The sequence below is a fragment of the Winogradskyella undariae genome (assembly GCF_013285155.1).
In the GTDB taxonomy this organism is placed as follows: Bacteria; Bacteroidota; Bacteroidia; order Flavobacteriales; family Flavobacteriaceae; genus Winogradskyella; species Winogradskyella undariae.
This window is the reverse complement of record NZ_JABTEL010000005.1, coordinates 114,136-171,806: the sequence shown is the minus strand read 5'-3', so window position 1 is coordinate 171,806 and position 57,671 is coordinate 114,136. Positions and strand designations below refer to the sequence as shown.

The following is a 57,671-nucleotide window of genomic DNA, read 5'->3' as shown; positions in this document are numbered from 1 at the left end:
TCTAATTAAAAAGATACTTCCTGATTCTAAATTTTTAAAAGTAAATAATTCTGGTTTTTTTAATTCTGAAAAACTAAAAAGCACATTAGATAAAACCAAGCTTAATTATATTGTTTTAGACAGCGACAAAACGATCATTCTATTAAATACAACTACGGCCTTGATGAGAGAATTATCAGAATATGATATTCAATTGGTTATGATAGAATCTGAACTGATCTCAAAACAAAATCAAGTTTCAGAGATGAGATTTAAAATATTGAAACTCATTTTTCCTTCAAACACAAATTCTTTAAATAAGTCTGACATTACAGATTTTGAAAACAAATACAAAAGTATTTTCGATACAGCACCTACAGAAAATTCTATTCTAGGTTTTAATGTCACTTTAGATGCTTTATTAAGAATCTCTCAAGACTCATCATTTGAAGAAACAATCAATAATATCATCTCTACACAACCTCATTTAAAGTTTGAGTATAAAAAAATAAAAGATGGTTATTATTTTAATAGAGGTATTTATTTAATGCAATATAATTCTGAAGAAGGCATATTAGAAGTCGATTAATTGCTCAAAATAGTTATATAAATAAGCATCGTAATTATCTTAAACTACATAAAAAAAAACTTAAAATCTTATTCAATATACTCACTAAAAGAGCTCTTTTCCCCAAAAAGCTATCCGCAAAATACACAAAACAACGACAAACAACACGTTTTGTTTTACTTAAAAAATTTATAAAAATCTAAAAAACAGGTATTTAACCCCAAAAAACACAAGAATCCAAAAAACAAAAACTGCAAGGCTTTAATTTTGTTATATTTAAGCTAATTACATATATTTGTTTCCCTTCCCCACAATTTGGCAAGAAGATAGTTTTATTTTGAATTTGCTGCTCTATGCCAATTTCAACAAAAAATAATTATTACAAATTTATGAGAGCCAAAAAGTACAGTTTTAAAAGTTATACTACGTTTTTAGTGTTTCTTACGTTGTCAATTAACGGCATACTTACACCTGCTTATGCTCAATGCCCTACAGTAACAGAACCTATACAATCATTATGTAATGTACAATCTGTTTTAGTTAGTGACTTACAAGCAACTGACACAGGTGGAGGTATTGTTTGGTACGATTCGGCAACCTCGACAACTCCTTTATCAAATTCACAAGGTCTAATTAGCGGTGAAGACTACTATGCCGATAATAACGCAGGTACTTGTACCACAAGAGCTCGAGTAGATGTCATAATCTACAGTGCTCCCGTTGGAGATAATTATCAAGGTATTTGTATAGATGATCCTTCACTTGCAACTGTTAGTAGCTTAAACGCTGTAGGAAATGATGTACAATGGTATTTAACATCATCAGGTGGGCTTCCTTTAAATGAAACTGATGTTCTAATAGATGATACTTTATACTATGCAGATCAAGCAAGTCCTGATGGAAACTGTAGAACATCAAGACTATCTGTTTTAGTTAATGTTGGATCCACACTTTTACCTGAAGGAGATCCAATTCAACAATTTTGTATTTCTTCTAGTTTTCAGCCTACACTTAACGATTTAGTTGCTACCGGCAATAATAATTGGTATAACTCCTTATTTTCCGCTGTAACTCTTCCTCTTTCAACACCTTTAGTTAATGGACAAACTTATTATGCCACAGCTGTAGATCCTCCCTGTGAAAGTACTGCTAGATTAGCTATAACAGTAATTTTAAATAATTTCCCTGATGCAGGTGAAAATGCAACAGTAGATATCTGTGAAAATAATAATTCAACAATTAATTTATTTACAGCATTAGAAGGAACACCTAATACTGGAGGATTTTGGTCACCATCACTTAACAGTGGCACGAATATATTTGATCCCGCTATAGACCCTAGCGGTATTTACACATACACTGTTGGTGCACCTGCTACTTGTGGTTATGCTACCGCAACAGTTAATGTATCTTTTTCTGATAATGAAGACGCAGGTGAAGATGGAACTATAGAGGTTTGCGAAAACAATGGCACTTTTAATCTTTTTAATAGTTTAAATGGCACACCAAACACTGGTGGTACTTGGTCTCCTGCTTTAAATAGCGGAACTGGACTTTTTGACCCTAATTTTGATACAGCAGGAACTTATACCTATACAATATTAAGCACTACCTCTTGTCCTGATTCTTCAGCAAACGTAGAAGTTTCTATTTTACAAGAACCTGATGCTGGCTCTAACGCTATACTAGATATTTGTAGTAATAATGAAAATACAATTAATCTATTTGAAACTCTTAATGGAACACCTGAAAATGGAGGTTTTTGGTCACCGTCTCTTAATAGTGGAACAAATATATTTGATCCTGCTATAGACCCTAGTGGTATTTACACATACACTGTTGGTTCTCCTTCTTCTTGTGGTTATGCTACGGCAACAGTAGATATATCTATTTCAGTTTATGAAAATGCAGGTGAAAATGGAGTTATAGAAGTTTGTGAAAACGACAGTCCTTTTGATCTTTTTAATAGCTTAAATGGCACACCAAGTACTGGTGGTACTTGGTCCCCTACTCTTAATAGTGGAACTGGACTTTTTGATCCCTCTTTTGATACAGCAGGAACTTATACCTATACAATATTAAGCACTACCTCTTGTCCTGATTCTTCAGCAAACGTTGAAGTTTCTATTTTACAAGTACCTGACGCAGGTTCAAATGCAGTACTAGATATTTGTAGTAATAATGAAAATACAATTAATTTATTTGAAACTCTTAATGGAACACCTGAAAATGGAGGTTTTTGGTCACCGTCTCTTAATAGTGGAACAAATATATTTGATCCTAATATAGACCCTAGTGGCATATATACTTATACTATTGGTGACCCTTCTTCTTGTGGTTATGCTACGGCAACAGTAGATATATCTATTTCAGTTTATGAAAACGCAGGTGAAAATGGAACTGTAGAAGTTTGCGAAAACGACAGTCCTTTTAATCTTTTTAATAATTTAAATGGCACACCAAGCACTGGTGGTAATTGGTCTCCTGCTCTTAATAGTGGAACTGGACTTTTTGATCCCTCTTTTGATACGGCAGGAACTTATACTTACACAATATTAGGCACAGCCTCTTGTCCTGATTCTTCAGCAAACGTTGAAGTTTCTATTTTACAAGTACCTGACGCAGGTTCAAATGCAGTACTAGATATTTGTAGTAATAATGAAAATACAATTAATTTATTTGAAACTCTTAATGGAACACCTGAAACCGGAGGTTTTTGGTCACCATCTCTTAACAGTGGTACAAATATATTTGATCCTACTATAGACCCTAGTGGCATATATACTTATACTATTGGTGACCCTTCTTCTTCTTGTGGTTATGCTACGGCAACAGTAGATATATCTATTTCAGCTTATGAAAACGCAGGTGAAAATGGAACTGTAGAAGTTTGCGAAAACGACAGTCCTTTTAATCTTTTTAATAATTTAAATGGCACACCAAGCACTGGTGGTACTTGGTCACCGACCCTTAATAGTGGAACTGGACTTTTTGATCCCTCTTTTGATACGGCAGGAACTTATACCTACACAATATTAGGCACAGCCTCTTGTCCTGATTCTTCAGCAAACGTAGAAGTTTCTATTTTACAAGAACCTAATTCTGGTACAAACACTACAATAGATATTTGCAGTACTGATATAGTTAACCTATATGAAAGCCTTAATGGAACACCTGATATTGGAGGAACATGGACTCCTTTATTAAATAGTGGAACAGATATATTTGATCCTAGTATTGATGTAGCTGGCACTTATACATATGAAGTAACTAATTCATGTAGTACAAGTTCTTCTAGTATGATTATAACTATTTCAAATCCAAATGATGCAGGTGCTAACGGTTCTGTTGAATTCTGCTCAGACGAATTAAACACGATTGATTTATACGATGTTTTAGAAGGTACACCTCAACTAGGAGGAGAATGGAGTCCTGCATTAACTAGTGGTTCAAGTCTTTTTGATCCTAATGTTGATGCGCCTGGCATTTACACTTATACTGTTTCAAATACCTCATCTACCTGCCCTGAGGCAACAGCTTCTGTTACTGTTACACTTATTGCACCACCAAATGCGGGTAATGATAACATTATTAATATATGTTCTAATGATACTATTACTGATTTATTTGATAATCTAGGTGGTACTCCAGATGCAGGAGGAATATGGACACCATCATTAGCTAGTGGAACAGGAGAATTTGACCCAAATATAGATCAAGCTGGTGATTATACATACACATTAACTTCTACTGAGTGTAATATTACAGATACTGCAACAGTAACCGTAACAATACTAGAAATACCGAATGCTACGGGACTAACATTACAAATGGATGATAATTTTGTTTGTCAAAACAATGAAGACATTGTCATTAATATAACAAATGCGACTCAATTAACCGATGCTGATTATTCTATAGAATACTCAATAACCGGATCAAACAATTCTATTAATACAACAATAATAACAATAATTGATGGTAATGCTGCTCTAGTAATTCCTGCTTCATTATTAAGTAATCCAGGAAATAGTATAATAACAATAATTCATCTTTTTGCATTAAATCAGAACTGTAGTGCAATAACAGACACTTTAGAGCCATTTGAAATTGAAATCCAAGAATCATTAATACCTGAAATTATAAATAATGACATTGAATATTGTTTAGGGGATATTTTAACTGTTGCCGATTTAACAAACAATATCGTCTCTGTTGAAGATAATGATATAATTTGGTATGACGAATCAACAAATGGAACCCCATATGATTCTACAGAAACCCTAATAAATGGCTTAACGTATTATGCTGCTTATCAATCCGAATATGGTTGTCAAAGTAACACTAGGTTAGAGTTTACTCTTAATTTAGTTTCATGTGTTGAAGAACTCTTAATACCAGATGGATTCTCACCTAATGGAGATGGAATTAATGATGTTTTTGATATTTTATACTTAAATGATTTATACCCAAATTTTAAATTAAGCATCTATAATAGATATGGTAATATATTTTATGAAGGGAATATTAATTCACCTAAATGGAATGGAACAGGTAAAAAAGACAACTCTGTATTACCTTCTGGTGTCTATTTTTACATATTAGAGTTTAATGATGGAGAACGAGAACCAAAACAAGGGAGGGTCTATTTAAATAGATAATTAAATGACAAATAAAATAACATATAGTATTGCGATAATAATCTCATTATTAAGCTTCTCATCGCATGCACAACAAGATCCGCAATTTACACAATATATGTATAATATGAGTGTAGTGAATCCTGCGTACGCTCTTGATGATGATACTAATATAAATTTAGGCATACTTTACAGATCACAATGGGTTGGCTCTGTTGGTGGCCCTACAACTGGAACATTTTTTGGTCATACAAAACTTACTGATCAATTAGAAGGAGGTATTTCTATTGTACATGATGAAATTGGTGATGTTGTAAAACAAACTAGTGCGTATGCTGATGTTGCTTATGTGCTTCCTATTGGTCTAAATTCAAAATTGTCCTTTGGAATAAAAGCAGGAGCAACATTTTTTAGTACAAATTTTGATGGTTTTACTTATTCTGATCAAGTTAATGAAGATCCCGCTTTTTCTGAAAATATAAATAGAACCTTCCCTAATATTGGTGCTGGTCTATATTATTTTTCTGAAAAATATTATGTAGGATTATCTGCACCAAATTTACTACAATCAAAACACCTTAAAGATGAAAGTGGTATTGTCTCTGAAGCTTCAGAAAATGTACACTTATTTTTCACAGGAGGTTACGTTTTCAATTTAAATGAAAATTTAAAATTTAAACCTGCTTTTATGACAAAGTATGTTAATAGCGCACCTATATCAGTAGATCTTACAGCAAACATATTGATGTATGATAAACTAGAATTTGGTGCAGGTTATCGCTACGACGATTCAGTTACTGGAATGATTAATTTCTCAATATCATCCGCAATTAGAATTGGTTATGCATACGATTATACACTCACTAACTTAGGAGAATTTAATTCTGGCTCTCACGAAGTCTTTTTATTATTTAACATAGAAAAGTTCGGTAAAGGCTATGATAAATCTCCAAGATTTTTCTAATCAAAAACAGATGAAAACACATAAATTTTATATCATATTAGTCCTTTTAATGATCAGTACGCTCTGTTTTTCTCAATCACAAAGAAGAGCTGATATTTTATACAAAAATAAAGCTTACTTAGAAGCAGCTGAAATCTTCACAACGCTTCCTAAAACGTTAGAAAATTTAGAAAAATTAGGTGATTGCTATTATTATAATACGGATTATGAAAAAGCCTATAAAACGTATAAAAAGATTTATAATACAAAAACAAACAAAAATCTAACAGAGTCTTTCTATTTTAAATATTATGAAGTTTTAAAAGGAACAAAAAATTACAAACAAGCTGATGAGATATCTACATTATACTTAGACGACAAAATAAATACCCCAAATTTTAAAGCTTTATTAGAAAAAATAGTTCCTTATAATTACGAATTAAAAAATCTTACAGAAGATGTTGGAGGGTCTAATTTTGGCATAGCACTAAATGCAGATAAGATTGTTTTTGCCTCAACAAAAAACATTAAATACCCAAACTATCATTGGAACGGCAAACCTTACTTAGATTTATACGAAACTAAACTCTCTGAAGAAGGTGAAATAGACTTAGATAGTATTCAACCCTTAAGTAAAGAGATTAATAAAGAAAAACAACACGAAAGTAATGCTGTATTTACAAAAGACGGCAAAACAATGTATTTCTCTAGAAATTTAAAAAAACGAATTAGTTTAGACTCTACAAAAATTTCTGTCGTAAGTATATTTAGCGCCCAATTAATTGAAGGTCAATGGACAAATATAAAACCTGTCTCTTTCTCTAGTGATACTTATTCAACCATGCACCCTACCCTTAATAAGAAGGAAGATAAATTATATTTTTCAAGTGATATGCCTGGAACACTTGGGGAATTTGATATTTTTTATGTCGACTTATTCTCAGACGGATCATTTGGTCAAGCCATTAATTTAGGAAGCTCAATTAATTCTGTAAGAAGAGAACAATTTCCTTATATCGCAAAAGACACTACCCTATATTACTCTTCTAATGGTAAGCACGGATTTGGTGGTTTAGATATTTTTGCAAGTAGTTTTAAAAACAATAAATTTTTAGAAGCTTTAAATTTAGGAGAAACTATAAATAGTGAAAAAGATGACTTTTCCTTTGTACTTATTGATTCATTAAATACAGGTTTCATTTCGTCAAACAGAGCTGGTCTAGACAATATTTATACTTTTAAGCGCTTAGAGAAAGAAAGACACTATTATTTAGAGGGCTTAGTTACAGATATCGTAACAGGTCAAATACTACCAAATACCATCGTTGTTTTATATGACAAAAAAGGACATAAAATTGGAGAAGAAATCGTTGATAAATATGGTAAATATAAATTCTTAATAAGACCTAATCAAAGCTATTCTATAGAAGGATACCAACCTAAATACATTCCTCATATTGAATATTTTGATACTAATGACAAAGGTAATATTCAATTTAATATTCAATTAAAAATTAGAGCTTATAAAGATGCTGAAGAAATTGTAATTGATGATGGTAATGGTAATACTTATATTGAATTAGAAAATATTTATTTCGATTTTGGTCAATGGGATATTAAACCTCAAGCAGCAAAAACTCTTGATGTATTAGTGGAATTATTAGTAAAGTACCCAAGAATGGAAATTCAACTTGGTGCACACACAGATTCTAGATCAAGTGAGCTATTTAATTTAGAACTCTCTGAAAAAAGAGCACTTGCTACATTAGAATATTTAGTAGAAAATGGAATAAAAAGATCACGTTTAAGATCTAAAGGATACGGAAAAACCCGCCCCTTAGTTCCTTGTGGCGATAACTGTACAGAAACAGAACACTCTATTAACAGACGTTGTGAATTTCTAATTTTACGTTAAAAGAATTTTTATTTCAAAAAAAATATGACAATCTCTAATGAAATCGTTCTAAGACCACGTTTTAAACTGGAAATTCCGGCAAATAACAATTCTATATTAGAAAGTTTTGAAGAGAATAAAAAAAATCAAACAGAATTTATAGTTTCTAGAGTAGATAACCATGTATTTATAAGGTTTCTTAAAAAAAACCAACATTTTTGGTCACCGCAGTTACATCTAGAAATTAATGAAGCTAGTGAAGATAGAGCTATTGTAAGTGGCTTATTTGGTCCAAACCCTACTGTTTGGACCATGTTTATGTTTTTTCATTTTATTGTAGCTGCCTTATTTTTTGGATTTGGCATTTGGGCTTACACAAATGCGAACCTAGGAAACTCTTTTGCATTACAATTATCCCTGTCACTATTTATGATCCTTATTTGGTGCTTACTATATTTTGCAGGAAGAATAGGTCGCGCAAAAGGAAAGCCAGAAATGCAGCTATTAAATAGCTTTATGCATAAAATACTTAAACCTTATCGTTGATTATAACCAAAACGTTTTAATTGCGACTGATTACTTCTCCAGTTCTTATTGACCTTAACATACAATTCTAAGTGTACTTGTTTCCCAAAGAATTTCTCTAAATCTTTACGTGCTTCAATACCAACACGTTTTAAAGCAGATCCTTTATGACCAATAATAATCCCCTTTTGGGTCTCACGTTCAACCATAATAACAGAACGCATTCTAATGATCTCATCCTCTTCAAAAAACTCTTCTGTATCGACTTCAACTGCGTACGGAATTTCTTTTTTGTAATGCAATAATATTTTTTCTCTTATCGCCTCATTTACAAAAAAACGCTCTGGCTTATCTGTTAATTGATCTTTTGGATAAAATGCAGGAGACATAGGTAATAACTCTATAATTCTATCAAATACATTCTGAACATTAAAGCCTTCTAAAGCTGATATTGGAAAAAACTCTGCATTAGGTACTTTTTGTTGCCATAATTGCGCTTGTTCTTCTAATTGCTCTTGATTAGAATTATCAATCTTGTTTAATAATAATAAAACAGGAATTTTAGAATTGGTAATTTTATTAAAAAAGGCTTCATCTTTCAACTCTTTCTCGCCTATTTCAACCATATAAATTAAAACATCAGCATCATCAAAGGCAGACTTTACAAAGTCCATCATAGAAGCCTGTAATTCATAAGCGGGCTTAATAATACCAGGCGTATCACTTAAAATGACCTGAAAATCTTCGCCATTAACAATTCCTAAAATTCTATGTCTAGTTGTTTGCGCCTTAGATGTAATTATTGATAATTTTTCACCAATAAAAGCATTCATCAATGTAGACTTCCCAACATTAGGATTTCCTATAATATTTACAAAACCTGCTTTATGCATTTTAATCTATTTTAAGGTATAAAGGTAGTACTTATAAGTATGACTAACTTTTTTAAATTTTTATGATGTAGTAAGATAGTAATTATATAAACTCAAACATATCTTAAAAACAAAAAAGTCTTTCCAAAAGGAAAGACTCTTTAATATCGTTGAAAGAAACAATAATTATATTGCTGCAACATGTTTAGTTAACTGAGATTTTAAATTCCCAGCTTTGTTAGAATGAATAACTTTATTCTTAGCTAATTTATCTAACATACTAATCACAGAAGGTAACATTGTTTGAGCTTCCTTAGCATCTGTAATTTCACGTAATTTTTTTATAGCATTACGAGTTGTTTTATGTTGATACTTGTTAAGAACACGTCTTTTTTCGTTTCTTCTTATTCTTTTTAAAGCTGACTTATGATTTGCCATTGTTATCTCTTTCTTATTAAAATTGTAGCCCGTAGGGGAGTCGAACCCCTCTTACATGGATGAAAACCATGCGTCCTAGCCGATAGACGAACGGGCCATTTTGTTGTTTTAATATTTTAATGAACCAGCAACGTTTCCATTGCGGGTGCAAATATACAACTCTTTTTTACTTCTGCAACAATTATTTCATTTTTTTTTAAAATAATTTAATAAGCCTTTGCAAAAAGCACCCTTTCTTGTGATGGTTTACCACTAAACACACATACCCCATCTTCCTTAACATTGTCCATAGGAATGCATCTAATCGTTGCTTTTGTTAGTTCTTTGATCTTTTTCTCGGTCTCTGCAGTACCATCCCAATGCGCTGAAATAAATCCTGTTTTATTTTCTAAAACTTTTTTGAAAGTTTCAAAATCATCAACTTTAGTGATATGTTCATCTCTATAATTTAAAGCCTTCGCATATAACGCATCTTGAATTACCGTTAAAAGATCTTTTATAGTTGAAGCAATACCATCTATTTGAACGACCTCTTTCGTTAAAGTATCACGTCGAGCTAATTCAACAGTATTATTTTCTAAATCTTTTGGGCCAATTGCAATACGTAACGGTACACCTTGCAATTCATGTTGAGCAAATTTAGCCCCTGGTCTGTGTGTCGTTCTTTTATCAAACTTACAGCTTACGCCTAAAGCTTTTAATTCTTTAATAATAGTTTGAGCTTTCTCTGAAATTAATTCGAATTGTTCATCCGTCTTAAATATAGGAACAATAACAACTTGAGATGGCGCTAAGTTTGGAGGTAATACTAAACCTTTATCATCACTATGCGTCATTATTAAGGCTCCCATTAATCGTGTAGAAACCCCCCATGATGTTGCCCATACATAATCTTGCTTTCCTTCGTTATTTGTATACTTAACATCAAAGGCTTTTGCAAAATTTTGACCTAAGAAATGTGAAGTCCCTGCCTGAAGTGCTTTTCCATCTTGCATTAAAGCTTCAATACAATAGGTATCAATTGCTCCTGCAAAACGTTCACTTTCTGTTTTCACGCCTTGTATAACAGGAATTGCCATAAAGTTTTGAGCAAACTCTGCATAAACATCATTCATCTGCTCTGCTTCTACTAGCGCTTCTGCTTTTGTTGCATGAGCTGTATGACCTTCTTGCCATAAAAATTCTGCTGTACGTAAAAACAAACGTGTTCGCATTTCCCAACGTACTACATTTGCCCATTGATTAATTAAAATTGGCAAATCTCTATAACTTTGTATCCAACCTTTATAAGTGTTCCAAATAATAGCTTCACTTGTAGGTCTAACCACTAACTCTTCTTCTAGCTTAGCTTCAGGATCTACTCTTAATTTCCCTGGGTTATCTGGATCGTTCTGTAATCTATAATGTGTTACAACAGCACATTCTTTAGCAAAACCTTCTGCATTCTTTTCTTCTGCTTCAAATAAACTCTTTGGTACAAATAATGGAAAATAAGCATTTTCATGTCCTGTCTCTTTAAACATTCTATCTAATTCTGCTTGCATCTTTTCCCATATAGCATAACCATAAGGTTTTATAACCATACAACCTCTAACAGCTGAATTCTCTGCTAAATCAGCTTTTACAACTAATTCGTTATACCATTTTGAATAATCTTCAGCTCTACTCGTAAGATTTTTACTCATTTTCCGTGTTTTGGCACAAATATTGCGCTTATGTTAAATGTATTAAATAATACAGCAAAACTAACTATTTTTGCTATGTTCAACAATAAAATAAAAGAGATATGCAATTTAAAACTATAATTACCCAAAAATTGCCATTTTTTGTTGCTCTCGGTTTCATTACCGCGTTAACTTCTTGTGGTTCGTTTCAATATGTAGGCTATGATAATGATGGGATTTACAGCACAGAAGAACAAGAAGTAGTTGTTGAAGAACCCGTAGTTACAACCTCTACAAACAACTCAAATTATTATAAAAACTATTTCGCTGAAAACTCAGCAGAAGTAGATGCCATACAAGAAGAATCTGAAATTTTTACAGATATTGATTCTTACGAAGGTGAGTATACTGAACAAGCAGCAGATTATACTGAAGATCAAGTTGCTTATGGTGGTTGGGGACAAAACACTAATGAAATAACAATTAATTATGTAGATAATGGTTGGTACGGCTATAACGATCCTTGGATGTGGAATACGGGGTTTAGTTATGGTTACTATGGTTGGAATAGACCATGGGGATACAACAATTATAGATACAGTTGGAACAGACCTTGGGCATACGGTGCATATTACGGTTACGGTTACAATTCTCCTTGGCACAATGGTTATGGTTACAGTAATTATGGATGGAATAATAATTATTATAGAAATAGTAGATATGCTTACAACAACTCTAGAAGAGGATCTGTACTTTATAACGAACGTTTAAGTCGTAGTTACAGTAACAACAACACCTTAAGTCGTAGAAGTAACTCTGCAATATCAACTAGAAACAACTATTCTACAAGAAGACTATCAAATTCGTCAAGTACAACTAGAAATAATTCAAATACAAGAGCTAGATCTGGTAACTATCCTACAACAAGAAGAACAACTACAAGATCTAGTAGAGTAACGAGACCTACAACGACAACAAGATCTACAACTACAAGATCAACAACCCCTACAAGAAGCACAAGATCATCAGGAACAACTAGAAGATCAAGCTCAAGCAGCTCTAGATCATCAGGAACAACGACTAGATCGAGTTCTAGTAGTTCTAGATCTAGTAGTGGTAGTAGCTCATCTAGCAGTAGCAGACGTAGTAGAGGATAAAATTATTAAGTTCTAAATTATAAAAAACTAATTATGAAAAAGTTACTTATGCTAGGTATAGGCTTAATAAGCACGTCCTATATTATAGCTCAAGATATCACAGATGCTGTTAGATATTCAATGGACGAAATTCAAGGTACAGCACGTTTTAGAGCCATGGGTGGTGCTTTTGGTGCGCTTGGAGGAGACATGTCTAGTATAAATATTAACCCAGCGAGTTCTGCTGTATTTAATAACAGTCAAGCTTCTGTATCATTAGGTTTATTTAACTCTAAGGAAAATATTGGCTATTTTGATGGAAGCAATTCATCATCTAATTCTAATGTTGATTTAAATCAATTAGGTGCCGCTTTTATCTTTAAAAACACAAATCCTAATTCTGGTTGGAAAAAATTCTCTTTAAGTTTTGCTTATGATAGATCTGCAGACTATGATAATGACTGGGTGGCTAGTGGAACAAACCCTAACCAAACTATAGGTGATTATTTTTTAAATAATGCACAAGGATTGAGGCTAGATGAAATTTCTGCTTTTCCAGGTGAATCATACTCCCAAGCATATTCTGAAATAGGATCTTTCTACGGTCAGAGAAATCAACAAGCATTTTTAGGGTATGAAGGTTATATTATTAACCCTATAGATGATGCAGACGAAAATACAAGCTATGTCTCTAATATAAATGGAGGTGATTACAACCAACGCTACGCATATGCTAGTAGAGGTTATAATGGGAAATTAGCTTTTAATATCGCAACTAGCTATAACGATAAAATCTATTTAGGATTGAACCTTAATAGCCATTTTATAAATTATGACCGTACTACATTTTTAAATGAATCTAATTCAGGTTCTTCTATTAGTCAAGTAAATTTCGAAAACAATTTATCAACCACAGGGAGCGGTTTTTCATTTCAACTTGGTGGAATTGCTAAAATAACAGAACAATTAAGAGTAGGCTTATCTTATAACTCTCCAACTTGGTATCGTATTTCAGACGAAACTTCTCAATATTTAGCAACAACGAGATCAGAAGGTGGTTCTGACATAAATCAAGTTGTAAACCCTAACATTATTAATATTTATGAAGAATACAAATTACAAACCCCAAGTAAGATTACAGGTAGTTTAGCTTACGTTTTTGGCAAAACAGGTTTATTAAGTTTTGATTACAGTTTAAAAGATTATAGTAATACTAAATTTAAACCAACATCAGATGCTGTTTTCTCTAGTATAAACAATACTATAAGTAACACATTAGACACTGCTGCATCTTATAGACTAGGTGGAGAATACCGTTATAAACAAGTTAGTTTCAGAGGAGGATACCGTATTGAAGAAAGCCCATATAAAGACGATGGTTTTTATGGTGACCTAAAAGGATACTCTTTAGGTTTAGGATATGATTTTGGTAATCTTAATTTAGACCTTGCTTTTAGCCAATCTGAACGTGATTACAATTATCAACTCTATTCTACAGGCTTAACAGATGCTGCTCAAATTGAATCTAAGTATTCCGATTTTATTTTAACATTAGGGTTTAGGTTATAAAAACCAAATCTAAAAATCATAAAAAAGCCCTGAATATTACAATATTCAGGGCTTTTTACTTCGCTACATTTTCTTAAGAAGAATAAAACCTTGTTATGCATCCACCACTACTAAAGGTAATTTTCAATCACATGTAACATCAATAAGTTTGACTATATAATTAGCTGACTTTCCATACTCTTTAAATCTTCATGCTTCACCAACTACAAACTCCCCTATTCTATCTTCTAAATCTTTTACACATATATGTATTAACCTGAAAACTTATCTATAAAAGAACCGTGTAATTTTAAACTTTACCAGACTAGAGAACAAAATAAAGCCTGAACATAATTAAATGTTCAGGCTTTATATATTTATTCTATTCTACTTATCGTTTCAAAGAAAAATGAGCTTTAAATTCTTTGCGCTCTCCTGTGCTTGGCTCATCGTACTCTACTGTAAACCAGTATCCATCTGTTGGCATCAGTTTACCGTTATACGTGCCGTCCCAGCCATCACCATCTGGACTTACCTGTTGTAACAACTTACCATATCTATCATAGATATAGATCTCAGCACTATCACCAATACCTTCAATGTTCCAAGTTTCATTATTTCCATCTCCATTTGGCGTGAAGAACAATGGATAATCAAGTACAAATTTTGATGTTGATCTTAGTCCACATCCATTTCTATCTCTTGCAGTGATCTCATGATCTCCTGATGATACGTTGCTAAAGATTCCTGAGTCTTGCCATGGACCGCCATCTAAACTGAACTCATAGACTCCGATTCCTATTGCTGTTGCTTCTAAAACGTGATTATCTGCAAAAGCTTGTGTTAAAAGTTCTATTGTTATACTTGGTGGCTCACTTTCTATAACCTCTGTACTATCACTAATAACACAACTAGTCACTGATGATGTAGTGACATCTGTTACATCAACGCTATATGTTCCTTCTTCTAATGGAACAATACTTGGTCCTGTTTCCCCTACCATTTCCACAGCATTAAAATACCATACAAAAGTATAATCTACTGCAGATAAATAAGTATCTATAACTAAAGGCTCTAATACTTCTGTGTCATTAGTATTGATACAAAGGATATAACTATCATCTAAATCTAAATCTGGTAATGGATTAACCTCTAGGGTTAATTCGGCTACAGCATAACATATAGAGGTGTCGTTACCCGTTATCGCATCTGGGGTGTCATTATCTACTCTTGCATAAATTACTTGCGGATTTACCGTGTTTTCATACAACGTTGGTAATGGATTCTCTTTTAAATCAGCATCTTCTTGAGTTCCATAATAAGTTACGATATAATTTAAAGGATCTTGAAGATCTAAGATATCTGCATCCATTGTCGTTAAATCGAATTGAGCACTACCATTGGTATAATCTCCATCAATTTCATCGTCACATATTTCATATAATATTGGATTAGTATCCGGATTGGCTTGTGCCGCCTCATGAACTTCAATATAAAAACTCTGTGTACTTATTGAACAACCTGTTACGTTATTTGTGATTGTAACAAAGATTTCTTGTGGGTTACTTGTATTACTATATGAACTCACTAAGCCATTCATTCCTGCTTCAGCATCAGCTAAACTTTCGTGATAACTTACTATGAATTGTGTTGCGTCTTGACCGTCTAGTACTTCTTCATCTTTTGTTGTTAAATCAAAACTATCTATTCCATCAGTAAACAATTCACATTGTATAAAATCTGTAACAGGAACTACTGTTGGTAAAGGATGTACTACAATAGTAAAATCGACTAACGAATAACATCCTGTACTGTTTCTAGTTATTCTTACATAGATTTCTTGTTCTGGGGTATCTATATTAGTGTACTGTGTTGGATCTGGTATTTCATTAGAGTCTGTATTCGCATCTTCTTGAGTTTCATAATAACTTGCCGTTACGCCTGCTTCTCCGTTTAGGATTAAAACTTCATTTTCTGTTAAATCAAAAATCTCTACTCCATCTCCTGTATTTACATCATCACATAACGTGATGTTTGGAATATCTTCACTTGGTGTTGGCGTTGGATTTGGTAATACACGTATGGTCAGTGTTACATAATCTACACAACCCGTATTTGTATCCGTAACTACCACATAAAGCGTTTGCGGATTCGCATTTAATCCATCTACAGATGTATTAGTATACTGTGTTGGATCTTCAATAACATTGATTTGAGACTGTGCATCAGCATTAGTTTCATAATACGCTACTGATAAATTTCCGTTACCTCCTGTGATTTCATCATCTTTTACGGTTAAATCAAAAACTGTAAACTCATCACCTGGTGTTTCTCCTAAATCATCACATAAACTTAACTGTGTGGGCTGGATTGCTACAGGAGGTAAATTAACTTCTAATTGAAATTCACCAGTATCTTCACAACCTAATGATGCATTAAATAAACGCACATAAATAGTTTGAGGATTTACAGTATTTGTAAAACTATTAATATTAATGATTGGATTTGCTCCTGTTTCTGCTTCGGCTTCATTGATGTGATACGTAAGTGAAATAGCTGAAACATCTTGTGCTCCTATAATTTCTGCATCTTTCGTCGTTAAATCAAATTGTGTAAACCCATTAGCATCTGTATCACATAATACATATGGAGCTATTGCTGTTGGTACTTCTGGAGAAGCCACAACAATAAGTTCCAACGTGTTTTCGGTAAGACTATAACAACCTGTTAATGTATTTTCTGAACGTACATAGATCATTTGATTGTTAGCTACCGTATTAGTATATAATCCCGTAATAGCATTATCTCCTGTTTCAGCATCTGCCTCTGATTCGTGATAAGTAATTTCAACATCAGATTCACTATTAGTGATCTCTGTAGTACGTTGAGTTAAATCAAATTCGGCAAAGCCATCATTATTATCGTCACAAACTTCTATTGCTGTTGGATTTGGTTCTGGTGAAGGCACCGGATCTATATGCAGGGTTACCGTCACAGTATTATAACAGCCGGTTGTATCATTTTCGGCTCTTACAAAAATAATTTGATCATTCCCCGTATTTACATAAGGACTCGCTATAGCATTAGTTGCACTTTCTGCATCTAATAGCGTTTCGTAATACGTTAGAGTGAGACCTGTTTGACCATTTAAGATCTCATTATTAGCATCTTCTAAAGTAAAAGCTTCTTGCTCATCCCCTGGATTGTTTACATCACAAAGTTCTAATGGTGCCGGCGTATTTAATACAGGCAATGGGTTAACGATAAGTTCTAAACTTATTGTTTTATAACAACCTCCTGCAGTTGTATTATCCTCTGCTCGAATCCAAATGATTTGATTAAAAGCATCAGTATTTGTATAGGCTGAATAGTTAGTTATTGGATTACTTGCTGATTCTGCATCCGCTTCACTTACATAATAACTAAGAATGTATTGCGTCTCATTTTGACCGTTTAATACCTCTTGTGACTTCGTTGATAAATCAAAAATAGCATAACCATCTGCTGAAACATCATCACAAACTTCTAATGCACTTGGTGCTATTAATTGTGGCGTTTCTTCGACTATTAATTCTACTACAACAATCGTAGCACAAGCTGTAGTTATTGTTGAGCTTTCTATACGTGCATATAATGTTTGAGCATCTTGAACAATATTTTCGTAATCTACAGATGTGTCTATAGCATTTACTCCATCATCTGCATTGATCTGCGTTTCATGATAAGTAACATCTAATCCTGAAGCACCTCCGGTAATTTCAGTATCTAAATCACTAAGTATAAATATTCCTAATCCATCGTTGTCTGGATCACAATAAATAAGAGGTTGTGGTGTATACGCAATAGGAGCTTGTTGTACAACTAACTCTAACCTTGTAGTAACATAGCACCCTGTATTGGCATCTTCTACGCGTGCAAAAATAAATTGTCCGTTACTTGTATTTGTATACAGCAGTGGTAATGGATTAGTACCTAATTCTGCTTCTGTTATTAACTCATGATAAGTAATTATATAATCTGGATTATCACCTGTAATTTCTGAATTCTTCAAAGTTAAATCCATTTCAGTAAGGCCATCTGGTGTACCATCGTCACAAACTTCTAATGCTGATGGATCAGTGATTACGGGTAATGAATTTACTATTAAATCAAAAGATGTCGTTGCATAACAACTTGGATATAATGGATCTTCTACACGAACATAAATTGTTTGTTGATTTGGTGAACTTGTATTTTCATAACTTGTTGGTAAAATTCCTACATTATTTTCTGCATCATCTTGACTCGCATGAAAACTAACATTAAAAACAGAAGCATCTTGTCCTCCTAAGATTGTTGTTTCTTGGTTACTTAAGTTAAAAGTAGCAACACCATCTCCACTAAGATCATCACACATGTCTAGGTCAATTGGAGCAGTTGCCAATGCTCTTGTGTTGACTATTAGATTAAATAAAGGTATAACTGATGTAGCATAGCAGTCAGTATCAGCAATACTAGTTACTCTTACGTAAATAGGCTGTGGATTTGCAGTATTAGTATAAGTTAACGGTAAAGCGTTGTTTCCTAAATCTGCATCTTCTGCTGTTAAATAATAAGTAACTTCAAAATCTGCCGCAAGTTGTGATCCTAAAATTGTAGCTGTTTGATCGCTTAATTCAAAAGTTGAAAAGCCATCATTAGAATCATCATCGCAGATTGACATATCTGATACTGGATTGATAATTGGAGCTTCTGATATAGCTAATGTTATAGTACTCGTTGAGAAACATGCTGCAACACCCGCTATCTCAGCTCTAACATAGATAATTTGACCTTCTGTACCCGTATAAGAATCCGAATCACTAATAGGAGACGAATTATCTTCTGCACTAGTTAAATCCTCATGAAAAGAAACTACATAATCATCTACAGATAAAGGGCTTAATATATTTACAATTTCATTATCTAAATTAAAAATAGCAGAAGTAGCAGTACCGCTACATTCTGAAACTGAAATATCATTTAGAACAAATGTTTCTCCTATAGAAATCACAATTTCATCTTGAGCTGAACATGGATCTCCATATACAGCATCCAAACCTTCAGCTAATAAAGTGTAGGTCCCCGATTCTGTAACAGTTAACGAAGAAGTCGTTTCACCTGTGATTGGAACACCATCTTTTTGCCATTCAAAAGTATTAAAAGCACCTGTGTTATCTGAAATAATAGTATAATCTCCACCACTACATAATTCTTGATCTTCTCCTAGATCTACTTTACAAATAATATCACAATTTGTAGTTGCATCAGAACCTGGAAGATCATTAGAAACTAAATTAATATAACCTGCGGACTGACTATAATTTGTTACTAATAATACGTAATAAGAATTAGCTGGTGCATCTGGAATAAAAATATCTTCAGTAGCACTTGCTGAGAAACTACAATCAACTTGAGTTGATGCATTTAAACTAGAAGGTCCACATTCTGGTTGATCAAATGGACCCCATAAAATAAAATCGACATCATTACCTGTCCCTGTTCCATTTTGACCTGAATTTTGAGTTAGTGTAAAACTTAAATCTCCTGCAATATCACCTGTTTGCATAAAATACCATCTAGGTCGAGGCTGAGAACCCAAACAACCATAATCAATACCTGCTTGAGCTGTACCCTCACCAACAGGGGACGGAATATTAAGTAAATCTCCACAAATAGGCAACGAACCTACACAGGCATCGTTATCTAACACAAAAACCTGAATAGAACTATCAGAATCTGAACACCCAATAATATTAGTATCTGTTACCGTTAATGTAACTGTATATGTTCCTGGTGTTGGATATGCATAATTAACAACTAAACCATCCAAAGTATCACCGTTACCAAAATCCCATGTATAAGTAGCACCAGTACCATCATCAGAAAATATAGCACTACCTTCAAAAGTGACTAAATCTCCTGGATCCACTTCAACAACTCCTGACGCATCAGGTACAGGAGTTACATTATCAATAGAAGCGGTTATTGTTTGACAAGGTGTAAAACAATTAACACTAGCTTCCCAACCCGGGTTAGTACCAGAAGCATTCGAAATAAATTCTACAGTTAAACACCCCGATGTATTTGTATCAGATGCAGAAACAATCCCGGGAGACCCCCCCCCTACATAGGTACCAATTAAAGGTGCAGTAATACCATCTCCATCATAGATTTTCATTTCATCCCCATCTGAACCAATAAAGAAAAATGAAAAATCTAGTTGAATAGCACTACCTGCTACATCTGCACAAATTGTTGCTACATAATTTTCATTTGAGCCGTAACCAACATATTGGGTTCCTGAGTCATAAAACATTCCGCTACATTGGCTAAATATACCGTTGTCCATAATTATGTCTTGAGACACTACTAAATTAGTCGTTATAAAAAGCGCTAGTAGTAATATATATTTTTTCATCATACTGATTTATCAGTTCGTATTTTATTTAAATTTTCTGTATTGAGATGTCACCTGTATAAAATAATTGGTGTTATCAATTTGATAGACGTAAGTACCATTAGCAAAGAAATCTAACTGATACTTTAAAGGATTAAAATTTTCAACATTAAACTTAGTATCACGCTTTAAATTCTTATTGTAAGTCTTAAAAAGTGGTACATTAGAAAGTAGTTTTCCTTTTTTCTGAGTTTTTGGATCAACATCTTCATATATCAAAATTCTATTTCTCAAAAGATGTTTTATATCTTTTAAAAACGATTCATTATCATAAACCATTTCTTGAGCTTGAAGTTGATATACTTCTTCAATCATACTTTTCTCCTTCTTTGTCAGAGGAGTATCTACATTATTGGGATAATTAATTTTTGCATGTGTTTGGTTTTGACTAAAACTCAAAAGACATAAAAATAGAACTGGTAATACTAAGAGGGATTTTAACTTCATTTTTTTGTAATTTAATCTGGCAAATTAATAAATATATAAAGAAAAGAGTGTTAATTCATCAAGGATATTGGCACTTTAACGCTTTTATAGATATAACAGTTATAATTATAAAACCCCTACCTTATACTAAGTGTTTTTATTGTTTATCTTTGCTTCTCGTTTTTTTAAACCGATAACTAATAATTTTATAATGAAAATCGAAAGTGATTTTAACGATATAGATCCTATAGGAGATGACCATATAGGAACATCTAGCGACACCCCTTTAAGAGCTGATGCTTTTAAACTTTCTGATCAAGAAAAAATAGAAAGTATTAAAACAGATGTTAAACATATATTAGAAACCTTAGGTTTAGACCTAACAGACGATAGTTTAAAAGGCACCCCTAATAGAGTTGCTAAAATGTTTGTCAATGAAATTTTTAGTGGATTAGACCCTAATAAAAAGCCAAGTGCTTCAACATTTGATAATAAATATAAATATGGTGAGATGTTAGTTGAAAAAAACATCACCGTATATTCAACATGCGAACACCACCTACTACCAATAGTTGGGCGCGCACATATTGCTTACATTTCTAATGGCACCGTTGTAGGTTTGTCTAAAATGAATAGAATAGTTGATTATTATTCTAAAAGACCACAAGTACAAGAACGTTTAACCATTCAAATCGTAAAAGAACTTCAAAAGGTTTTAGGAACAGATGATGTTGCCTGCATTATTGATGCAAAACATTTATGTGTTAATTCTCGTGGTATTAGAGATATTGAAAGTAGTACTGTAACTTCTGAATTTGGTGGTAAATTCAGTGAAAAAGAAACAAGAAGAGAACTTCTAGACTATATTAAATTAGAAACAAAGTTTTAATCTAAAAAATATTAAACTTATTTATTGATTCATTTATTTAACCTATTTCCATGTCTTTATATCATACGCAACAAATAAAATTATACAATACACTAACTGGTGAAAAAGAAATTTTCCGACCTATAACAGAAGGCTATGTTGGTATGTATGTTTGTGGACCAACAGTGTATAGTAATGTACATTTAGGTAATGTAAGAACTTTTATGTCTTTTGATATGATTTTTCGTTACCTAAAACATTTAGGCTATAAAGTGCGCTACGTTCGTAATATTACAGACGCAGGGCATTTAGAGAATGATGCAGATGCAGGTGAAGATAAGATCACTAAAAAAGCACGTTTAGAAGCTATAGAGCCGATGGAAATTGTACAGCGTTATACCGTAGATTTTCATAATGTGCTTAATACTTTTAATTTTTTGCCTCCAAGTATTGAACCTACCGCAACAGGACATATTATAGAGCAGATTGAATTAATACAATCTATTATAGATAACGGTTTTGGATACCTTGTAAATGGCTCTGTCTATTTTGATGTACACAAATACAATGAGTCTAACGAATACGGTATTTTAAGTAAACGTAAATTAGAAGATTTAATACATAATACAAGAGCATTAGACGGACAAAGCGATAAGAAAAACCCACAAGATTTTGCTCTTTGGAAAAAAGCAGAACCAACACACATTATGCGTTGGCCTTCACCTTGGAGTGATGGTTTTCCTGGCTGGCATTTAGAATGTACTGCAATGAGTACCAAATACCTGGGTGATTTTTTTGATATTCATGGAGGAGGAATGGATCTAAAATTCCCACATCACGAATGTGAAATCGCACAAAACCAAGCTTCTAAAGGACAAGCACCTGTTAAATATTGGATGCATGCTAATATGCTTGAATTAAACGGAGCTCGTATGAGTAAATCTACTGGAAATTATATTAACCCAGCAGAATTACTTTCGGGAAATAATGATATTATGTCTAAAGCATATAACCCTAGTGTTATTCGCTTTTTTATAATGCAAGCCTCTTACAGAAGTATTTTAGATTTAACTGATGATGGATTATCTGCTGCTGAAAAAGGATTCCATAGACTTATGGACGCTATTAGCTTAATTGATAATTTAAAAACAGGAACAAATTCGTCTATTAATGTTACCGATTGGAAGCAGAAATGCTACAATGCTATGAATGACGATTTTAATACGCCAATTTTAATTGCAACACTTTTTGAAGCTGTAAAATTAATCAATCAAATCAAAGATGGAAGCGCAAGCATAACTCCAGAAGATTTAGAGATTTTAAAAGAAACCCTTAACACTTTTGTTTTTGACGTTTTAGGATTGGTTAATATATCGAAAACAAACACAGGCACAGATAAATTATCTAGCGCTGTAGAAATTCTTATAAACCTAAGAAAAGAAGCCCGTATAAATAAAGACTTTGCTTTATCAGATAAAATTAGAGATGATTTATCTGAAGCTGGAATTCAGTTAAAAGACAGCAGAGAAGGCACAACATTTACGACCAACTAAATCTGTGAAAAAACTCTTAACATATCCTTTTCTTTTTTTAATTAAGGTTTACCAAACTGTAATATCACCATTTACACCGGCCACTTGCAGATACCAACCTACATGTTCTCATTACGCTAAAGAAGCACTTGAAGTTCATGGTTTTTTTAAAGGCGGATGGTTAGCAGTGAAAAGAATTTTTAGTTGTCACCCATGGGGTGGAAAAGGATTTGACCCAGTTCCTCCAAAGGAGGATTAATATTACGTTAATCTCATTTTCAATCCCTATCAAAATATTATATTTACCGAATAAATAAAATATCTATGTTTTTATTATCGATTGATTGGGATCCTATAAAGTTTATTGATTTAGGATTTTTTAAACTTCATTTTTACAGTCTTATGTGGATTACAGCCTTCATTTTAGGCTTTTATGTCACTAAACGCATCTACAAAAAAGAAGGACAATCTGACGAATCTTTAGACTCGTTATTCATATACTCTGTAGTGGGTATTATGTTAGGAGCAAGATTAGGTCATGTTATTTTTTACCAACCAGAACTTATAACTGAAGATTTTTTCAGCATCTTTTTACCTTTCAAGTTTAAAGGAGGGTTTGAGTTTACAGGGTTTCAAGGTTTAGCGAGTCATGGTGCTGCAATAGCTATGATTATTTCTATGTATTTATACAATAAGAAAGTATTACACAAAACAGTACTTTGGATATTAGATCGTGTTGTAGTTCCAGTTGCTTTAGGTGCTGTATTTGTTAGGATTGGTAACTTTATCAATTCTGAAATCATAGGAAAATATACAGGAAGTGATTTTGGTGTCGTTTTTAAACAATTAGGAGAAACACAACCAAGACATCCAGCTCAATTATACGAAGCATTTTGTTATGTATTTGTATTCATAATCTTATTTTATTTCTATTGGAAAACAAAAAAATCTGAACAACAAGGTTTTTTATTCGGCCTATTTTTAGTCTTACTTTGGACGGTTAGATTCTTTGTTGAGTTTGTTAAAGAAGCTCAGAATGTTGAACGTGCAGATTGGGCTTTAAATACAGGTCAATGGTTAAGTATTCCTTTTATTATTATAGGACTTTACTTTATGTTTATCTATAAACCTAAAACAAAACTTAACTAATGCGATCTCATTTATTTTTAAAATCTATACTTATTGTTTTTTCATTAGCATTGTTTTCATCTTGCAAAGAAGAAAAGAAAACTACATCTGTGGATAAAGTTGAAGTAAGTTTTAAAAAAGAAGGTACGCTAACGTTAAACAAAGCAACATCAGACTCTATCATAAAAACTATAGATATTGAAATTGCAGATGACGAATACACTACACAAACAGGTTTAATGTACAGAACAGAACTTGAAACAAATCAAGGAATGTTATTTATGTTTCCAGATTCTCAAATGCGAAGTTTTTATATGAAGAATACTAAAATCCCTTTAGACATCATTTATATAGATGAAAACAAAACTATTGTTAGCTTTCAGAAGAATGCGAAGCCAATGGATGAGACATCACTACCTTCTGAAGCACCTGCCAAATATGTGTTAGAAATATATGGTGGACTTAGTAATGTATGGAACCTGAATGTTGGAGATACTATTTCTTTTGAAACTCTATAACAACTTATCACCATAAATAAGATTAATATCTTATCATAAAATTAAAATCCCAGGTTAAATATTAATCTGGGATTTTTTTATTTTAAATTTCATACTCTTACTACTTAAATCCTCAAATAGATATATAAGTTTTAGAAACTGGTTAATTACAAAACTAAACTAGTCAACCTTTTAAATAAGTCAATTACTGACACTGTTAAGTCTTAAATAGAAAATATTCTATAAGAGGACACAACTATAAAATAGCTCCTTAAAACAAACTCTAATTCAATCTTAAATAGAGATTTCTTACTCTGACACTAATCAGAATAAACGCACATTCAATAACACCAATATCCTCTTTTAAGCAAAAAAAATGCCCTTCAATTACGAAGGGCATTTTAGATTCTAAACGAAATTCAGAATACTTATGTTATAAAGACTTAAGCTTCCTCAGCTTCTTCTTTAGCTTTATTCTTAAGCGCTTCTGTAGCACTACCTTTTCTAGCAGTATCGTACATAATTGGTGTTGCAATAAACACTGAAGAATATGTACCGACAATAACACCTACGATTAATGCAAATAATAAATCTTTAAGTGAATCTGCTCCAAATAAGAACATCGCTAATAACACTACTAAAGTTGTTAAAGATGTATTTAACGTTCTACTGATAGTACTGTTTATAGAACGGTTAATTGTTTCACCAAATTCCCATCCAAGGTTATCATTAAAGTATTCTCTAATTCTATCAAATACAACAACGGTATCATTCAGTGAATAACCAATTACGGTTAAGATCGCTGCAATAAACGTTTGATCGATTTCCATGCTGAAAGGCATAAATCTCCAAGTTATTGAGTAGATCCCTAATACAATTAATACATCATGGAATACAGCAGAAACTGCACCAAGAGAGAATTGCCATTTCTTAAATCTTAATAAGATATATAAGAAAACCACTACTAAAGATCCTAAAATAGCCCATATAGATGATTTCTTAATATCATCTGCAATTGTAGGACTCACTTTACTTGATAACATTTTACCAATTTTCTTATCTCCTGATCCGTCTAAGAACTCATCGTAAGTCATGCCATCTGGAAGATATTTTCTAAGTGTTTCAAACAACATAGACTGTACTTCTTCATCAGCTTCTGTAGAGCTATCTTCTACTTTATATTTCGTAGATATTTTTAATTGGTTTTGTCCACCAATAGTTTTTACCTCAGCACTTTCAAATACTTCATGAAGATCAGCTTTCACTTCTTCAACACTCATATCTCTATCAAAACGCACTTGGTAAGTTCTTCCTCCAACAAAATCAATACCTTGATCTAATCCTGTAGTGAAAAGAGAACCTAAACTCGCTAAAATTAATGCTCCAGAAATAATGTAAGCAATTTTACGTTTTTTCAAGAATTGAACATTTAAGTTCTTAAACAAGTTTTTAGTTAAACCCGTAGAGAAATCTAATTTACCACCTCTGTTAACATACCAGTCTACTAATAAACGTGTAATGAAAATCGCAGTAAATAAAGATGTTAAAATACCAATAATTAATGTTGTAGCGAAACCTTTAATTGGACCTGTACCAAATACAAATAAAATTAAAGCTGTTAAACCTGTTGTAATGTTAGCATCTAAAATTGAAGATAATGCATTAGAAAAACCATCTTTAATAGCTTCTTTTTGTGTTTTACCTTTTGCAATTTCTTCTTTTATCCTTTCAAAAATAAGTACGTTAGCATCAACAGACATCCCTATGGTTAATACAATACCAGCAATACCAGGTAACGTTAATACCGCTCCTAAACTTGCTAACACACCAAAGATTAATAAGATGTTTAGTAATAAAGCGATATCTGCAAATCCACCAGATTTTCCGTAGTAAAAAATCATCCAAAGTAATACAAACGCTAAAGCGATAATAAAAGATTGCATTCCGCTATCAATAGCTTCTTGACCTAAAGATGGCCCAACCTCATCTGCTTGTACAATTTGAGCAGAAGCCGGTAATTTACCAGCTCTTAAAACGTTTGCTAAATCGACTGCTTCAGCTAAAGTAAATGAACCTGAAATCTGAGATCTACCTCCTGCAATTGCTCCAGTAGAAACACTTGGTGCAGAATACACTGTGTTATCTAATACAATAGCAATATTACCTTGAGTTTCATAAGCTTTTTTAGTCATTTCTTCCCAAATCTTAGAACCTCTAGCATCCATTTGCATACTAACTGCAGGTCTACTTACTTGGTCATAATCTTGAGTTGCATCTGTAATAACAGCACCACTTAATTCTGGTTCACCATCTCTATTTCCTTTAATAGCGTATAATTCAGAAAATTCAGAATCTTCATTTTGAAGTCCCCAAACAAATCTTACATAACGCATATCAGCAGATAAAGACGCTCTATGTTTAGACGAATTTAATTCTGCCATTACTCTTTCTTTATCTTTAGATAAGAACATAGCAACTACAGAACCACCGTTTCCGTATCCCTGAATTCCTAAAGGATTAACATCTGCTACATTTGTAGAATCTGTTTCAATCTGCCCTGTTAATTCATCAATAGCATCTGCTGTACCTTCTTCTTCTGTTTCTGTTGTATTTGCAACTTCTTCTTTAGGCTCTGCTTTTTTATTAGCTTCTACTAACGCTTGGTTAACTTCTAATAAATAAGGAACAACTTCTGCTGTTTTATATGTTTCCCAAAACTGTAATTGCGCTGTTTTAGTAACTAAATCTTTAACACGCTCAATATCTTTAGCTCCTGGTAATTCTAATAAAATACGACCAGAATTACCTAAACGTTGAATGTTTGGAGATGTTACACCAAATTTATCGATACGTTTACGTAATACTTCAAATGCAGAAATGATTGACTCATCGATTTTTGTTTCAATGATACTTTTAACTTCGTTATCTGACATATCGAATTTAATCTCATCACTTAACGTACGATTAGCAAAAATATCTGGTGAAGCTAATTTAGTATCTCCTTTAATAGCATCAAAAGCCGTAAAGAAAGATTGTAAATAAGAATCTTGTGAATCTTTTTGTAATTCTTCAGCATCATCTAAAGCTTTGTTGAAAATTGGATCTTTACTATTATCAGATAATCCTTTTAATATATCTCTTACTGAAATTTGAAGAATAACGTTAATACCACCTTTAAGGTCTAAACCAAGGTTCATGGCATTGTTTTCAACTTCAGTATAAGAATACTGAGCGATACCTAAATTATAAACTTCAATAGGCTCAAAGTTATCACCTACTTTAATTTTTGAAGTTTTTAAAGAATCTAAGTAACGAAGTTCTTCTACGTTTCTTTTAGATTGGTAATCTGGTTCTGTGTCAGCATATTTTGCAATTGCTGCTGCTTCTGCGGTATCTTCTATTTGTCCGGCTTTGAAAGTAAATGATAATTGATAAATACTGACTAAACCAAATAAAATCGCAAAAAGCTTAATTATTCCTTTGTTTTGCATTGTTTGTTTTTGTTTAATGTCGATTATTAAATTAATTTCAATAGTTATTGAAACTAGCGCGCAAATATATAGCTTACACTATAATTCGACAATGTTTTTTAATAAATTGATTTTCTGCTTTTGATTGATAAAAGCGATATGAAGTGAAGAGGAATTATTTTAGATTATTTAATTCCTTATACAGTGACTGGGCCTGCTCTGACTTCAGGAATGATATAGGAAACTATATCAATAATAGCAGTTAAGTCTTTACGATTAACCTCTAAAATTTCAGTTTCAAAATTATAAAGTAGATTTTGATTTTGAAACCCTGAGTTATTTACCTTAAAGTAAGATAAACGATCTGTTTTTTGATTAAGTTCTAGAACCTGTATTACATTAAAATCCCAATCAGTACTACTGCTAGTCTTTATTTCTGAAATATCAATTTGATAATCCTTATAAAATTTTGAATTTGGAAGATGATCTGGTTTCTCTTGAGAAGAGCTGTATCCGATGCTTAATTCTTCAATATTAAAAAGTACATGCTGAATATATTCTATATCAGTATCACTATGATATGTAATTCGAAGTTTACCTTGATTATTTTCTCCTACTTGAATATGAGAAACACCTATATTTTGTAAGTTATTCTGAATCTCAGCTATAGCACTTTCAGCATTTTCTATAGAAATCTCTTTATCCGAGAACTGAATTACAATTTGCTGATTAGGAACTGTGTATTGCTCTACAAACGTTCCTAAAAACGCCAAGAGTACAGCTAATATGCCAAAATGTAATTTGGTTTTCACACGCCAAATATAGACAAAAAAAAGACTGTATTTCTACAGCCTCTTCTTAATTTTAAAACTGAATATAATATTCAATTACATTCCTTCCATTTTAGTATAACCTGCAGCAGGTGTTAAGCTTACTTTATCATCAGAAACAGTTTCTTTCTTAATTTCAATGATCTCTGATGTCACTTCTATATTTGCTCCCATCTGGTTCATTTTCATAACAAAATAAAGAGGAAACCCTTCTACTTTATCTCCCATTGCTGTTGTATTTTGGCTCACAGCTGAAATTTTGTCTGTAGTAAACATTTCCATTTTTACAACTTGACCGTTTTGTTTCATGCTAATCATATACTGTTGGCATAGGTAACCTAATACTGTTTTAGTTTCTGTTCCTTTTGTAACGACAACATTTTTTAAATCTTCAGCACTAGGCTCAAAAGATTGTAATACATACTTCTTTCCCATTCCTGGGCTATCCATCATCATTAACATTTGCTTATCTGCAGCGTCCATAATAATAACCATATCACCGGTCATAGGACTACTTGTTTCACTACGTGACTTTACTCCCTTAAAATAGGTTTTAGCTGTTGTATCACCCATAGCTTTAAGCTGTGAATTCATTTGCTCATTATCACTAGACATTGTTTGCTTTGCGATAAGAATACCTTCATTTATTTTTTCTTGAGCTGTAGCACTAACACTTAAGATCAAGGCTAAACTTAATAATAGTATTTTTTTCATTCTTGTATTTTGTTTAATATTTCTCATATAAAAACCTTACCAATAGAATATCAGTAAGGTTTTCATTAATTAATTATTTCTATAATGGTCTATAATTCTAATAATCCATTAGTTTTCTTAACACCTTCAGCACTTGCTTTCATGTGTTCTTTTTCTGCATCACTTAAAGATACATCAACTATTTTCTCAATACCATTTTTACCTAAAACAACTGGCACACCGATACAAAGATCACTTAAACCATATTCACCATCTAATAATGTAGAACAAGGGTAAATTTTCTTTTGGTCGCAAGCAATAGCTTGTACTAATCCACTTACAGCTGCTCCTGGTGCATACCAAGCTGAAGTTCCTAATAATTTAGTTAATGTTGCTCCACCAACTTTAGTATCTTCTGCTACTTGTGTTAAACGTTCTTCTGATAAAAACTCAGATACTTTAATACTATTTCTTGTTGCATGAGAGATTAATGGTACCATACCAGTATCACTATGTCCTCCAATTACCATTCCGTCAACATCACTGATTGGTGCTTCTAAAGCTTCAGCTAATCTATATTTGAAACGAGCAGAATCTAAAGCTCCACCCATACCAATAATTCTATGTTTAGGTAAACCTGTAGTTTTATGAACTAAATAAGTCATTGTATCCATTGGGTTACTAACAACTATAATGATTGTATTAGGAGAATGCTTTACTAAATTTGAAGATACTGTTTTAACAATACCTGCGTTAATTCCAATTAATTCTTCACGTGTCATTCCTGGCTTACGAGGAATACCTGAAGTAATAACACAAATATCACTATCTGCTGTTTTAGAATAATCGTTTGTACTTCCTGTTACTTTAGTATCGAATCCGTTTAAAGAAGCACACTGCATTAAATCCATTGCTTTACCTTCTGCATAACCTTCTTTAATATCTAAGATTACTACTTCTGAAGCAAAATTCTTAATTGCGATATACTCTGCACAACTTGCTCCTACGGCACCTGCACCAACTACTGTTACTTTCATGTTTATTATATTTTAATGTGAAACTAAGTGTTATAATTTACCGTAAATTTACGAATAATATTACTGTTAGAGAAGAAGCTTAAGGGTAAATATCTCCCTTTTTTAAAAAAAATACAAGACTTAAAGAGTGTACAAAAAAGAAAATTTAAATATCACAATATCATTATAAATTTAATAAAAACACAACTCTATATTAATCTTACACAAACTCCTCAATAGATTAAATAACAACAAAATATATCACAAAAAAAGCAGCCACATAATTATGTAGCTGCTTTAAAATTTAATAATATAAGCTTAATTAATTATGCATCAATATTTGCATAAATAGCATTCTTTTCTATAAATTCTCTACGTGGCGGAACCTCATCTCCCATTAACATTGAGAACACACGGTCTGCCTCTATTCCATTTTCAATTTGAACAATACGCATCGTTCTAAATTCTGGATTCATAGTGGTATCCCAAAGTTGTTCTGCATTCATTTCCCCAAGACCTTTATAACGCTGAATTTTTGAATTTTCACCAAATTCTCTTACAATACCATCACGCTCTTGATCTGACCAAGCATATTGCTTTTTAGCTCCTTTTTTAACTAAGTATAATGGTGGAGTTGCGATATAAATATGTCCGTTTTCTACTAATTCTTTCATATATCTAAAGAAGAACGTTAAGATAAGTGTAGCAATGTGACTACCATCAATATCGGCATCACACATAATAACTACTTTATGGTATCTTAATTTTGAAAGATTTAAAGCTTTACTATCTTCTTCCGTTCCGATGGTAACACCAAGTGCTGTAAAGATATTCTTGATTTCTTCATTTTCAAAAACCTTGTGTGTCATGGCTTTTTCAACGTTAAGAATCTTACCTCTTAATGGTAAAATGGCTTGAAAAGCTCTATCACGACCTTGTTTAGCCGTACCACCTGCCGAATCTCCCTCGACAAGGAATACTTCACATTTAGAAGGATCTTGCTCAGAACAATCTGATAGTTTCCCAGGTAAACCACCAATACTCATAACGGTTTTACGCTGTACCATTTCACGAGCTTTTTGAGCTGCATGACGTGCTTGTGCTGCTAAAATTACTTTTTGAACAATAATCTTAGCATCTTCTGGATGTTCTTCTAAATAATCTGTTAACATTTCTGAAACTGATTGACTAACAGCTGCAGAAACCTCACGGTTACCTAATTTAGTTTTTGTTTGCCCTTCAAATTGTGGTTCTTGTACTTTTACCGAAATAATAGCAGTTAATCCTTCTCGGAAATCATCACCAGCAATATCAAACTTTAATTTGTCTAACATTCCAGATTCATCTGCATACTTTTTAAGGGTATGTGTTAAACCACGACGGAAACCAGAAAGGTGCGTACCACCTTCATGGGTATTAATATTATTTACATAAGAGTGTAAATTTTCTGCGTATGATGTATTATAAATCATAGCAACCTCTACAGGAACTCCATTTTTTTCACCTTCAAAAGAAATAACATCTTTCATTAAAGGTTCTCTTGTTTCATCTAAAAATTTGATAAATTCTTTAAGACCTTCTTCTGAATGAAAAGTTTCGCCTTCAAATTCACCATCTTCTTTTACACTACGCTTGTCAATTAAGTGAATTGTAATTCCTTTATTTAAGTAAGCTAATTCACGTAAACGACTCGCTAAAGTATCGTAACTATAATCTAAAGTTTGTGTGAAAATTGTAGGATCTGGCTTAAACGTAACAATTGTACCTCTTTTATCAGTTTCACCAACCTTTTTTACAGGATACATGGCTTTACCTCTTTCGTACTCTTGCTCCCAGATTTCACCTTTTCTATAAACAGTCGCTTTTAAATGCTCTGATAATGCGTTAACACAACTTACACCAACACCGTGAAGTCCACCAGAAACTTTATAAGAATCTTTATCGAATTTACCACCTGCACCAATTTTAGTCATTACAACCTCTAGAGCAGAGACACCTTCTTTTTTGTGTAAATCTACAGGAATACCACGACCATCATCTTCTGTAGTAATCGAGTTATCTTCATTTATAGTAACACTAATATTGTCACAATGACCAGCTAAAGCTTCATCAATTGAGTTATCTACAACCTCATATACTAAATGGTGTAAACCTCTCACACCTACATCTCCAATGTACATGGAAGGACGCATACGCACATGCTCCATCCCTTCAAGAGCTTGGATGCTATCTGCGGAATAATTATCCTTGTTAAATTCTTCTCTTTTCTCGCTCATTATTTTGAATACGTTTTAATTCGATTTATGGCATAAAAAAATGACACGTGTGTATCATTTTTGAATACTAACAAATATAAGGATTTAAAAACGCATTTCAAAAGCTTTTTAACGACTCTAAACAATAATCATCATTATTTTTAATTATCACGAAAACGTCTTAAATCGCTTAAAAAGCAGATTAAATCGGATTTCAACGTTTTCAATTCAATATCTAATCTTAAAAAATAAAAAGATGGCTCAAACGCTTTATTTTGAATGTTATTTTTTTTATCTATTTAATGCTTTTTCTTCTAAAACAAAGCGGTAATCTAAGAGGAAGACTAAACAACTTACTCTTCAAGTCTTACTAATTAATAAACTACGCTACTCTAAATATCCAAACTTACCTGTATTAAAATCTTGAAAAGCTTCTACAAGTTCTTCTTGTGTATTCATTACAAATGGACCGTGAGCTGCAATAGGTTCATTAATTGGTTCTCCGCTTAATACTAAAATAATAACATCAGTTAAGGTTTCTACTGTAAAAGTTTCACCGTCCGAACTAAATAATACAAAGTGATCCGCTAACACTTCTTCGCCATTAACCGTGGCGCTTCCTTCAACCATTAATAATGAAGTTGTATAATGTTTTGGAAACGTTAATTGTGTTTTTGTACCTTTCTTCAATTTTAAATTGAACATATTCATTGGCGAAAATGTAGATGCTGGTCCTACAACTCCTTCATATGAACCTGCGATGACCTCAACTTTACCTGCTTCATTTGGCAAAATCACTTTTTTTATTTCTGCATTAGAAATCGCTTGATATTTTGGCGGACTCATTTTATCCTTAGCCGGAAGATTCACCCATAATTGAACCATTTGAAATTCTCCACCTGTTTTACTCCATTCGGTTTCATGAAATTCTTTATGTAATACTCCTGATGCCGCAGTCATCCATTGTACATCTCCTTCACCAATTACACCTCCACCTCCTGCACTATCTCCATGTTCTACACGACCTTTGTAAGCAATAGTAACCGTTTCGAATCCGCGATGTGGATGTACACCAACTCCTTTTGGCTTATCTGTTGCTGGAAAATTATATTTTGAATTATAATCTAGCATAATAAAAGGATCCATACGCTTCATAGTTGAAGTTCCTGGAATAAAATTATGTACTCTAAATCCATCACCTACAAAATGAGGTGTTCCTGGTTTTATTATCTTTTCTATAGTTCTTAGCTTCATCGTACTTTACATATTTATTACTGTAAAATTAATAGAACAATAAAGCCTAAGCATTGACCTATGATAAGTAGTTAAAGCCTGAATTAATACGGTTTAAAGTTCTCTTTAGATAAAGCTTTACGAACACGACTTAAGCTTTCGGGTGTTATTCCTAAATAAGAGGCGATCATCCATTGTGGTACGCGCAACATAATATCGGGGTACATATTTACAAAATACAGATAACGCTCTCGAGCTGTAGCGCCTAGTAATTGACTTATCCTTTTATATAAATGTCTAATATGATTTTGTAATAGTTTTTCGTTTTCCTTTCTAAAATGAGCATTAACACTTGCTACTTTATTCACAAAATCTTCATCTAACAAAACCGTCACGACATCTTCTATTGCATCTATATAATATGTAGAAGGTTCTTGAAAAAACACACTTCCACGATCGCTAACAATCCAACTTTCTGTAGCAAACTGAAGTATATTTTCCTTTCCTTCTTCATTTAAAGCATAGAATCTTAAAACACCTTGTTCTACAAAAAAGGAATAATTACAAACCACACCTTGTTTAAGTAAAAATTCGCCTTTAGAAATCTTCTTTATTTTTATAAAGGGTTCAATTTCTAAAAATTCAACTTCAGATAATCCTCCTTTTTCAATAAGGTATTTCTTAAAATTAGGTAATAACATAGTTTCATTTAAAGTTATGAATTTACAATATTACTAGACATAAAAAAAGACCAATCTTTTAATTAGATTGGTCTTTACTATAAAAATTATTTTTCTTGAAATTATGCTTTCACATAAGAATCTGAATGCACTTTAGCAACTGCTCTACCAGAAGGATCATTCATGTTTTTAAATGCTTCATCCCACTCTAAGGCTGTTGCTGTACTACAAGCTACACTTGCTTCTTGCGGTACACTTAATGCCGCAGCATCACTAGGAAAATGACCTTCGAAAATAGTTCTGTAATAATACTCTTCTTTGTTTAAAGGCGTATTAATTGGAAAACGGAATTTAGCATTTTCTATTTGCTCATCTGTAACTTCTTTATCAACTAATTCCTTTAAAGTATCAATCCAACTGTAACCAACTCCATCAGAAAATTGTTCTTTCTGTCTCCAAGCTACACTTTCTGGAATCATATCTTCAAATGCCTTACGAACTACCCATTTCTCCATGCGTTCTCCGTTGATCATTTTATCTAGTGGGTTGATGCGCATGGCAACATCCATAAATTCTTTATCTAAAAATGGCACACGACCTTCAATTCCCCAAGCAGCTAAACTTTTATTAGCTCTTAAACAATCGTACATGTGTAATTTATCTAATTTACGCACTGTTTCTTCATGAAACTCTCTAGCATCTGGTGCTTTATGAAAGTATAAATACCCACCAAATAACTCATCTGCTCCTTCACCAGACAGTACCATTTTGATTCCCATAGATTTAATAACTCTCGCCATTAAATACATTGGTGTAGACGAACGAATCGTCGTAATATCGTAAGTTTCGATGTTATAAATTACATCTTTAATAGCATCTAAACCTTCTTGAATAGTAAATTTAATTTCATGATGAACCGTACCAATATGATCTGCTACTTTCTTAGCCGCAGCTAAATCTGGCGAACCTTCTAACCCAACAGCAAAAGAATGTAATTGTGGATACCAAGCTTCTGAAACATCATCACTTTCAACACGTTTTTGAGAATATTTTTTTGCAATTGCAGATACTACTGAAGAATCTAAACCTCCAGATAATAATACACCATAAGGCACATCACTCATTAATTGTCTATGCACAGCAGCTTCTAACGCTTCTTTTACTTCAGCAATACTTGTTTCGTTATCTTTTACAGCATCATATTCTGCCCAATCTCTTTTATACCATTTTACAAATTCTCCATCTTTGCTAGACATATAATGTCCTGGAGGAAATAATTCAATTTTAGTACAAACACCTTCTAAAGCTTTTAATTCTGAAGCCACATAAAAAGTTCCACTTTTATCCCATCCTATATATAAAGGAATAATTCCCATATGGTCTCGAGCAATAAAATACTCATCTTTCTCAGCATCATAGATCGCGAAACCAAAAATACCGTTCATCTCATCTACAAAGTCTGCACCTTTTTCTTGATATAAAGCTAAGATGACTTCACAATCACTTTCTGTTTGAAAATCGTACTTACCTTCAAATTGCTTTCTTAACTCTCTATGGTTATAGATTTCTCCGTTTGCTGCTAAAATTAACTTCTTATCAGGACTTAACAATGGTTGTTTTCCTGAAGCAGGATCTACAATTGCTAAACGCTCATGCGCCATAATCACTTTATCGTCACTATATATTCCGCTCCAATCTGGACCGCGATGACGAATTGATTTAGCCATTTCTAATACCTGAGGTCTTAAGTCATCAGTTTTTTGTTTTATATCGAACGCACATACTATTCCGCACATAACTTTTATATTTTTTGAATTAGGCTTGAATTATAATAAGCCGTTTAATTATTAATTATAGTACAAATATGAACACAAACTTTCATATTAAAAACATAAATAGCAATAATGGTTATAATATGTAACTTTTAAAAACAAATACATAGTAATATAAAATCAACATGACAAAAAATTCATAGATTAACTATTAATCTGTAAATTTTAATAGATCATTACGACTTACGACACATATAATATTCTAATTTAATCAAACAAAAATTTAATTCTATTTATGAAAACTTCAAAATTATTAACTACTATTAGTCTAACATTCGTAATGCTTATCTCGTTAAATGTTAGTGCTCAAGAATTTGACCAAATGGACAATAGCACAATGGATCGTGCTTACTATCCTTCAAACGCTCCAAAAAGAACATTTGAAAAAAGTGATGAAGCTAAAAAACAAGCTGAACCACAAATTAGAGTCACTTACTCTAGACCTGCTAAAAAAGGAAGAGAAGTTTTTGGTAAACTTTTAAAATTTGGAAAAGCATGGAGAGTTGGCGCTAATGAATCTACAGAAATATTATTTGTTAATGATGTTATGTTTGGAGGAAAAGAAATTAAAGCGGGACGTTACAGCGTTATTATCATTCCTACAGAAAACGAATGGACTCTTAAATTAAATACAGGATTAGACGGTTGGGGTAATTACGGTTACGATGAAACTAAAGATATTGCAAGCGTATCAGTACCTGTAACAAAAAGCGATAAGGAAATTGAAAATTTATCTATAGCATTATACAAAACTGCTAAAAATACTGTGAGCTTAAAAATTGGATGGGATACTACAATTGCTGAATTTCCTATTACTCTAAAATAAGATACCTATTACACATTTTAAACTTTAACATCCATTTGGCATATTTAATATAATATTAAGAACAATGGGTTTTATCTTTATCGAATTCACAACTAAAAAAAATTGATTTTATTATGAAAACATCAAAATTATTAACAACCATTTCTTTTGCATTTATGATGCTTATTTCTTTTAATGCTGAAGCACAAAAATTTAGTGGTTTAGACAAAAGTCCTTTAGACGTAGCTTCTTTTGGAAGAGGTGGTGACCAATTAATTAAAGTATATTACGGTAGACCACAACTTAAAGGAAGAACTGTAAAAGAATTAACTCAAAAAGATAAGGTATGGAGAACAGGTGCTAACGAAGCAACTGAACTCATTCTTTTTACTGATATGAAACTGGGTGGAAAAACAGTTAAAGCTGGTACTTATTCATTGTTTACAATTCCTGGAGATAAAGAATGGACTGTTATTGTAAGTTCTGATGTAAATAACTGGGGAGCTTCTGGGTATAAAGAAGACAACACTGTAGCAAGTATTACGGTTCCTGTAACAGAAGGAAAAGAATCTTTAGAAGCGCTTTCTATTGCTTTTGATAAATCTGATGACGGTGTACATATGTTTATAGGTTGGGGTACAACTAGAGTTGCAGTACCTTTTACAAAATAAAAAGCTAGAAACTAGAAAAATAAAAAGTTCCGATTATATTAATTTATAATCGGAACTTTTTTATTCTATCTATTTAGTATTCTAAGGAATATTTAAATATTTATGTGTCTGTAATGATACTTTCCATTTCGGATTAGCCATAACATAATCTACAATTTTAGGAATTACCTTATCACGCTTACTCCATTCTGGCTGAAGATATAAGATACAATTATCATTAACCTTAGCTGCTTCCTCTTCTGCAAACTTAAAATCGTCATTATTATATATAATACATTTAAGCTCGTGTGCTTTTTCGTAAACCTCCTTAGTAGGTAATTTCATTTTCTTAGGAGATAAACAAATCCAATCCCACTCTCCTGTTAACTTATAAGCACCAGAAGTTTCAATATGTGTTTGTACACCTTTAGCTTTTAATTGTGCTGTTAAAGGCCCCATGTCCCAAGTCAATGGTTCACCACCAGTAACAATAATAGTATTACTGTGTTTTACAGCATTCTCTACAATCTTTTCTGTTGGTGTCGGCGGATGTAATTCTGCTAACCAGCTTTCTTTAACATCACACCAATGGCAACCGACATCGCAACCACCAATTCTAACAAAATATGCTGCTGTACCTTTATGAAATCCTTCGCCTTGAATTGTATAAAACTCTTCCATCAAAGGCAGTAATAAGCCTTTATCTATTAACTCTTGTCGTTCTCTTCTTGTCATAAGACCGCAAAGATAGTTATTTAGTTTTCAGTCTCTATATCAGTTTGCTGTAAACTATTGCTAAAATTCAATATTTATACATTCAAAAAACACATCTTCACGTTATGAGCTTCTCTAATTATGAGGTTGAAAACTATTTCATACGTAACTTAATTACATTATTTTTATAGAAATTTTCTGATCAATGAAGAATTCTGAAGCTTTCGTAAAAGAAATTAACGAAGGAAACACCTGTAAAGGTGACTATATTACACTAGGTTCTGCCATGTTAGATGGTAAAACGATGACCAATACCTTTGTAAATGTTCCTTTAAAAACCATGAACAGACATGGACTTATTGCAGGAGCAACAGGAACCGGAAAAACAAAAACATTACAAGTTTTAGCTGAAAACCTTTCAGAAAAAGGAGTTCCGGTTTTACTAATGGATATTAAAGGGGATTTAAGTGGATTAGCAAAACCAAGCCCCGGTCATGCTAAAATAAATGAACGTCACGAACAAATTGGTTTACCTTTTGAACCAAAAGCATTCCCTGTTGAAATGCTAACACTATCCGAACAAGATGGTGTACGTTTAAGAGCAACTATTAGCGAATTTGGTCCTGTTTTAATTTCTAGAATCTTAGACGTTACCGAAACACAAGCTGGAATAATATCAGTTATTTTTAAGTATTGTGACGATAATCATTTGCCTTTATTAGATCTTAAGGATTTTAAGAAAATTCTTCAATACGCCACTAATGAAGGGAAAGAAGAATTCCAGGAAGCCTATGGCCGTATTTCAACAGCTTCGACAGGAGCAATTCTCAGGAAACTTATTGAAATAGAACAACAAGGTGGGGATTTATTCTTTGGAGAAAAATCTTTTGATACAGATGATTTATTACGAATTGATGACAATGGTCGTGGTTACATAAATATTCTTAGATTAACGGATATACAAGATAAGCCCAAGTTATTTTCGACATTTATGTTGAGTTTATTGGCTGAAATTTATTCTACTTTCCCAGAACAAGGTGATACTGGAAGACCAGAGTTAATCATCTTTATTGACGAAGCACATTTAATTTTCGATGAAGCTTCTGGAGCCTTACTCAATCAGATTGAAAGTATGGTAAAACTGATCCGCAGTAAAGGTATTGGTTTATATTTTGTAACTCAAAACCCAACAGATGTCCCAGAAGAAGTTTTAGGACAATTGGGATTAAAAATTCAACATGCCTTAAGAGCATTTACAGCAAAAGACCGAAAAGCGATAAAACTAACTGCTCAAAATTATCCTGATTCTGAATATTATGATACTGCAGAAATGCTAACCTCATTAGGAATTGGTGAAGCTTTAGTATCTGCTTTAGATGAAAAAGGAAAACCAACACCATTGGCAGCAACCATGCTACGCGCACCAATGAGCCGAATGGATATTTTAACAGAAACAGAACTCAGCAGCTTAATATCGCAATCGCAACTCGCAAAAAAATATAATGAAGAGATTGATCGTGAAAGTGCTTACGAAATGTTGAATAAAAAAATTAAACAAGCTGAAGCCGAAGAATTAAAACAAAAAGCTAAAAAAGAAAAAGAAGATTTAAAACGCGCCGAAAGCAAAAGAACCACAAGAAGACAAAGCACACGTATGAATCCTTTAATAAAGGTTTTAACAAGTGCTACAGTTATCCGAGGAGTTCTAGGAATTTTAAGTAAAATGATTAAATAAATATAGTAAAACAAAACATGAACAAAACCTTTTTAGCAGCACTTACTGGTGCGCTTATAATTACAAGTTGTACAACAGATAAACCAAATCCTTTTTTAATTAAAAAAAATAATATTGGATTATTAAACGATTCAACTCAAGTTAAAGAATTAGATGCTATTTTCAATAATGATTCTGTTGTCCGCTATATTGCAGGAGATGAGTTTTCAGGCTCAGCAAATATCATTGAAGTTTTTGAAAAAGGAGGTAAAAAATTATTAGATCTGTCACCGAGAGAAACTTTAGATTCAACTTCTGTTATCTCAACGGTTCGCATTATAGATGAACGTTTTAAAACAGATAAAAACATTACCGCTTTAAGTACTTTTAAAGATATTAAGGATAACTATAAAATATCTAAAATTAATAATCTTATAAACGCTATTGTTATTACTGTAGATGACATTAATGCCTCTTTTACTATAGACAAGAAAGAATTACCTGCTAGTTTGCGTTTTGATATGAATCTAAATATAGATCCAATTCAGATTCCCGAAAAAGCTAAAATCAAATTTTTTATGATCCACTGGTAGAAAACTAAAGATTAAGTAATACAATGAAAAAATATAAAATTCAAAACTCACCATTTGTTGTTCCGACAACCGATGGTAAAATAATCAAAGAACACTTTGGCAATGCTACTGACGGTAATTCTGAAATTAGCATTGCACATATGGTTGCTCCTGCGGGTTGGTCAGAACCGTTTCAGACACCAGAATTTGACGAATACACTTTTATTATTAAAGGAAAGAAGCAGTTTATAATTGAGGATGAAATTATTATTCTAGAAGCCGGACAATCCATTAAAGTAGACAAGAACACTAAACTTCAGTATTCAAATCCATTTACAGAACCTTGTGAGTATTTAGCGATTTGTTTACCTGCATTTTCAATCGAAGCCGTTAATAGAGAAGACGAATAGATATGAGTAGTTTTATAGTAAAATCAATAGGAGGAGCACTTAACGCTACAAGTTTAATCTCATCAAAATTTGCATCAAAAAGAGCAATTAATTTATTTGCATCACCAAGAAAAGGACGCTATAATGAAGAGCAAAAACAAATTATTGACTCTGCATTTTTTGAAGAGACTCATTATAAAAACATGGAAATTGCAACTTACCGCTGGGTAGGAAAAGGTAAAACTGTCTTATTAGCGCATGGTTGGGAAAGTAACACATCGCGTTGGAATTACATTGTAAAAGATTTAATTGCACAAGACTATAACATTATAGCTTTAGATGCACCTGCCCACGGAAGATCAGACGGAAAGCAATTTAATGCCATTCTTTATTCAGAATTCATCGCTGCTATTGCTAAAAAGTTTCAACCCGATGTTTTAATAGGCCATTCTGTAGGTGGTATGGCTAGTGTTTTCTCTTTACACGGAAACAAATTACCATCTATTAAAAAATTAGTTTTACTTGGTGCACCCGCACATTTTATAGGTGTTTTTGATCGGTATAAAAGCATGATGGGGTATAACAAAAGAATTTCACAAGGTTTAGATTCAATTATTTTAGATCGTTTTAACCAACCTGTATCTTATTTTTCAACTGCAAATTTCACAGAAACTATAGAAGCTAAAGGCTTAGTTATTCACGATAAAAAAGACAGAATAATTCCTTACGAAGACGGACAATTAATTGCTAGTCGCTATAAAAATTCAGAATTCATTACCACTTCTGGATTTGGACACGGATTAAAAGATGTCTCTTTAACACCAAAGATCATTGACTTCATTAATGATTAATCTTTATTGTACTTTTGCAGCATGTCACAAGAATTAAAACGCCTTAACAAATACCTCAGCGAAGCCGGATATTGCTCTCGTAGAGCCGCAGATCGATTAATAGATGCGGGCCGTGTAACAATTAACGATGTTGTACCTGAAATGGGAACAAAAGTGAGCTCTGAAGATATCGTAAAAGTCGATGGAGAAATCATCGGAGAACGCCAACAAGACTTTGTTTACCTAGCTTTTAACAAACCTGTCGGTATTGTTTGTACCACAGATACACGTGTTGAAAAAGACAACATCATTGATTATATCAATTACCCAAAACGTATTTTCCCTATAGGTCGATTAGACAAACCAAGTGAGGGATTAATATTACTTACAGATGATGGAGATATCGTTAATAAGATTTTAAGAGCTAGCAATAATCACGAGAAAGAGTACATTGTTACTGTTGATCAACAGATTTCTCAAACCTTTATTGAGCGTATGTCTGGTGGAATCTATATTGAAGACCTAGATAAGCGTACTAAAAAATGTAAGGTTAAGAAAATTGATAAATTTACGTTTAGTATTATTTTAACTCAAGGTTTAAACCGCCAGATACGTAGAATGTGTGAGTACTTAAATTATGAAGTACAAACTTTAAAGCGTGTGAGAATAATGAATGTAAAGCTTGATATATCTTCAGGTCAATATAGAGAATTAACGAAAGAAGAGTTTAAGGACTTAACGGAATTGATTAGTGATTCTGATAAAACATTTGAAGAAAGCCAAGAAACCATTAGAAAAAACGGACGTTAATTATGGCATTATCACCTTTTCACTTAGCTATCCCTGTAGATAATCTCTCTGTGTGCAGAAATTTTTATAGTAATATTTTAAATTTTGAAGAAGGGAGAAGTAGTGATCATTGGGTTGATTATAACTTTTTTGGACACCAATTAGTGATTCATTATAAAAAAAAGCAGACAGAAGATATTGCTACTAATTTAGTTGATGGAAAGGATGTTCCTGTGCCACATTTTGGTGTGGTTTTAGAATGGGCAATTTTTCATGACTTTGCCGAGTTACTAAAATCAAAACATATTAAATTTATTATTGAACCATACCTTCGCTTTGAAGGACAAGTAGGCGAACAAGCCACTATGTTTTTTAAAGATCCTTCAGGAAATGCTTTAGAATTTAAATCTTTTAAAGACAGTAGTCAACTTTTTGCGAAGTAGAAATCTTTTAAATTAAAATCTAACACATAAAAAAAGGGCAATAAATAAAATTATTGCCCTTTTTTAATATTAACTAATTTTTAGTTATTATTTCTATGTTGGTCTCTAGCAATTAACGTATTCTTTAACAGCATAGCAATAGTCATTGGTCCTACTCCTCCGGGAACTGGTGTTATAAAACTTGCTTTTTTACTTACTGTTTCAAAATCTACGTCACCCGTGATATAGTAACCTTTCTCAGAATCATCAGGAACTCGTGTGATTCCTACATCAATAATTACAGCGTCATCTTTAACCATTTCTGCTTTTAAGAATTTAGGAATTCCTAATGCTGAAATAATTATATCTGCTTGAGATGTAATTTGTGTAATATTTTTAGTGTGACTGTGTGTTAGTGTCACTGTAGAGTTTCCTGGAAAACCTTTTCTTCCCATTAAGATACTCATAGGACGACCAACAATGTGAGAACGACCGATAACAACCGTATGCTTCCCTTTAGTCTCAACACCATAACGATCTAATAACTCTAAGATTCCAAATGGAGTTGCAGGAATAAACGTTGACATATCTAAAGACATTTTTCCAAAGTTCATTGGGTGAAATCCATCGACATCTTTATTAGGATCTACCGCCATTAATACTTTCTGCGTATTAATTTGAGGAGGTAATGGTAACTGAATAATGAAACCATCAATATCATCGTTAGCATTTAATTCTGCGATCTTGTCTAATAATTCAATTTCGCTAGTTGTGCTTGATAATCTTACCATAGTAGATTCAAATCCAACACGCTCACACGCTCTAACTTTACTACCAACGTAAGTTAAACTTGCTCCATCATTACCAACTATAACAGCTGCTAAATGTGGCACTTTTTCACCATTAGCCTTCATCTTATCGACCTCAGCTTTGATTTCGTTTTTAATATCGTTACTTACTTTTTTACCGTCTAAAATTGTCATGCTTTTGGTTATTGTTTTCTTGCAAAAGCGCTATTGCGCAAAAAATTACTGGTTTATAAATTATAATATTTTAAAAATCTACTGAAGCTTGTTTTAAAGACAAATGCTTTAAACTCTACTTAGGCATATTCTGCATCATCTGCATCATACGTTTTCCGCCTCCACCTTGCATCATCTTCATCATTTTACTCATCTGAGTAAACTGCTTTAAGAGTTGGTTTACTTCTTGAACTGACGTTCCTGAACCTTTACCAATTCTCTTTTTACGACTTGCATTTATTACTGCAGGGTTAGCACGTTCTTCTGGTGTCATAGAATGAATAATGGCTTCAATTCCTTTAAAAGCATCATCATCGATATCGATATCTTTCATCATTTTTCCTGCACCAGGAATCATGCCTACTAAATCCTTCATATTACCCATTTTCTTGATCTGCTGAATCTGTTTTAAGAAATCATCAAAGCCAAACTGGTTTTTAGCAATCTTCTTTTGAAGTTTTCTTGCTTCCTCTTCGTCAAACTGCTCTTGTGCACGTTCAACTAAAGAAACAACATCTCCCATTCCTAAAATACGATCTGCCATACGTGAAGGATAGAAAACATCAATTGCTTCCATCTTTTCACCAGTACCAATAAATTTAATTGGCTTGTTTACTACAGATTTAATAGAAATTGCAGCACCACCACGTGTATCACCATCTAATTTGGTAAGGATAACACCGTCAAAATTTAAGATATCATTGAAGGCTTTTGCTGTATTAACAGCATCTTGCCCCGTCATAGAATCCACAACAAATAATGTTTCTTGTGGCTTAATTGCTTTATGAATGTTAGAGATTTCAGTCATCATGGCTTCATCTACAGCTAAACGACCTGCGGTATCAATAATTACCACGTTGTGTCCGTTTGCTTTAGCATGAGCAATACCTGCTTCAGAAATTGCAACAGGATCTGTATTTCCTCTATCACTAAAAACCTCAACACCGATTTGATCTCCTACAACATGTAATTGATCTATTGCAGCAGGACGATAAACATCACAGGCTACTAATAAAGGTTTCTTAGTTTTTTTGTTTTTTAAATAATTGGCAAGTTTACCAGAAAAAGTAGTTTTACCAGATCCTTGAAGACCTGACATTAAAATTACACTCGGATTACCAGAAAGATTAAGTCCTTCGGCATCACCCCCCATTAATTCAGTTAACTCATCTTTTACGAGTTTCACCATTAATTGACCTGGTTGTAACGTCGTCAATACATCTTGACCAAGTGCTTTTTCTTTTACACGAACGGTAAATTCTTTAGCAATTTTAAAGTTAACATCGGCATCTAAAAGCGCTCTTCTTACTTCTTTAAGTGTCTCGGCAACATTAACTTCTGTAATGCTTCCATGACCTTTTAATACGTGTAACGCTTTATCTAACTTATCACTTAAATTATTGAACATGTTTCTAGTATTCTATTTTCAGTCTGCGAATTAGCAGTCTGTGTTATTTTAATAAGTTGCAAATTTAAGAATTTATGAGGGAATTATGAATGTGTTTAAGAAAATGATTTTAATCTAAGTGTGAAAGACTAAAAATTATTAAAATAGTTTCCCGAAAGAATCATTATTTTCTTTCAATTTAAATGAAATAAACCCATAAAAAAAGAGCTACTCATGGCAAGCAGCCCTTTTTCCGAATCAACTAACTTAAAATTTTTATTTATTCACAGGTACGATCTAGTACTATTTCGAGATCACTATTTGTAATATTATGCAAAACCAGTTGGTTTTCCGTACATTCTACAATTAACCAACTTCCGTTTATAGCTTGTATGTTTGGTGCGGCAACATTTGAAAACGCTATAATAACACCATCGTCTGTTTGAGATAGTGACCAACCAGCATCTATTATACTATCAGCACCATAAACAACCATAATCCCTGAGTCTTGTTCAAAATCGAGATTATAACTCGCTAAATTATCACTTCCATTATAGTTGATTATATTCCATAAGCATGAAGTAAGTATACCTTCTATATCTCCTTCTGTACAACTACCAGCATTACAATCTTCTCCAATTAATGTTATCCCGTAGATTTCATATTCACCATTTATGGCTTCAATTCTTAAATATACTTGACTGACTAAAGTTTCAAACGCCTCTGTATTCTCTATAGCATTGGTGTTATTTTCTGCATCTATTAGTGTTTCATGAAAAGAAGAAAAATAAGGAACAATACAACCTACTAATCCAATGGTATTAGCACTTAAATTGTAAATAGGAATGTTATTAGAACCATTACAAGTTGTGATTTCATAATTACTAAAACAGCTAAATGGGTTGTTTAAATTGCAATCTTGTTCTAAGGTAAATTCTAAATCATCTCGAATAATTTCTAATCGACCATCTTCACATTCTACAATAAGCCAATCACCTTCTAGTGTTTCTTGAAATGCTGTTAATTCGGATAAGGTTAAAACAACACCATTTTCTGTTGTAGATAAATCCCAACTTCCACCAATTGCAGATGCTGCCATTCCTTCAGAAATTTGTAATTGCCCATCAGCATTAAAAATCATCCAATTATTTTGAAAATCCCCAGAGCCATCAGTAAAAGTCCAAGCACACTCCATTATATCTATCAAAATATCATCTTCTACACAGTTATCATTTCCATCTTCACAAAATTGCTCTGCAGCCTCTATGGCATCACTTAATTCTTCATTAGTATTGACTTCAATAGTTTCTCCATCAGCATATTCTAAATTAATAGGATAATTTAAACTGACTATTAATGTATTATCCTCTTCTTCTAAATCATTTAAAAAGTTATGCAATGCTTGGTCATTATCAACAACAACTGTCTCAATTAAACTAAATTCCGAATCAAAAACAGAAAAAGACAATGGGTAAACAAAATCTGCACATTCTATATATTCTTCTTGAATCTCAGAACACTCATTTATTAAATCTATAAGTTGCTCGTCGTTTTCTATCACAATCTCACTATAATCAATAAAAATTACAGTAATTGGATATTCAACATCTATGTCCTCTTCATCAATACTAAAATCACCATATAATTGTTCTAGCTGCACTAAGTCAACTTCGCTATCAATAATAAAGCTCATCCCATCAACAATAACTGTCACAGGTAATTCAACAGAAAAGCAACTACCTCCGTCTAATAGATCATCTGCAGCATCAAAATTAGCAGTCATACTACTCATTAGATTTACTAACAGAGAATTCGGAAGGATAGTTTCTTCATCAGTAGGATTTTCAACTTCATTAATTTCATCTTGACAAGATGTAAGACAAAAAAGGGCAAAAAGGAAGTAAAGTAGGGTTTTATTAAAATTCAAAATCATAAGATTTGGGTTATATCTTTTTACTATGTAACAAGTTACATTAAAAATCCCCTACCCTACAAATTAAAAAATTTATTTCTAATTTGTAAGCCCTATAAAAAACCATGAGTCAACCTTTGCATGATAACATTTGTGAATCGCAATTATTTGAGCGTTTATACAAAAAGCACGCTAAAAACTTGCACAATTTTCTGTACTACAAATTTGGCGAACACTTAAACCCGCAAGACAAAGTACAAGAAGCATTTATTAAACTTTGGCAAAATTGTAGCAAGGTAGCACCGCCTAAAGCGAAGAGTTTTTTATTTACAACAGCAAATAATTTAATGCTTAATGCTGTTTCACACCAGAAAGTTGTTCTAAGATATAATGAAAAACCTCAGAAAAGAACAACTAACGAAACACCTCTGTTTGTTTTAGAAGAAAAAGAATACCATATTAAATTACAAAAAGCTATTAGCAATTTAACAGAAGCACAACGTGTCGCTTTTTTAATGAATAGAGCTGAAGGCAAACGCTTTAAAGAAATAGCGGAACTCTTAGGTATTTCTGTAAAAGGGGTTGAAAAACGAATTTATGGTGCTTTAAAAAGATTAAGAGAAGAAATAGATGAACTTTAAAAAAGTAGGAGTTTTTAAAGTTAAACTGTTATATAGTTGAAATCATATTTTAAAACGCATCTGATTATGATCGTTATAAATGATAATGAAATAAATGAATAGAGAAGAACTTATAAAAAAATGGCTAGATCACAACCTCAATACTGAAGAGCAAATTGCTTTTGAACAGTTAGAGGATTATTCGCAGTTGATAAAAATGGATTCTACTCTAAAAGATTTTAAAGCTCCAGATTTTATTACTGAAGCATCTTATAAAACTTTACAACCTCAGCTTAAATCCAAGACAACTAAAACAGATACTTGGCTAAAACCTTTATTTAAAATTGCTGCAATTTTAATGATAGGACTTAGTGTTTATTATTATACCACAACTCTAGATACAGAAATTCATACAAAAATTGCAGAGCAGTCAATCATTAAATTACCAGACGCTTCAAGTGTAAATCTAAATGCAAACTCAACAGTCATTTTTAATGAAAGTAATTGGAATAAAACTAGAGCTGTAAAACTAAAAGGTGAAGCCTTTTTTAAAGTTGCTAAAGGTCAAAAGTTTGATGTTATCACAAACTATGGCACCGTTAGTGTTTTAGGAACACAATTTAATGTAAAACAACGTGGCTCTTACTTTGAAGTGACTTGTTTTGAAGGACTTGTTTCTGTAGCACATAATGGTAAAACGGTAAAACTAAAACCTGGAAACAGTTTTAAAGTTATAGATGGTAAACAAATTACTGAAGGTAAAGAAAACATATTACAACCGCTTTGGCTTGAGGGAGAAAGCAGTTTTAAAAGTGTACCTCTTAAATACGTCATTACAGAATTAGAAAATCAGTATAAAGAAAGTATTACAACAGAAAATATTGACACGTCTCGTTTGTTTACCGGAAGTTTTACACATAATAATTTAGATTTAGCACTAAAGTCTATTACAATACCTTTAAATTTAAGCTACAGTAAATCAGGAAAGTCTATTTTATTAAAACGTGAATAAAAAATTAAAGCTTTTAGGTTTTTTATTTTTAATATTTTCTTTGTGTAACCTAACTCATAGTCAAGGACAACAGGAAGAAAAACCACTTGCAAAAATTCTTATAGAATTAGAAAAAAAGCATAATATTAAATTTTCTTTTGAAACTAATATTATTGAAGATATTTCAATTATTCCATTAACCTCAAACCTTTCATTAGAAGAAACAATAAATCAATTAAACCTTGTCACTAATCTTAATTTCCAAATATTAAGTGATCGATTTGTAACCATATCTAAGCAAAACGAATTAGATATCCCTAATGGTATTCAACAACTAAAAGAAGTTATTGTAACGAACTATTTAACCAAAGGGATATCTAAATTGAACAACGGAACAATCGAAGTTAACACTAAAGCTTTTGATATTTTACCAGGACTTACAGAGCCCGATGTTCTACAAATAGTTCAAAATTTACCAGGTATTATAAGTGTTGACGAACGTGTTTCTAACATCAATGTTAGAGGTGGCACAAATGATCAGAATTTAATTTTATATGAAGGCATAAGAATGTACCAATCTGGCCATTTTTTTGGATTGATATCTGCTTTCAACCCTTACCTTTCTGAAGGCATTACAATTTCTAAAAACGGAACTAGTGCAAGATTTGGAAATGCTGTATCGAGCACAATAGCTATCAAGAACACCGATGAATTAGATCAGAAAAACAGAATCAGCCTTGGCGGAAATCTTTTAAGTGTAGATGGCTTTGCAAAAATAGCTCTATCTAAAAAAACAGAGATTCAAGTATCTGCAAGACGCTCTTATACGGATATATTAGTTACCAAAACTTACGATTCTTATTTTAATCGCATTTTTAAGGATTCAGAATTAAACGAATCAAACACAAGCAACAACCAACTAGCTTTGGATGAACGTTTTATTTTCTACGATTTTAATGTTAAGTTTTTATATGATATTGATAACACATCTAAATTTAGACTTAATTTATTAACACTCTCTAACAACTTAGATTATAACCAAGCCTTTATAACATCGGACCATGAGTTACAAGAAACCAGAAGCGAATTAAACCAAGAAAGTCATGGAGCGAGTGCTAATTATTCTAAGAGAATGAATAAAAAATTTAAGCTATCCGCACAAGCCTATTATTCAGGTTATAATTTAGATGCAACAAATCAAAATTCATTAAACAACCTGTCTTTAACACAAGAAAATAAAGTTGAAGACTTTGGTTTAAGAATAGACATAACAAAAAACGTTAGTGATGATCTCAATTTTAATGCAGGCTACCAGTTTAACGATGTTAGCGTTACCTATTTTGAAGATGTTACAAACCCGAATTACACTAGTCTTAATAAAGAAATTATTAGAACACATTCACTTTTTGGAGAAATTGAATGGTATTCACCGACTCGAGATACACATATCAGACTAGGCTCTAGAGTCAATTATTTCAGTAAGTTATCTGATTTTTTAATAGAACCCCGGTTTTCTATAAATTATAAATTTCTAGATTATTTTAGACTAGAAGTTTTAGGCGAACTAAAAAGTCAATCTATAACACAAATTATTGATTTACAACAAGATTTTTTCGGTATTGAAAAACGCAGATGGCAACTTGCAAATGGAGATGACGTTCCTTTAATTACTAGCGAACAATTCTCTCTAGGCCTCAGCTATAATCAAAACAACCTGCTAATATCTTTAGAAGGCTATTACAAAGGCGTAAATAACATTACAGCGAGGAGTCAAGGATTTCAGAATCAGTTTCAATTCACTAATGATATTGGGAGCTACACCGTAAAAGGCTTTGATTTTCTTATTAATAAACGTTTCAATAACTTCAGTACCTGGTTGGGTTATACTTGGAGTAAAAACGATTATATTTTTAAGACGCTTAATTCAGAAAAAACATTTCCCAACACCTTAGACATAAGACATGTTGCAAATGCATCAATCACTTATAATATTGCTCATTTAAAAATAGGCTTAGGCGTAAACTGGCACTCGGGAAGACCTTACACTTCAATATTAGACACTCAAAACACCAACAGTACAACTATAGAGTACAAAACACCAAATAGCTCTCGTTTAGACGATTACTTTAGAACAGATATTTCAGCTATTTATGACTTTTCAATTTCCGAAGGTGTGCAAGCCGAACTAGGGGCTTCTGTTTGGAATATCTTTAATCAAACAAACATCATTAATCGTTATTACAATATAAATTCTGATGAAGAAATTAAAGAAATAAATAATCAATCTTTACAATTCACTCCAAATCTTAGCTTTAGAATCAATTTTTAGTTGTTAATTGTGACACTAATCAACCTCAATCAATGTATTCTAAAGCCTTTAAAATCTTCTATTTTTCAATAGGAATTGTTACTCTATTATATCAAAATTGCTACTCTCAAACAATACAAAAAGAGAATGCTTCATTTTTAACTCCTGAAATTCTTATCGGAAAAACATTAGAAGCGAATACAGATTTTCCTGAAACCAACCTTCAAAAAAACTTATTTTTAAGTCTAGGGTGTTATAATTTTAAACCAGATAAAGAATGGGCAGCAAGATTAAATTATCCTATAACAGGAATCTCTTTTGGTTATACAGACTTTGGAAACACCGAAAATATTGGTCACGCTTATAGCATTTTACCTTTTATTGAAGTTTCAATATTAAAAAGACAAATAGATGGTCTAAACTTACATCTTGCTTTAGGAAGTTCTTACATGGACACTCAATATAATATTGCAACAAACGGATTTAATAAAGCTATAACAACTAAATTTAATTGGTCTTTTAGATCATTTTTATATTATGATGTCGCTAAAACAAAAACTATAGATTGGAGATTTGGCCTCGGCTTATTACACCATTCTAACGGACATAGCAAATTACCTAACCAAGGTTTAAATTCTTTATTAGCTAGTATTTCCGCAAAATAAATAAGCAACAAAACAATTTATCTGACTTAAAAAAAACGGACTTCAAATCTAAATCACAAACCTATTTATCTTTTAGATTTGGACTAGGACAAAACGTATTATCTAAAGAGTTTAATACTAAAAAGGAGGTTTATACTGTTTCTGCTTCGGCTGGAAAAATACTTAATAACACTTTTAAATTTGGAGGAGGATTCTATTACCGATTCTACGAACATTATTACGACTATATAAAAAATAATGAAACCTTAGTTGAAGAACAATTTCCGCACTATACAGAAAATCCTTATGGATATGCCACTGCTTTTGGATTGTTTGCCACGTCCGAATTATTAATTGACCATATCGGAATTGAATTAAATTTAGGCCTCAACATTTACAAACCTTTTTACAAAATAGATTGGATGATTAATCAAGGTTATGATTATCAAAACGCTAATAATGAAACCGTAGAAGTTTTAGGTGAACTTAACTGGTATTATGAAATAAAACGAACCGTATCTGCAAGAATGGGGCTAAAATATTATTTATGGACGACCAACAAAGCTCCTAAACACAACCTTTTTTTTGGCGCACATATTAATGCAAATCTAGGACAGGCTGACTTCTCTGAACTTAGCTTAGGTTATGTATACCGCTTTAATAAGACAATAAAAGGTTAAACTAAAAAACGTCTACCTTCTACAGATAGACGTTTTATATAAACTTAATTATTGATATAAAAAACAATCAATATTTACGATCTTACATACGCTCAGGAACCGCAATTCCTAAAAGGCTTAATGCATTCTTTATCGTTTGGCTCACTGTTTTAGATAAATCTACTCTAAAACTCTTTTCTTCTTCAGTATCTGCTCCAAGGATAGATACATTTTGATAGAATGAATTAAATCCTTTAACCAACTCGTAAGTATAATTAGCAATTAACGCAGGACTATGTTGTTCTGCTGCATTTTGTATTATCTCAGGAAATTGCTCTAATTGCTTAATTAATTCCTTTTCTTTTTCATGAAAAGAAATATTAGCTGCACTTAAAGTAACATCAGCACCGATATTTGCTTTTCTTAATATCGATTGTATTCTTGCGTAAGTATATTGAATAAAAGGCCCTGTATTTCCTTGAAAATCTATAGATTCTTTAGGATCAAATAAAATTCTTTTCTTAGGATCTACTTTTAATATGTAATATTTTAAAGCCCCTAAACCAATCGTTTTATAAAGATCGCTTTTTTCTGCTTCATCGTATTCTTCAAGCTTCCCTAATTCTTTAGAAATTTCTTCAGCTGTATCTGCCATTTCTTGAATTAAATCATCAGCATCTACAACAGTTCCTTCTCTACTTTTCATTTTTCCGCTTGGTAAATCTACCATACCATAACTTAGATGGAATAGATTTTTTGCCCAGTCGAAACCTAATTTCTTTAAGATTAAGAATAAAACTTTAAAATGATAATCTTGCTCATTTCCTACCGTGTAAACCATACCTCCAACATCGGGGTAATCTTTGATACGCTGAATTGCTGTTCCAATATCTTGAGTCATATATACTGCAGTTCCATCACTACGTAAAACAATTTTTTCGTCTAATCCGTCTTCTGTTAAATCACACCAAACAGAACCGTCTTCTTTTTTAACAAAGACATCTGTTTTTAATCCTTCTGCAACAAATTCTTTACCTAACAAATAGGTATTACTTTCATAGTAGTAGGTATCAAAATCTACTCCAATATTGTTATAAGTGACATCAAAACCATCATAAACCCACTGGTTCATTTTAGTCCAAAGTGCAACAACATCCTCATCACCTGCTTCCCACTTAATAAGCATTTCTTTTGCTTCTAGTAATAAAGGAGCGTTCTTTTTAGCCTCATCTTCAGACTGACCTTCTGCCATTAATTTAGAAATTTCAGCTTTATATTCTTGGTCAAACTTCACGTAATAATTCCCAACTAACTTATCACCTTTTAAATCTTGAGTTGGCACTTCACCTTCACCAAATTTTTGATAAGCCAACATACTTTTACAAATATGAATACCTCGGTCATTAATAATTTGAGTTTTATAAACTTTTTTCCCTGAAGCTTTTAAAATTTCAGCCACACTATAACCTAAAAGTACGTTTCTAACATGGCCTAAGTGTAATGGTTTGTTAGTGTTTGGAGAAGAATACTCAACCATTACCGCTTCGTCATCCTTATGATCTACAAAACCAAATTTCTCTTCGTTTTTTATAGATTGAAAGAATTCAAAATAGTAACTGTCACTAATTTCAATATTTAAAAACCCTTTTACAACGTTGAAACCCTTTACTAAATCTACATTATCTAATAAATATTGACCAACTTGCTCACCTATTACAACAGGGTTTCCTTTAACTACACGTAACATTGGAAACACAACAACCGTAACATCCCCTGCAAATTCTTTGCGTGTTGCCTGAAATTCTACTGATGGTAATTCCGATTGAAACAACGCTTTAATCGCTGCTTTTACATGTAATTCTAAAGTCTCTTGAAGCTTCATATTTTGCTGTATTTTGGTATTTTAAAACGTTTGCAAAGATAGCGGTTTTATTGTTTTATTAAACCTCAGCACGGACATAATTATTCAACTCATATAACCAATAGGTCTAATCAATACCCTAACTATTTTCAAAAACAACCTGTTAAAAATCAATATTATAAACCAACAACGAGATTCATCGATAAAACACTATTAATTACGTTAAATTAACACTTAATAAATCAGTTATAAATTTACCGAAAAAAAAAAAAAAACCATTTCAACTAATATATTGGTATTAAATCTTAAATATTAGTGTATATCCATTCTTAATTGCACTTTTGAAAGGCTATTAATATATGTCCCAAACATAAATGAAGCTTAATAATCAAACATTAACAACGTTGTTATTGTTTTGTGTTAACTTACTTTTTTGTCCCTCTATCAAAGTTTTTAAAAACAAAACAGCGCAGTTCGTTTTACGCTATTTTAAGATAAAGCTATTATCAACATTAGCTATTTGTCTTTTATCGTTATCTGTTTTTTCTCAAAATGAAAAAATAGACAAACTAACTGTACAATTAACATACTTAAAAGCAGACTCTACAAAAGTAGACCTATCCCTGATGCTTATAAATGAACTTTACAAAAATGAAAATTACAGTAAAGCATTACTTTATATTAATAATAGCTCAAAACTAGCCGAAGATCTTAATTATAAAAAAGGCTTAGCTGAAAGCTGTTACTACAGAGCATTAATTTTCACACAACGTGATGATTATTTAAACGCCATTGATAATTACAAAAAATCTAGAGTTTTATATTTACAAATAAAAGATACAATAGGAGTTGCTAAAGTGAGTAACAGTATTGGACTTATTGAAATAAAACGCGGAAATTATTATGTAGGCTTACAAAACTCATTATCGGCAATAGATATTTTTAAAGCACAATCACTAAACGAAGAATTAAGTTTAGCGTATAATAACCTTGCTGAAGCCTATTATAAGACCAATCAAATAGACAAATCTATTGAGTTTAATTTTAAAGGTTTAGAAATCAAAAAGCACATTAAAGATATAGAGGGAATAAAAATCTCTACAAAAAACATTGCTGAACTCTATTCGCTTTTAAAAGAGCACCGAAAAGCTATTGAATACTATGAAAAAGTTCTGGCTCTTTTAGATCCTGAAACAGATAAAGATTTAAAAGGTGAAATTCTCCCAAAACTAGGCAGTGAATACTTACGTTTTAATGAATATGATAAAGCTTCACAATATTTAGAAGAAGGGTTAAAACATAATAGAGAACAGAATAATAAAGAAGGTATATTAAGAACCTTAAATGCTATGGGAAATTTAAGCCTTCAGAATAAAAATTTAAAACAAGCTCAATACCAACTAGACGAGGCTTACATTATTGCACAGGAAACAAATAATAAAACAGAGCTTTTAAAAAACTATAAACTACATATTGCATTGGACTCTACACGTGAATATTTCCAAACAGCATTCTTTTGGCAGAATAAATTTCACAATCTAAAAGATTCTTTAAATAAAAAAGTTTCACCTGTAATTCCAACAGAAATAGAACATTTAAATTTAATTGAGGATGACATCAAAATTGAAATTACAGAACAATCTTCAGCACCAGTATTAGAGGCAGGATGGCACAACAAACCTTCTATTTTATATAGTACTACTGCAATAATTATTTTTTTGCTATCCCTTTTAATTTATAGCTTATTAAAAACTAAAGCACATAAAATTAAATTAAAAAAACAAGAAGATAAGCTAATTGAAGAACACGAAAAAACAGAAGCTATATTAGAACAGATACATCACTTAGAAGAAGTTAACAAAGTAAAAGATAAACTTTTCTCAATTGTTTCTCATGACTTAAAAGATTCTATTTCTTCTATCAAAGCCTTTTTAGATTTATTAAAAGAAGATAATATTTCTAAAGAAGAATTTAACGAATTAATACCAGAGTTAAGTGAAAACGCTAATAATGCTTCAACCTTATTATTTAACTTATTAAATTGGTCTAAATCGCAACTACAAAATTTAGAACCTAAACCAGAATTGTTCAACATTCAAGAAGTGTTTCATAATAAAATGGCACTAGTTGAACAGAAAATTGAGGATAAGCGCATTATTTTAATTGATGAATCTCAACGCGATTTTATTTATGCTGATAAAAGCATGATAGAAATTGTTATTCAGAATTTAATTACT

The 57,671-nt window shown here is 32.2% G+C and carries 44 protein-coding genes and 1 tRNA gene (2 of these 45 only partly in view); 26 read left to right on the top strand and 19 right to left on the bottom strand.

Annotated elements, in window-relative coordinates; all coding sequences use genetic code 11:
* From HSX10_RS09280 to HSX10_RS09260, 5 genes are all read left to right on the top strand, one after another.
* Positions 1-568 carry the 3' end of a LysM peptidoglycan-binding domain-containing protein gene (locus HSX10_RS09280; RefSeq protein ID WP_173587935.1) on the top strand. It extends 1,286 nt beyond the left edge of the window, so the window shows 568 of its 1,854 coding nt (coding positions 1,287-1,854); the start codon falls outside the window, past its left edge; the stop codon is at positions 566-568.
* 332 nt (positions 569-900) lie between these two features.
* Positions 901-5,208, top strand: a complete 4,308-nt coding sequence (locus tag HSX10_RS09275) for a T9SS type B sorting domain-containing protein (protein WP_173587934.1) — start codon at positions 901-903, stop codon at positions 5,206-5,208.
* 4 nt (positions 5,209-5,212) lie between these two features.
* Positions 5,213-6,151, top strand: coding sequence for a PorP/SprF family type IX secretion system membrane protein (locus tag HSX10_RS09270; protein ID WP_173587933.1), 939 nt, complete (start codon positions 5,213-5,215; stop codon positions 6,149-6,151).
* A 10-nt stretch (positions 6,152-6,161) separates the two neighbouring features.
* Positions 6,162-8,045 carry an OmpA family protein gene (locus HSX10_RS09265; protein ID WP_173587932.1) on the top strand — a complete coding sequence of 628 codons (1,884 nt, stop codon included), beginning with the start codon at positions 6,162-6,164 and terminating at the stop codon, positions 8,043-8,045.
* 24 nt (positions 8,046-8,069) lie between these two features.
* Positions 8,070-8,570 (top strand): GTP-binding protein, encoded by a 501-nt coding sequence (locus tag HSX10_RS09260; RefSeq protein ID WP_173587931.1) that lies wholly within the window; start codon positions 8,070-8,072, stop codon positions 8,568-8,570.
* On the opposite strand, the gene era is transcribed toward HSX10_RS09260, so the two are convergent.
* The 4 genes from era to proS form a co-directional block, all read right to left on the bottom strand.
* Entirely contained in the window at positions 8,561-9,442 is an 882-nt protein-coding gene (gene era / locus HSX10_RS09255) for a GTPase Era (protein ID WP_173587930.1), read from the bottom strand. The genes HSX10_RS09260 and era overlap by 10 nt on opposite strands.
* A 165-nt stretch (positions 9,443-9,607) precedes the next feature.
* Positions 9,608-9,859, bottom strand: a complete 252-nt coding sequence (gene rpsT / locus HSX10_RS09250) for a 30S ribosomal protein S20 (protein WP_173587929.1) — start codon at positions 9,857-9,859, stop codon at positions 9,608-9,610.
* 25 nt (positions 9,860-9,884) lie between these two features.
* Positions 9,885-9,956: transfer RNA gene (locus HSX10_RS09245), tRNA-Glu, on the bottom strand.
* 109 nt (positions 9,957-10,065) lie between these two features.
* Positions 10,066-11,544: a proline--tRNA ligase gene (proS, locus tag HSX10_RS09240; protein ID WP_173587928.1), complete on the bottom strand. Its 1,479-nt coding sequence runs from the start codon at positions 11,542-11,544 to the stop codon at positions 10,066-10,068.
* A 101-nt stretch (positions 11,545-11,645) separates the two neighbouring features.
* Between proS and HSX10_RS09235 the strand changes: the two genes are divergently transcribed.
* The gene (locus HSX10_RS09235; protein ID WP_173587927.1) at positions 11,646-12,680 is read left to right on the top strand and encodes a hypothetical protein; all 1,035 of its coding nucleotides are present in this window, start codon (positions 11,646-11,648) and stop codon (positions 12,678-12,680) included.
* A gap of 33 nt (positions 12,681-12,713) precedes the next feature.
* Positions 12,714-14,228 (top strand): OmpP1/FadL family transporter, encoded by a 1,515-nt coding sequence (locus HSX10_RS09230; protein WP_173587926.1) that lies wholly within the window; start codon positions 12,714-12,716, stop codon positions 14,226-14,228.
* A gap of 370 nt (positions 14,229-14,598) precedes the next feature.
* Here the strand turns inward: HSX10_RS09230 and HSX10_RS09225 are convergent, their stop codons facing one another.
* A complete protein-coding gene (locus tag HSX10_RS09225; protein WP_173587925.1) occupies positions 14,599-20,646 on the bottom strand; it encodes an FIDD domain-containing protein in 6,048 nt (2,015 codons plus the stop codon).
* A 24-nt stretch (positions 20,647-20,670) separates the two neighbouring features.
* The gene (locus HSX10_RS09220) at positions 20,671-21,132 is read right to left on the bottom strand and encodes a hypothetical protein (protein WP_173587924.1); all 462 of its coding nucleotides are present in this window, start codon (positions 21,130-21,132) and stop codon (positions 20,671-20,673) included.
* Positions 21,133-21,322: 190 nt separating this feature from the next.
* Here HSX10_RS09220 and folE point away from each other — a divergent pair, with 190 nt between their 5' ends.
* The 5 genes from folE (at position 21,323) to HSX10_RS09195 (ending at position 25,157) form a co-directional block, all read left to right on the top strand.
* Complete coding sequence (folE, locus tag HSX10_RS09215; RefSeq protein WP_173587923.1) at positions 21,323-22,000, top strand: GTP cyclohydrolase I FolE; 678 nt, start codon at positions 21,323-21,325, stop codon at positions 21,998-22,000.
* A gap of 50 nt (positions 22,001-22,050) precedes the next feature.
* Positions 22,051-23,532 (top strand): cysteine--tRNA ligase, encoded by a 1,482-nt coding sequence (cysS, locus tag HSX10_RS09210; RefSeq protein ID WP_173587922.1) that lies wholly within the window; start codon positions 22,051-22,053, stop codon positions 23,530-23,532.
* A gap of 4 nt (positions 23,533-23,536) precedes the next feature.
* Positions 23,537-23,770, top strand: a complete 234-nt coding sequence (yidD, locus tag HSX10_RS09205) for a membrane protein insertion efficiency factor YidD (protein ID WP_173587921.1) — start codon at positions 23,537-23,539, stop codon at positions 23,768-23,770.
* A 65-nt stretch (positions 23,771-23,835) separates the two neighbouring features.
* Entirely contained in the window at positions 23,836-24,660 is an 825-nt protein-coding gene (gene lgt / locus HSX10_RS09200; RefSeq protein ID WP_173587920.1) for a prolipoprotein diacylglyceryl transferase, read from the top strand.
* Positions 24,660-25,157, top strand: coding sequence for a DUF192 domain-containing protein (locus HSX10_RS09195; RefSeq protein ID WP_173587919.1), 498 nt, complete (start codon positions 24,660-24,662; stop codon positions 25,155-25,157). Before lgt ends, HSX10_RS09195 begins: the two co-directional genes overlap by 1 nt.
* Positions 25,158-25,579: 422 nt before the next feature.
* Here the strand turns inward: HSX10_RS09195 and secDF are convergent, their stop codons facing one another.
* The 8 genes from secDF to asnB all read right to left on the bottom strand — a co-directional run bounded on the left by secDF (position 25,580) and on the right by asnB (position 37,109).
* Entirely contained in the window at positions 25,580-28,627 is a 3,048-nt protein-coding gene (gene secDF / locus HSX10_RS09190; RefSeq protein WP_173587918.1) for a protein translocase subunit SecDF, read from the bottom strand.
* Positions 28,628-28,803: 176 nt separating this feature from the next.
* Entirely contained in the window at positions 28,804-29,418 is a 615-nt protein-coding gene (locus HSX10_RS09185; RefSeq protein ID WP_173587917.1) for a hypothetical protein, read from the bottom strand.
* A 75-nt stretch (positions 29,419-29,493) separates the two neighbouring features.
* Complete coding sequence (locus tag HSX10_RS09180) at positions 29,494-30,150, bottom strand: DUF4412 domain-containing protein (RefSeq protein WP_173587916.1); 657 nt, start codon at positions 30,148-30,150, stop codon at positions 29,494-29,496.
* A gap of 89 nt (positions 30,151-30,239) precedes the next feature.
* The gene (mdh, locus tag HSX10_RS09175) at positions 30,240-31,166 is read right to left on the bottom strand and encodes a malate dehydrogenase (protein ID WP_173587915.1); all 927 of its coding nucleotides are present in this window, start codon (positions 31,164-31,166) and stop codon (positions 30,240-30,242) included.
* Positions 31,167-31,471: 305 nt separating this feature from the next.
* Positions 31,472-33,421, bottom strand: a complete 1,950-nt coding sequence (gene gyrB, locus HSX10_RS09170; RefSeq protein WP_173587914.1) for a DNA topoisomerase (ATP-hydrolyzing) subunit B — start codon at positions 33,419-33,421, stop codon at positions 31,472-31,474.
* Positions 33,422-33,787: 366 nt separating this feature from the next.
* Positions 33,788-34,654 carry a pirin family protein gene (locus HSX10_RS09165; RefSeq protein WP_173587913.1) on the bottom strand — a complete coding sequence of 289 codons (867 nt, stop codon included), beginning with the start codon at positions 34,652-34,654 and terminating at the stop codon, positions 33,788-33,790.
* 83 nt (positions 34,655-34,737) lie between these two features.
* Complete coding sequence (locus HSX10_RS09160; protein ID WP_173587912.1) at positions 34,738-35,334, bottom strand: Crp/Fnr family transcriptional regulator; 597 nt, start codon at positions 35,332-35,334, stop codon at positions 34,738-34,740.
* 101 nt (positions 35,335-35,435) lie between these two features.
* On the bottom strand, positions 35,436-37,109 hold the full coding sequence (gene asnB, locus HSX10_RS09155; protein WP_173587911.1) for an asparagine synthase B: 1,674 nt from the start codon (positions 37,107-37,109) through the stop codon (positions 35,436-35,438).
* Between the two features lie 271 nt (positions 37,110-37,380).
* Here asnB and HSX10_RS09150 point away from each other — a divergent pair, with 271 nt between their 5' ends.
* Positions 37,381-37,971 carry a DUF2911 domain-containing protein gene (locus tag HSX10_RS09150; RefSeq protein WP_173587910.1) on the top strand — a complete coding sequence of 197 codons (591 nt, stop codon included), beginning with the start codon at positions 37,381-37,383 and terminating at the stop codon, positions 37,969-37,971.
* Positions 37,972-38,084: 113 nt separating this feature from the next.
* A complete protein-coding gene (locus HSX10_RS09145) occupies positions 38,085-38,621 on the top strand; it encodes a DUF2911 domain-containing protein (protein ID WP_173587909.1) in 537 nt (178 codons plus the stop codon).
* A gap of 81 nt (positions 38,622-38,702) precedes the next feature.
* Here the strand turns inward: HSX10_RS09145 and HSX10_RS09140 are convergent, their stop codons facing one another.
* On the bottom strand, positions 38,703-39,335 hold the full coding sequence (locus HSX10_RS09140; RefSeq protein WP_173587908.1) for a 7-carboxy-7-deazaguanine synthase QueE: 633 nt from the start codon (positions 39,333-39,335) through the stop codon (positions 38,703-38,705).
* A 184-nt stretch (positions 39,336-39,519) separates the two neighbouring features.
* Here HSX10_RS09140 and HSX10_RS09135 point away from each other — a divergent pair, with 184 nt between their 5' ends.
* From HSX10_RS09135 to HSX10_RS09110, 6 genes are read left to right on the top strand one after another with little or no spacing between them, the layout of a single operon-like run.
* Entirely contained in the window at positions 39,520-41,049 is a 1,530-nt protein-coding gene (locus HSX10_RS09135) for a helicase HerA-like domain-containing protein (protein ID WP_173587907.1), read from the top strand.
* Positions 41,050-41,066: 17 nt separating this feature from the next.
* Positions 41,067-41,621 (top strand): hypothetical protein, encoded by a 555-nt coding sequence (locus HSX10_RS09130; protein ID WP_173587906.1) that lies wholly within the window; start codon positions 41,067-41,069, stop codon positions 41,619-41,621.
* A 23-nt stretch (positions 41,622-41,644) separates the two neighbouring features.
* Positions 41,645-42,010: a cupin domain-containing protein gene (locus HSX10_RS09125; RefSeq protein ID WP_173587905.1), complete on the top strand. Its 366-nt coding sequence runs from the start codon at positions 41,645-41,647 to the stop codon at positions 42,008-42,010.
* A gap of 2 nt (positions 42,011-42,012) precedes the next feature.
* Positions 42,013-42,840: an alpha/beta fold hydrolase gene (locus HSX10_RS09120; protein WP_173587904.1), complete on the top strand. Its 828-nt coding sequence runs from the start codon at positions 42,013-42,015 to the stop codon at positions 42,838-42,840.
* 21 nt (positions 42,841-42,861) lie between these two features.
* Positions 42,862-43,629: a pseudouridine synthase gene (locus tag HSX10_RS09115; protein WP_173587903.1), complete on the top strand. Its 768-nt coding sequence runs from the start codon at positions 42,862-42,864 to the stop codon at positions 43,627-43,629.
* The gene (locus tag HSX10_RS09110; protein WP_173588022.1) at positions 43,629-44,051 is read left to right on the top strand and encodes a VOC family protein; all 423 of its coding nucleotides are present in this window, start codon (positions 43,629-43,631) and stop codon (positions 44,049-44,051) included. The genes HSX10_RS09115 and HSX10_RS09110 overlap by 1 nt, the downstream gene beginning before the upstream one ends.
* Before the next feature lie 80 nt (positions 44,052-44,131).
* On the opposite strand, the gene HSX10_RS09105 is transcribed toward HSX10_RS09110, so the two are convergent.
* The 3 genes from HSX10_RS09105 to HSX10_RS09095 form a co-directional block, all read right to left on the bottom strand.
* A complete protein-coding gene (locus HSX10_RS09105) occupies positions 44,132-45,013 on the bottom strand; it encodes a bifunctional 5,10-methylenetetrahydrofolate dehydrogenase/5,10-methenyltetrahydrofolate cyclohydrolase (RefSeq protein ID WP_173587902.1) in 882 nt (293 codons plus the stop codon).
* 115 nt (positions 45,014-45,128) lie between these two features.
* Complete coding sequence (gene ffh / locus HSX10_RS09100; RefSeq protein ID WP_173587901.1) at positions 45,129-46,460, bottom strand: signal recognition particle protein; 1,332 nt, start codon at positions 46,458-46,460, stop codon at positions 45,129-45,131.
* A 259-nt stretch (positions 46,461-46,719) separates the two neighbouring features.
* The gene (locus tag HSX10_RS09095; RefSeq protein ID WP_173587900.1) at positions 46,720-48,372 is read right to left on the bottom strand and encodes an FIDD domain-containing protein; all 1,653 of its coding nucleotides are present in this window, start codon (positions 48,370-48,372) and stop codon (positions 46,720-46,722) included.
* A 104-nt stretch (positions 48,373-48,476) separates the two neighbouring features.
* Here HSX10_RS09095 and HSX10_RS09090 point away from each other — a divergent pair, with 104 nt between their 5' ends.
* The 5 genes from HSX10_RS09090 to HSX10_RS09070 all read left to right on the top strand — a co-directional run bounded on the left by HSX10_RS09090 (position 48,477) and on the right by HSX10_RS09070 (position 53,594).
* A complete protein-coding gene (locus tag HSX10_RS09090) occupies positions 48,477-48,992 on the top strand; it encodes an RNA polymerase sigma factor (RefSeq protein ID WP_173587899.1) in 516 nt (171 codons plus the stop codon).
* Positions 48,993-49,086: 94 nt separating this feature from the next.
* Positions 49,087-49,983 (top strand): FecR family protein, encoded by an 897-nt coding sequence (locus tag HSX10_RS09085; protein WP_173587898.1) that lies wholly within the window; start codon positions 49,087-49,089, stop codon positions 49,981-49,983.
* Positions 49,976-52,291, top strand: a complete 2,316-nt coding sequence (locus HSX10_RS09080) for a TonB-dependent receptor plug domain-containing protein (RefSeq protein ID WP_173587897.1) — start codon at positions 49,976-49,978, stop codon at positions 52,289-52,291. The genes HSX10_RS09085 and HSX10_RS09080 overlap by 8 nt, the downstream gene beginning before the upstream one ends.
* 32 nt (positions 52,292-52,323) lie before the next feature.
* Positions 52,324-52,935 carry an acyloxyacyl hydrolase gene (locus HSX10_RS09075; protein WP_173587896.1) on the top strand — a complete coding sequence of 204 codons (612 nt, stop codon included), beginning with the start codon at positions 52,324-52,326 and terminating at the stop codon, positions 52,933-52,935.
* A gap of 401 nt (positions 52,936-53,336) precedes the next feature.
* Complete coding sequence (locus tag HSX10_RS09070) at positions 53,337-53,594, top strand: hypothetical protein (protein WP_173587895.1); 258 nt, start codon at positions 53,337-53,339, stop codon at positions 53,592-53,594.
* Positions 53,595-53,676: 82 nt separating this feature from the next.
* Here HSX10_RS09070 and argS read toward each other — a convergent pair whose 3' ends face one another.
* A complete protein-coding gene (argS, locus tag HSX10_RS09065) occupies positions 53,677-55,455 on the bottom strand; it encodes an arginine--tRNA ligase (protein ID WP_173587894.1) in 1,779 nt (592 codons plus the stop codon).
* Between the two features lie 353 nt (positions 55,456-55,808).
* Here argS and HSX10_RS09060 point away from each other — a divergent pair, with 353 nt between their 5' ends.
* Positions 55,809-57,671 carry the 5' portion of a tetratricopeptide repeat-containing sensor histidine kinase gene (locus HSX10_RS09060; protein WP_217363256.1) on the top strand. Its footprint extends 306 nt past the window's final position, so the window shows 1,863 of its 2,169 coding nt (coding positions 1-1,863); it begins with the start codon at positions 55,809-55,811; the stop codon falls past the right edge of the window.

Excerpts from the sequence above, each read along its gene's own strand:
- HSX10_RS09275 (WP_173587934.1), top strand. The coding sequence starts at position 901 with ATGCCAATTTCAACAAAAAATAATTATTACAAATTTATGAGAGCCAAA.
- HSX10_RS09270 (WP_173587933.1), top strand. The coding sequence starts at position 5,213 with ATGACAAATAAAATAACATATAGTATTGCGATAATAATCTCATTATTA.
- HSX10_RS09265 (WP_173587932.1), top strand. The coding sequence starts at position 6,162 with ATGAAAACACATAAATTTTATATCATATTAGTCCTTTTAATGATCAGT.
- HSX10_RS09260 (WP_173587931.1), top strand. The coding sequence starts at position 8,070 with ATGACAATCTCTAATGAAATCGTTCTAAGACCACGTTTTAAACTGGAA.
- era (WP_173587930.1), bottom strand. The coding sequence starts at position 9,442 with ATGCATAAAGCAGGTTTTGTAAATATTATAGGAAATCCTAATGTTGGG.
- rpsT (WP_173587929.1), bottom strand. The coding sequence starts at position 9,859 with ATGGCAAATCATAAGTCAGCTTTAAAAAGAATAAGAAGAAACGAAAAA.
- proS (WP_173587928.1), bottom strand. The coding sequence starts at position 11,544 with ATGAGTAAAAATCTTACGAGTAGAGCTGAAGATTATTCAAAATGGTAT.
- HSX10_RS09235 (WP_173587927.1), top strand. The coding sequence starts at position 11,646 with ATGCAATTTAAAACTATAATTACCCAAAAATTGCCATTTTTTGTTGCT.
- HSX10_RS09230 (WP_173587926.1), top strand. The coding sequence starts at position 12,714 with ATGAAAAAGTTACTTATGCTAGGTATAGGCTTAATAAGCACGTCCTAT.
- HSX10_RS09225 (WP_173587925.1), bottom strand. The coding sequence starts at position 20,646 with ATGAAAAAATATATATTACTACTAGCGCTTTTTATAACGACTAATTTA.
- HSX10_RS09220 (WP_173587924.1), bottom strand. The coding sequence starts at position 21,132 with ATGAAGTTAAAATCCCTCTTAGTATTACCAGTTCTATTTTTATGTCTT.
- folE (WP_173587923.1), top strand. The coding sequence starts at position 21,323 with ATGAAAATCGAAAGTGATTTTAACGATATAGATCCTATAGGAGATGAC.
- cysS (WP_173587922.1), top strand. The coding sequence starts at position 22,051 with ATGTCTTTATATCATACGCAACAAATAAAATTATACAATACACTAACT.
- lgt (WP_173587920.1), top strand. The coding sequence starts at position 23,836 with ATGTTTTTATTATCGATTGATTGGGATCCTATAAAGTTTATTGATTTA.
- HSX10_RS09195 (WP_173587919.1), top strand. The coding sequence starts at position 24,660 with ATGCGATCTCATTTATTTTTAAAATCTATACTTATTGTTTTTTCATTA.
- secDF (WP_173587918.1), bottom strand. The coding sequence starts at position 28,627 with ATGCAAAACAAAGGAATAATTAAGCTTTTTGCGATTTTATTTGGTTTA.
- HSX10_RS09180 (WP_173587916.1), bottom strand. The coding sequence starts at position 30,150 with ATGAAAAAAATACTATTATTAAGTTTAGCCTTGATCTTAAGTGTTAGT.
- mdh (WP_173587915.1), bottom strand. The coding sequence starts at position 31,166 with ATGAAAGTAACAGTAGTTGGTGCAGGTGCCGTAGGAGCAAGTTGTGCA.
- gyrB (WP_173587914.1), bottom strand. The coding sequence starts at position 33,421 with ATGAGCGAGAAAAGAGAAGAATTTAACAAGGATAATTATTCCGCAGAT.
- HSX10_RS09165 (WP_173587913.1), bottom strand. The coding sequence starts at position 34,654 with ATGAAGCTAAGAACTATAGAAAAGATAATAAAACCAGGAACACCTCAT.
- HSX10_RS09160 (WP_173587912.1), bottom strand. The coding sequence starts at position 35,334 with ATGTTATTACCTAATTTTAAGAAATACCTTATTGAAAAAGGAGGATTA.
- asnB (WP_173587911.1), bottom strand. The coding sequence starts at position 37,109 with ATGTGCGGAATAGTATGTGCGTTCGATATAAAACAAAAAACTGATGAC.
- HSX10_RS09150 (WP_173587910.1), top strand. The coding sequence starts at position 37,381 with ATGAAAACTTCAAAATTATTAACTACTATTAGTCTAACATTCGTAATG.
- HSX10_RS09145 (WP_173587909.1), top strand. The coding sequence starts at position 38,085 with ATGAAAACATCAAAATTATTAACAACCATTTCTTTTGCATTTATGATG.
- HSX10_RS09140 (WP_173587908.1), bottom strand. The coding sequence starts at position 39,335 with ATGACAAGAAGAGAACGACAAGAGTTAATAGATAAAGGCTTATTACTG.
- HSX10_RS09135 (WP_173587907.1), top strand. The coding sequence starts at position 39,520 with ATGAAGAATTCTGAAGCTTTCGTAAAAGAAATTAACGAAGGAAACACC.
- HSX10_RS09130 (WP_173587906.1), top strand. The coding sequence starts at position 41,067 with ATGAACAAAACCTTTTTAGCAGCACTTACTGGTGCGCTTATAATTACA.
- HSX10_RS09125 (WP_173587905.1), top strand. The coding sequence starts at position 41,645 with ATGAAAAAATATAAAATTCAAAACTCACCATTTGTTGTTCCGACAACC.
- HSX10_RS09120 (WP_173587904.1), top strand. The coding sequence starts at position 42,013 with ATGAGTAGTTTTATAGTAAAATCAATAGGAGGAGCACTTAACGCTACA.
- HSX10_RS09115 (WP_173587903.1), top strand. The coding sequence starts at position 42,862 with ATGTCACAAGAATTAAAACGCCTTAACAAATACCTCAGCGAAGCCGGA.
- HSX10_RS09105 (WP_173587902.1), bottom strand. The coding sequence starts at position 45,013 with ATGACAATTTTAGACGGTAAAAAAGTAAGTAACGATATTAAAAACGAA.
- ffh (WP_173587901.1), bottom strand. The coding sequence starts at position 46,460 with ATGTTCAATAATTTAAGTGATAAGTTAGATAAAGCGTTACACGTATTA.
- HSX10_RS09095 (WP_173587900.1), bottom strand. The coding sequence starts at position 48,372 with ATGATTTTGAATTTTAATAAAACCCTACTTTACTTCCTTTTTGCCCTT.
- HSX10_RS09090 (WP_173587899.1), top strand. The coding sequence starts at position 48,477 with ATGAGTCAACCTTTGCATGATAACATTTGTGAATCGCAATTATTTGAG.
- HSX10_RS09085 (WP_173587898.1), top strand. The coding sequence starts at position 49,087 with ATGAATAGAGAAGAACTTATAAAAAAATGGCTAGATCACAACCTCAAT.
- HSX10_RS09075 (WP_173587896.1), top strand. The coding sequence starts at position 52,324 with ATGTATTCTAAAGCCTTTAAAATCTTCTATTTTTCAATAGGAATTGTT.
- HSX10_RS09070 (WP_173587895.1), top strand. The coding sequence starts at position 53,337 with ATGATTAATCAAGGTTATGATTATCAAAACGCTAATAATGAAACCGTA.
- argS (WP_173587894.1), bottom strand. The coding sequence starts at position 55,455 with ATGAAGCTTCAAGAGACTTTAGAATTACATGTAAAAGCAGCGATTAAA.